Here is a 51,634-nt window from a genome sequence, read left to right as displayed (position 1 = left end):
CCGCCGACGCCCTCGCCGCCCTGCGCGTCGGGCTCGCCGATGCCACCCGGCTCGGTCGGGCGCGGATGCTGCCCGCCGCCGTCGACCTGGCCCTGGCGGAGGGCGAGCCGGACTACGCCCGCACGCTCGTGGCCGAGCTCGAGGAGACCGCGGCGTGGTTCGCGACGCCGGGGCTCCGGGCCCGGGCGGACCGGGCCCGGGCCGCGCTGCTGATGGCCCAGGGTCTCCCGTCGGACGCCATCCCCCTGCTCGAGCGGGCGGGCGGGGTCTACCGCGACCAGCGCCACCGCCACGCGAGCGCGGCGGTCCACGAGGCGATGGCGCACGCCCATCGGGCGTGCGGCGAGACCGCTCGCGCCGACGCAGCCACCGCCACCGCGCTGGCGATCTACCGCCGCCTGGGCGCCGAGCCCGACGTGGCGCGCCTGACCGCGGGCCGGGACCGTCCGTGCGGGCTGACCGAGCGGGAGGTCGAGGTCCTCACCGCCGTCGCGGGCGGCGCGACCAACCGCGAGGTGGCGGCGATGCTGGTCATCAGCGAGAAGACGGTCGGGCGGCACCTCGCCAACATCTTCACCAAGGTCGGCGTCCGCACCCGCACGGCCGCTGCGGCCTGGGCACGCGAGCACGACCTGGCCTGAGTCGTACGCACCACGTGCCCTCGCGCGGATGGGGCGTCTGCCCGACGCGGAGGACCCCGCCGGGCTCCTAGCGTCCGAGGACCAGCACATCGACCCCAGCCCGACCTCAGGAGGACGCCATGACCACGCTCGAGTCCACACCCGCCGAGACCACCGGAGGCGTCGACCCGGAGGAGGTGGCCGGCCGGGTCGTCGGGATCCTCAACGACGGCGCGATCTGCCTGCTCACCAGCCTCGGCCACGAGCTCGGGATCTTCGAGACGCTGGCCACGATGCCGCCGGCGACGAGCACCCAGGTCGCGGACGCGGCCGGGCTGGACGAGAGGTACGTGCGCGAGTGGCTCGGCGGCATGGTCACCGCCGGCTTCGTCGAGTACGACCCCGGCGACCGCACGTACCACCTCTGCCCCGACCACGCGCCGTTCCTCACCGGCACCGGCCCGGACAACCTGGCCCGCACCATGCGGTTCGTCTCGCTCATGGGCCTGGTGCAACCGAAGGTCGCCGAGGCGTTCCGCCACGGCGGCGGGCTGTCGTACGACGACTACCCGGGCTTCCACCACCTCCAGGCCGCCGACAGCGCGGCCGTCAACGACGCCTCGCTGCTCGACACCATCATCCCGCTGGCAGGGGTGACCGAACGGCTCGAGCAGGGCATCGCGGTCGCCGACATCGGGTGCGGCGAGGGGCACGCGGTCAACCTGATGGCGCGAGCCTTCCCGCGCAGCACGTTCGTCGGCTACGACTTCAGCGACGAGGCGATCGCGACCGCCCGCGACGAGGCCGCCGCGTGGGGGCTCTCGAACGCCCGCTTCGAGCTGCTCGACGTCGCGCAGCTGGCCGAGGAGTCGGCGTACGACCTGGTCACGACGTTCGACGCGATCCACGACCAGGCCCACCCGGCGACCGTGCTCGCGAACATCCGGCGTGCCCTCCGGCCCGACGGGCGCTACCTGATGGTCGACATCAAGGCGTCGAGCAACCTCGAGGACAACCTGGACCTCCCCTGGGCCTCCTTCCTGTACGCCGCCTCGACGGTCCACTGCATGTCGGTCTCCCTCGGCCAGGGCGGCGACGGCCTCGGCACGGTCTGGGGCGTCCAGACCGCCGAGCGGATGGTGCGCGAGGCAGGCTTCTCCGACGTCGTCGTGCACGACCTCGAGACCGACCCCTTCAACGCCTACTTCGTGGCGCGCGCCTGACCGCGAGCGGGCGGCGGCGGGGAGACATGGGTCATATCCGCCAGCTCCTACGCGGCGGTAGTTTGCGCCCATGACACGCCCCGCCAAGGACTTCTTCGCCCCGCTCGCCGTCGGTGCGCCCGCGCCGCCGCGCGAGATCCCCGCCCGGCCGAGCCGCGCGATCCACTTCTTCGACCCGGGCAACGAGAAGATGGCCGCGAAGGTGCCCGACATGGTCGGCACGGTCGACGTGCTGCTCGGCAACCTCGAGGACGCCGTCAAGGCGGAGAACAAGGAGAAGTCCCGGCAGGGGCTGGTCGACATCGGGAAGGCCACCGCCAATCTCGGAGGCACAGTCGGGCCCACCCAGTTCTGGACCAGGATCAACTCCCTCGACAGCCCGTGGGTCCTCGACGACCTGACCACCCTGGTGCCCGAGATCGGCGACAAGCTCGACGTGATCATGGTGCCGAAGGTGCAGGGCGCGGAGGACATCCACTACGTCGACCGCCTGCTCGCACAGCTCGAGGCGAAGGCGGGGCTCGACCGGCCGATCCTGGTCCACGCCATCCTCGAGACCGCGCGGGGCGTGGCCAACATCGAGGAGATCTGCGGCGCGAGCCCCCGCATGCAGGGCCTCTCGCTCGGCCCGGCCGACCTGGCCGCGGACCGCCGCATGAAGACCACACGCGTCGGAGGCGGCCACCCCGGCTACGTCGTGCGCGAGGACCCCGGCAAGGACGACCTCGGCGTGCCGCAGTACGACGCCCAGCGGACGTCGTACCAGCAGGACCTGTGGCACTACACGATCGCCCGGATGGTCGACGCGTGCGCGATGCACGGCATCTACCCCTACTACGGGCCGTTCGGCGACATCAAGGACACCGTCGCGTGCGAGGACCAGTTCCGCAACGCGTTCCTCCTGGGCTGCGTCGGCGCGTGGAGCCTGCACCCGGTGCAGATCACGATCGCCAACAAGGTCTTCTCCCCCAGCGTCGAGGACGTCGCCCACGCCCGCCGCGTGATCGCAGCGATGGGCGACGGGACCGGCGCGGTGATGATCGACGGGAAGATGGAGGACGACGCCTCGGTGAAGCAGTGCCGGGTGATGGTCGCCCTCGCCGAGGAGCTCGCCGCGATCGACCCCGAGCTCAAGAAGCAGTACGACGCCATCGAGCTGGAGGCCTGAGGCATGAGCGACTTCACCCCCCTCCGCTCGGTGCTCTACATGCCGAGCTCCAACGAGCGCGCCCTGGAGAAGGCCAAGACCATCGCCTGCGACGCGCTGATCCTCGACCTCGAGGACGCCGTCGCACCCGACGCCAAGCCGGCCGCGCGCGAGTCGGCCGCCGCTGCGGCGGCCAGCGGCGACTACGGACGCCGTACGGTCACCATCCGCGTCAACGGGCTCGGCACCCAGTGGCACGACGACGACATCGTCGCCGCCAGCCAGGCCGGACCCGCCGCGATCGTGGTCCCCAAGGTCGACAGCGCCGACGATGTCGCGCGGCTCGTCGCAGCGATGGAGAAGGCCGGCGCGCCCGACCACACCCGGCTCTGGGCGATGGTCGAGACCCCGGTCGCCGTCCTCGACGCCCTCGCCATCGCGCGGAGCTCGGAGCGGATCGGTGCCTTCGTCCTCGGCACCAACGACCTCGTCAAGGAGCTGTACGCCGAGCACGTGCCCGGACGCGCGCCGATCCTGCCCAGCCTGCACACCGCGCTGCTCGCCGGGCGGGCCGCGGGCATCGCGGTCGTCGACGGCGTCTACAACGACGTCAAGGACACCGACGGTTTCCTCGCCGAGTGCGAGCAGGGACGCCAGATGGGCTTCGACGGCAAGACGCTGATCCACCCCGGCCAGGTCGAGGGCGCCAACCGGGCCTTCGCCCCGAGCGAGCGGGCGGTCGAGGACGCCCGCGGCCTGATCGCCGCCTGGGAGGACGCCCGCGCCGAGTCGGGAGGAGGTGCCGGGGTGGTGACCTACAACGGCCGGATGGTGGAGAACCTCCACGTCGAGTCAGCGCGTCGCATCCTCTCCATCGACGAGGCGATCCGCGCCCTCGGAACGGACTGACACCCCACCCGACGGGGTGGACAGAGGATGGACAACCCTTCACCCGTAGGGAGGGACCCGACTTTGCCAACCGCCTCGAGGGACGCCAGAGTGATCCGGCCCGCCCACCGTGGGCCGGCCGCAACACCCCGCATCACCTAGGAGGCACACCCATGATTGTCCTCGGACTGATCCTGCTCATCCTCGGACTCCTGCTCCCCCAGAGCATCCTGACCACCCTCGGCATCATCTTGATCGTCGTCGGCCTGGTGCTCAACTTCGTGCCGATCGGCGGCTCCGCCCGACGGGTCTGGTAGCGGTTCGCCCCCACGTGGCGAGACGGCCCCGGACACCACTGGTGTCCGGGGCCGCGCTGTGTCCGGGGTCGACCGGCCTCAGGCGCTCTCGGTGCCGCGGCGGAAGCGGTCGTTGATCCAGGTGCTGGCCGTGCCCATCCAGCCGGCGAGGTCGTGGACCAGCTTGCCCAGGGTGTCCTGGGTCCGCTCGAACGACGCGGTGTAGCTCGCCGCCGCCTCCTGCGCCGCGGCGCTCACCGAGGCGGTGTCGTCGTCGGCCCGGCGCGGGTAGTCGCCGCCGAGGATCGTCGTGTAGGCACCCGAGTCGATCCAGCGTCGCAGCTCGGTGGCCCGGACCACCGCGAACGGGTGGCTCTGCTGCTGCAGCAGCGACAGCTTGATGAGGGACTCGCGGACGTCGCCGCCCTCGTCGTACTGCGCTCCCTGCTGGAGGAACGACGTGACGTCGAGCTCCTCGAGCGTGCCGCCGCTGGCGAGCTTCATGTGGGTGCGGAGCGCCGCGGTCGGGTCCTGGGTGGCCAGCAGGCCGGCCCGGTCCGCGGACAGCTCGGCCTTGCGTGACCACTCCAGCAGACCGACGGTGACCATCCGGATGGCGATCGCGCCGCCCGGCACGGCGTAGAGCAGCCCGCCGAGGCCGAGGAGCCGCATGAGCAGCGTGCGGTAGACCGCGTGCCCGCTCACGGCGTGACCGAGCTCGTGGCCGATCACGAAGCGCAGCTCGTCGTCGTCGAGGTGGTGCACCAGGCCCGACGAGAGCACGATGATCGGCCGGTCCATGCCGACCGTGGCGGCGCTGAGCGCGGGGTCGGCCGCGACGTACATCTCGGGCAGGTCGCTGACGTCGAGGCTCCGCCCGACCTCGGCGAGCAGCCGGTGGAGCCGCGCGAACTGCCGCTCGTCGACCAGCACCGCGGACCCCAGCAGCGTGAGCCGCCAGGCCCGCTCCCGGAAGACCCCCGACATGGTCTTGAGCAGCACGTCGAAGCCCTTGAGCTTGCGCAGCGCGACGAGCGCGCCCTTGTCGGCGGGGTGCTCCCACGCCCGCGAGCTGATGTCCGTGAGCACGACGCGCGCACGCGCCGGCCTCTTCTCCCCCGATGCCATGGAGGGATCCTGACGCAGGCGACCACGTCGTGTCGCGGGTTCTCCCGGAACACGTCGAATTCGGGTGCCGACCGGGGACTCCCACAGTCATGATTCTCCGCATGCCCGGTTCGCAGCGCACGCACCACGTCGCCCTCGTCCGCGACGGCGCCGTCCTGGTCGCGGGCGACGGGTCGCTGCCGAGCTTCGAGGAGGACCTCGGTGACGACGACGCACCGGAGCCCACGTCGTACGCCTCAACGCTGGCGGGCCGCGGGGTGCACGTCGCCCCCGTCGTGACACTGCCGGAGGACGACCCTGACCGCCGGCCCGACCGGTTGCACGTCCTCGCACTGCGCGACGGCACGCCGCCGGGCGCAGGATGGCGACCGGTCGACGACCTCGCCGAGCCATTGCGGTCACCGGTCCTGACGGCTCTCCGGGAGTACGCCGCCGAGGCCCCGGCACGGCGGCCGGCCTGGTTCCGACCGGGCTGGCACGACCGGGTCGAGGCGTGGGTGGACGACGAGCTCGCCGCCACCGACCGCCGGCGCACCGGACCGCTCCGCACCCACCGCGTCTGGAGCATCTCCGCGGTGTTCGAGGTCCCGACCGACCGCGGCACGCTGTGGTTCAAGGCGTGCTGCGACCACTTCATCGCCGAGGCCGCCATCGTGCACCGCCTCGCGGGTCGGATCGGGCACCTGGTGCCCGTGCTCGTGGGGGCGCACGACGAGGCCGGCTGGTTGCTGATGGAGCCGCTGCACGGCGCCTCCGACCGCGACCGGGCCGCGGGGGCGGTCGACGCGGTCGCGCCGCTCTGGGGCCAGGCGCAGGTCGCGGCCCTCGACTGGCTCGACGAGCTGCGTGCCGCGGGCTGCCCCGAACGCGGCCTGGAGACCACGCTGGAGGCGTGGCACGTGGTCCTGGCAACGAGCCCCGAGATGGCCATGCTCACCGACGCCGAGCGGCAGGAGCTGCCGGCCGCCACCGCGCGCGCCGAGGGGCTGGTGCGGGAGTTCTGGGGGTGCGGGATCCCCGACACCCTCTCCCACGGCGACCTGCACCCCGGCAACGTCGCCTACGACGGGACCGAGGTGCGGATCTTCGACTGGACCGACGGCTGCGTGACCCATCCGTTCCTCGACGGCAGCCACCTGGCTCGCGTGCTCGACTGGTACGGAACGGCCGAAGGTGAGGCGGACCGGGTGATGCAGGCGCACGCGCGGCCATGGCGCGACGCCTGCCCGACGGCCGACGTCGACCGCGCGCTCGAGCTCGCCCCACTGGCCGACCTCGTCTTCCAGACGGTCACGTTCGCCGACATCGCGACCGCCGCCGAGGACGGCTCCGGCGACTTCACCGGAACCGTCGCCCGGATGACGAGCGCGCTGCTCGACCTCGTGCGCTGACGTCTCTAACCAGCCGCAGCCCGCGCGGCCGCCTCGATCCGAGCCCGGCGGTCCGCCCAGAACGCCGCGTCGTGGCCTTCTGCCGCCATCGCCTCGGCGTCGGTCCCGACCGCGCCGTCGAGCTCCTCGCGGAGGATGTCGGCATGGCCCGCGTGCCGGCTGGTCTCGGCGAGCACGTGCACCAGGATGTTGAAGAGGGGGACGTCGGCGTCGCCCCACCACTCCACTCGCCCGACCGTGTCAAGGCCGAGCGCCGCCACGGTCGCGTCGCCGTGCGACCACACCCGCCGGTAGCGGTCGACGACGTCGGTGCGTGACCAGCCCGAGGAGGTTGGTCCCCGTGACGGTCAGCGGGCGGCGTACGTCGTACTCCGACAGGCCCTCGAGCTTGGCGAGCACCGCCTGGCGCTCGTGCTTCAGGTAGTTGTGCAGGTTGGCCTTCGCGGCGTCGGCGTCCATGGAGGCACCCTGCCACCTGACGGGTGCGACGCCGGCCGGACTTGTCGACCGCGGTGGACGCTGGACGCACGCCATGGCGGGGGTCGAGCGGACGATGGTCCGCTCAACCCCCGGCGCGGTCACCCCCGCATGGGCACCCGGACCCCGCGCTCCTCGGCGACCTCGACGGCGCGGTCGTAGCCCGCGTCGACGTGCCGGATGACGCCCATGCCGGGGTCGTTGGTGAGCACCCGCTGGATCTTCTCTGCCGCGAGGTCGGTGCCGTCGGCGACCGTCACCTGGCCGGCGTGCAGCGACCGTCCGATACCGACTCCGCCGCCGTGGTGGAACGACACCCAGGTCGCGCCGGAGGCGGTGTTGACGAGCGCGTTGAGGATCGCCCAGTCGGCGATGGCGTCGGAGCCGTCGAGCATCGCCTCCGTCTCGCGGTAGGGCGAGGCGACGGAGCCGCAGTCGAGGTGGTCGCGGCCGATGACGACCGGCGCCGAGAGCTCGCCGCTGGCGACCATCTCGTTGAACCTCGCGCCGGCCTTGGCGCGGTCGCCGTACCCGAGCCAGCAGATGCGCGCCGGCAGGCCCTGGAACTGCACGCGCTCGGCGGCCATGTCGAGCCACGTGTGGAGGCGGGCGTACTCCGGCTTCTCGTCGGCCGGGAACAGCTCCTTGATCGCGCGGTCGGTCGCGGCGATGTCGGCAGGGTCGCCGGAGAGTGCGGCCCAGCGGAACGGACCCTTGCCTTCGCAGAAGAGCGGCCGGATGTACGCCGGGACGAACCCGGGGAACTCGAAGGCGCGGTCGTAGCCGCCCTTGCGGGCCTCGTCGCGGATGGAGTTGCCGTAGTCGAAGACCTCGGCACCCGCGTCCTGCAGCTCGACCATCGCCCGCACGTGGCGCGCCATCGACTCCTGGCTGCGCTTGGTGAACCCGCGCGGGTCCTCGGTGCGCTCGCGCTCCCAGTCGTCGTACGACGTCCCCGCCGGCAGGTAGAACAGCGGGTCGTGCGCCGAGGTCTGGTCGGTGACGATGTCGACGAGCGGACCGTCGCCCTGCTCCTGCCGCGCGAGGTGGCGCTCGAGGACCTCCGGCAGCACCTCGGCGGCGTTGCCGAGCAGCCCGATCGACAGGCCGCGCCGCTCCTCGCGCGCCGCCAGGGCGAGCTCCAGCGCGTGGTCGAGGTCGCGCGCCTGGACGTCGAGGTAGCGCGTCTCGAGGCGACGGTCGATGCGGTGCTGGTCGCACTCGACGCAGATCGCGACGCCGTCGTTCATCGTCACGGCGAGCGGCTGGGCGCCGCCCATCCCGCCGAGGCCGGCGGTGACCGTGATCGTGCCGGCGAGGGTGCCCCCGAACTTCTTCTCCGCGATCGCGGCGAACGTCTCGAACGTGCCCTGGAGGATCCCCTGGGTGCCGATGTAGATCCACGAGCCGGCCGTCATCTGGCCGTACATCGTCAGCCCGAGGTCCTCGAGCCGGCGGAACTCCTCCCAGTCGGCCCAGTCGCCGACCAGGTTGGAGTTGGCGATCAGCACGCGCGGCGCCCACGCGTGGGTGCGCATCACGCCGACCGGCTTGCCCGACTGCACGAGCAGCGTCTCGTCGTCCTCGAGGTCGCGCAGGGTGCGCACGAGGGCGTCGTACGCCTCCCAGCTGCGCGCCGCCTTGCCGGTGCCGCCGTAGACGACGAGGTCCTCGGGGCGCTCGGCGTTGTCGGGGTCGAGGTTGTTCATCAGCATCCGCAGCGGGGCCTCGGTCTGCCACGACTTCGCGGTCAGCTCGGTGCCGCGGGCGGCGTGGATGGGCAGGCGGGGGTTGTCGCTGGTCACTGGAGGTCTCCGATCACGGATGCGGCGGCGGCGAGCACCGCGCCGGACTGGACGAGGTCGACGGCGGCCTCGATCTCGGGCGAGAGGTGGCGGTCGGGGCCGGGGCCCGCGATGCTGTTGCTGCGCAGCAGGTCGACGACCGCAGCGGTCGCCGGTGAGGGGGTGAGCGGGGCGCGCAGGTCGAGGGCCCGGGCTGCGGTGAGCACCTCGACCGCGACCACCCGGGACAGCCCGTCGACCGACCGGCGCAGCTTGCGGGCGGCGTTCCAGCCCATCGACACGTGGTCCTCCTGCATCGCGCTGGAGGGGATGGAGTCCACCGACGCCGGGACCGCGAGCCGCTTGAGCTCGGAGACGATGGCGGCCTGGGTGTACTGCGCGATCATGTGGCCGCTGTCGACGCCCGGGTCGGAGGCCAGGAACGGCGGCAGGTCGTGGCTGCGCGCCCGGTCGAGGAACCGGTCGGTCCGGCGCTCGCTGATCGACGCGACGTCGGCGGCGACGATCGCGAGGAAGTCGAGCACGTAGGCGACCGGGGCGCCGTGGAAGTTGCCGTTGGACTCGACCCGGTCGCCGACGACGACGGGGTTGTCGATCGCGCTGGCCAGCTCGCGACCGGCGACGGTCGCGGCGTGCTCGACGGTGTCGCGCGCGGCACCGTGGACCTGCGGCGAGCAGCGCAGCGAGTAGGCGTCCTGGACGCGGTTGCAGTCGCCCGTGCGGTGCGAGGCGACGATCGCCGAGTCGGCCATCAGGGCCGTCAGGTTGGCCGCCGACAGCGCCTGGCCGGGGTGCGGGCGGATGTCCTGCAGCTCGGCGGCGAAGACCCGGTCGGTGCCGAGCTGGCCCTCGACGCTCATCGCCGCAGCGACGTCGGCGGTGCGCAGCAGCATCCGCAGGTCGGTGATCGCCATGACGAGCATGCCGAGCATGCCGTCGGTGCCGTTGATGAGGGCCAGCCCCTCCTTGGCGACCAGCTCCACGGGCTCGAGGCCGACGGCGGCCAGCGCCTCGGCCGCCGGCACCAACGTGCCGTCCGCGTCGCGCACCTCGCCCTCCCCCATCAGCGCGAGCGCACAGTGCGAGAGCGGCGCGAGGTCGCCGGAGCAGCCGAGCGATCCGTACTCCCGCACCACCGGAGTGATGCCGTGCGACAGCAGGTCGGCCATCAGCCGCGCGGTCTCACGTCGTACGCCGGTGCGACCCGTCGCGAGCGTCGAGAGCCGCAGCAGCATCAGCGCCCGCACCACCTCGCGCTCGACCTCGGGCCCGGACCCGGCAGCGTGCGAGCGCACGAGGGAGCGCTGCAGCTGGGCGCGCATCTCGGTGGGGATGTGCCGGGTGGCGAGGGCGCCGAAGCCGGTGCTGACGCCGTAGGTCGGAGTCTCGCCGGCGGCGAGCGCGTCGACCACGGCGCGGGCGCGGTCGATCGCCCCCAGCGCGTCGTCGGACAGGGTGACCGGTGCGCCGTCGCGCGCGACACGGACGACGTCCTCGAAGGAGACGGGGCCGACCCCGACGGTGATGCTCTGCATGGATCCATGGAACCCGCGGTCGGGGGTCGGCCACCAGAGCCGAGCGCCTGCCGGAGTCTCGCATCCGAGACAGGCCCACTCACCCGTACGGAGGACACCGAAACGCCAGCCGCGTGGCACCGTGGACGGCGTGCGGTCCGATCGGACCGCGCGTGGGGCAAGCCCGAGAACCCAAGGAGGTCCCCCGATGGACGCGACGACATGGATCATCGTCCTGGTCGTGGTGCTGGTCGTGGCGGCGCTCGTCGCCTGGCTGGTGGCACAGCAGCGCAAGAAGAAGCAGCACGAGCACGCCGAGCGGCTGCGGACCGAGGCGCACGAGCACGCGCAGGAGATCCCCGAGACCCAGGTGCGCGCCAAGGAGGCCGAGGCGGAGGCGGAGCGCGCCCGGCTCGAGGCCGAGCAGGCACAGGCTCGCGCCCGCGAGGCCCAGGTGGCGGCCACCCAGCAGCAGGCCGTCCACGAGGACCGGCTCCGGACCGCGGACGAGGTCGACCCGCGCGTGGACACCTCGTCCGACGACTACGCCCCCGGGGCGACGACCGACACCAGCCACACGACCACGCACGACCCCGACACCGTGCTGGACGCCGACGACACGCGACGCACGGACGGGACCAGCGGCACCCACCGCGCCTGACACGCGCGCCTCGCCGCGCAACGCGGGACAGGGACGGCCAGTGCTGGAAGACTGGCCGTCCCTGTCCCGTGAAAGAGGAAGCCCGTGACCACGCTCATCATCGTCCTCGTCGTCATCGTCGTCGTGATCGCTCTTGCGGCGTTCCTCGTCCGGAAGAAGAACCGCGAGGCCAACGCCGCGCGCGCCGACCAGCTCCGCGCCCAGGCCGCGACCCAGGCCCAGTCGACCATCGCCCCGGCCCAGGAGCGGGCGGCGGTCGCCGAGGCCGACGCCGAGCAGGCCCGTGCCGCGGCCGAGAAGGCCGAGGCGGAGGCCCAGGAGGCCAGGCTGGCGGCGCAGCAGGTCGAGGCCACCCACGAGGGACAGGTCCGCGCCGCCGACCGGATCGACCCGCGGGTCGACCACAAGGCCGACGACTACGCGCCGCAGGTCCCGGGCACCGCCGACCAGACCCCCACCCCGCCCTCGGAGGTCGGCGCCGAGACGACGACCGCCACCGAGCCGGCGACGACCGAGCCGACGACGACCGGGCCGGCGACGGCCGACCAGCCGGTCGCCGAGGAGACCACCCAGGAGGGCCAAGGCACCCAGGAGGGCCGGGCCCCGCTGCTCCCGCGCCGTACCCCCGGCGCCAACGAGATGCCCGGCAAGCCGATCGAGCAGACCGACGGCGGTGGTGGCTGGTTCACCAAGGGCTCGAGCTCGGACGCCGACACCGACAGGGCGTGACCCGGACGGGTCGTCTGGACCACTCTGACTGACCCCGCCTCCGCCTCTAGAGTCGGGGGCGGGACCAGTCATGCCACGCCTCGACCTCACCGAACGCGAGCAGTGGGCCCTGCGGGACCTGCTGACCACCGAGCCCTGCCCGGGGTCCCCGCTCCCGACGCGGCACGCGCTGGAGCTGCTGTCGGTGCTGATCCCGGCCGACGAGGTGGGTGCGATCTACCAGGACGCCACCTGCACCGTGACCGACGGGATCTACCTGGTCGGGAGGCCCGGGATCGCCCGCCACCGGCTGCGCGCCACAGGTGGGCCGCATCGCCTCGGCATCACCCACTGGAGCGCCCATCCGCTCGCCACGCGGGCGCACCTGGGCGACCCCACGGAGCAGCAGGACGGTCTCTGCATCGGCTTCCGCAACGGCACCGACGACGTGGTGCAGATCGCCCTCGACCGGTGGAACGGCAGGTTCGACGACCGCGACGTCGCCATGCTCCAGATGCTGGCACCGCTGCTCGCCCGGCTCTCGCGGGAACGACTCACCCACCAGCTGCCCACGTCGCTCACGACGCAGGAGCGCCGCGTCCTGGGCCACGTGGCGGCTGGTCGGTCCAACGCCGAGATCGCCGAGGCGCTCTTCGTCGCGCCGTCGACCGTGCGCAAGCACCTCGAGAACGTCTACCGCAAGCTCGGCGTGACCAACCGGGTCGCTGCCGTGGCGCGCCTGCAGGACCGCGACGTCCCCGAGATCGACCTGCACGAGCGGCTGGCGCGGCTGGGCTGAGGACGGACATTCGCCTCGATGCGAATACCGGTGCCGACCGGGCTCGTCGACGCTGGACACACACGTCCAGACGAAAGGTCCGCCATGAAGAACCTCCGTTCACGCGCCCTGCTGGTCGCCGCAGCACTGCTCGCCACGTCGATGCTCACGACCTCGCCCGCCGTCTCCGACGGCTCCCCGGGCAAGCACCGGCATCCGCACCACGACCCCCCGGCGTCCCCGGACAGCGGGCAGGTCGTCCTCGACTGGGAGCGGACGGCCTTCGCAGCGATCTACCCCGCCACCCCGATCCCTGTCGGCGTCCCGCTCCTCGGCTACACCTCGATCGCGATGCACGACGCGGTACGGCACTCCGCGTCGAGGGCGGACAGCTCGGAGACCGCCGCAGTCGCGCAGGCCGCCCACGACGTGCTGGTGCACTACGTGCCGGCGGCTGCCGCAGCGCTGGACACGCAGCTCACCGCATCCCTGGCGACCGTCCCCGACGGGTCCGCACAGGACCGCGGCACGCACATCGGGGCGAAGGTGGCCGCATGGCTCATCGCGGACCGGGCCGACGACGGCTACGGGGACACCACCATCCACTACACGCTCCCACCGGGCATCGGTGTCTGGCAGCCCACGCCGCCGGCGACCGACATGCTGGCGGCGTGGATCGGCTCGATGGACCCCCTCGTCGCACGTCGCCTCGCGCGGGTCGACGGGCCGGACAAGCTGACGAGCGACGACTACACGGTCGACTACAACGAGGTCCGGCTCCTCGGCTCTGCCACGTCGGTGGTGCGTAGCCAGGCTCAGACCGACACGGCGGTGTTCTTCAACAGCAACTCGGCCACGATGGTCGGCGACGCCCTGGTGCGCTACCTCGAGGCGCACCCGATGTCGCTCGAGGCGACCGCGTCGCTCTTCGCAGCCATGCACGGAGCGATGACGGATTCGCTGATCAAGTGCTGGCAGCTCAAGCGCGACGTCGGCTTCTGGCGACCCTTCCAGGCCGTCGCGGGCGCGGCGGACGACGACAACCCCGACACCCAGCCGGAGACGGGCGGGACGTCGCTGCTCGCCACGCCGCCCTACGCCGACTACGTCACCGAACACGGGTGCCTCACCGGCCCGGCCGTCGAGGTGGTCCGCGCCCGGATCGGCGAGACGACGCCCCTGGAGCTGCGGTCGAGCAACTTCCCCACCGCGCCGCGGACCTACGCGACGCTGACGCAGCTCGAGTACGACGCCCTCAACTCACGCATCTGGGGCGGGCTGCACTTCCGCGACGCCATGGCGGACGGGTACGCCATCGGCCACCGCACGGCACGAAAGGTGATGCAGGAGCTGCACTGAACGCCGGCGACCGGCCGCGACGTGCCACGATCGGCCCCGTGAGCCAGGTCCCCGCAGCGACGCGCACCCTGCGCGTGCTGCGGTTCCTGGCCACGCAGGCCGACCCGGTCCCGCTCGACCGGATCGTGCGGGCGTGCGACCTGCCGCGCAGCACGGCGTACCACCTGCTCAACACGATGATCGACGAGGGCTTCGTCGTGCACCTGCCCGACGAGCACCGCTACGGGCTCGGGGTGGCGGCCTTCGAGGTCGGCAGCGGCTTCACGCGCCAGGAGCCGCTGGCCCGCCTCGCCCGCCGGCCGCTCGCCGAGCTCGTCGACCGGACCGGTCACGGCGCGCACCTCGCGGTGCTCCACGGGCGCGACGTGCTCTACGTCATCGAGGAGCGCGCGCCCGGGCGACCGCCGCTGGTCACCGACGTCGGCGTACGCCTGCCCGCCCACCTCACCGCATCCGGCCGGGCCGTCCTCGCCGCGTTGCCCGCCAGCCAGGTGCGGGCGCTCTACCCGGACCGCGACGCGTTCGTCGACCGCCACGGCAACGGACCGTCGTCGTTGAGCGCGCTGCGCACGGTGCTGTCCGCGACGCGGCAGCGTGGCCACGCGACCGAGGACGGCGAGGTGACGCCCGGGCTGCAGAGCGTCGCCGCGGCCGTGCTCGACCACAACGCCCACCCGGTGGCGGGGGTGGCGGTGACCTTCCCCAGCGACTCCGGCGACGACGTCGACGCCATCGCGGAGGCCGTGCGGCAGACGGCCGCCCGGCTGACCCGGCGGGTCAGCGGGAGGGCACCAGCCGCGCGTTGACGATGATCCGGGTGCGGTAGACGCCGGTCAGGTCGTTGCGGTCGCCGCAGGTGATGAGCACCAGGCGCGGGACACCCCGGTCGCTGAACAGCCGGGCCACCGCCGAGCGCGACATCCCGGTCACCCGGCGCACGCGGGTGACCTCGAAGCGGTTGCGTCCCACCACGACCGCGTTCCCGGGGCGCAGCCGGCCGAGGTCGTCGAACACGCCCGGACCCTTCGACCAGGTGTGCCCGGCGAGGACGGCGCTCCCCTTCTGGCCGGGCAGCACGCCCGAGCGCCAGCGGTAGACGTCGCGGACGCTGCGTCCGATGGCGAGGTGGCCGGACCGCGTCACGCCCACCGGGATGATCCCGGCGTCGACCCCGATCGCCGGGATCGAGAGGCGACCGAGCGCCGCAGGACGGTCCGTCCCACCGGCCGGCACCGGGCCGGCACCGGCGGGCGCGCCCGCGAGCACGGCCGCCGCGACCAGCACGACCACCAGCAACCTGCGCACGCCCCACATCGCTCGCACCCCTCCGTCGGCCCCGTCCGGTCGAGCCCCTCGTCCGGCGCTCGGAGGCTACGCCTACGCCGGCGTCCGTGAGGCGGTCTTCGACCAACGTGCGGTGAGCCTTCGACGAGCAAACCGGCCTCGGCCGACGGGTGCGGCGCGTGACCCACCCTGCACCGCACTCGTTGAGCGGGCACGACGACAAGGAGCACTCGTGGAGCCGACACCCCGTCACGTGCAGCGCATCGCCCTCTCCCTCCTGACCGCAGGAGGGCTCGTGGTGGGCGGGTTCGTCGCCGCCGCGCCGACGGGATCCGGACCGGCCGACCTCCCCTCGACGTACGACGCGCAGGCGCGCGAGCGGGCCGAGGTGCGCGCCGAGCGGCGCCCGCACACGCACCCCCGCACCACGTCGTCCCGCGGCACGACCGCCACCGCAGTCGACGACGGGCACGGCCACGTCCACGACGACCCGACGACCAAGAACGCCGTGAGCCGCAGCGGCGAGGCGGCCGCCGCGCCGGACCGCACCACCCCGGAGCAGCGCGCGGCCAGCCTCGCCCGGGTCGCCGCCCAGCGCACGCAGCGCGAGCCACGCCTGGTCGGCGTACCCCTGCGGAGCCCGCGCCGCGCGGTCCCCGAGAGCGTGTACGCCATGGCCGGCGGCTGCTACCGACTGGCCGGTCGGCCCCTCACCTTCCAGGCCACGGGGCTGGGCACCTACCTCCTCTACACCTCCGACCGCGCTTCGTCGCCGCGTCCGGGACCGACGGCGCCACCGACGCGGCCCAGCCCTCGCCGCTCGCCGACTGGACCGCCCGGAAGGTCGGCCGCGGCCGGTTCACGTTCACCCTGGGCGACGGACGAGGGTTGCGGCGGGCGGGCGGCGGCCTCGGCACCGGCACGGCAGGGGCCTTCGCGCTGCGTCGCACCACCGGGTGTGCGGCCTTCCCCGAGGTCGAGACCAACGTGGGTGGCCGCCCGTTCGGCGGCGTCTCGCCCTTCCAGGAGGTCCGCGGCTGGGTCGACCCGCACGTCCACGGCCAGACCCACGAGTTCCTCGGCGGCCGCGTCATCTGCAGTCCGCCGTTCCATCGCTACGGCGCACCGGCAGCGCTGGTCGACTGCCCCGACCACCAGGTCGCCGACGGCCGGGGTGCGGCTCTGGAGGACGTGCTCGCCGACAGGACCCCGGGCAGCGGCCACGACCCGGTCGGCTGGCCGACGTTCTCCTACTGGCCCAACCCGCACTCGCTCACGCACCAGCAGGTCTACTACCGCTGGCTCGAGCGCAGCTGGCGCGCCGGCCTCCGCATCCACACCAGCCTGCTGACCGAGAACCACGTCCTCTGCTCGATCTACCCGCTCAAGAAGAACTCCTGCGACGACCGCGACTCCGTTCGCCTCCAGGCGAAGGACATGCGGGCGATGCAGGACTACATCGACGCGCAGTACGGCGGCCCCGGCCGCGGCTGGTACCGCATCGTCACGAACCCCTTCCAGGCGCGTCGGGTCATCAACCAGGGCAAGCTCGCCGTGGTGATGGGCATGGAGACGTCCGTGCCGCTGGGGTGCAACGTCCAGCTCGGCCGGCCCACCTGCACCGAGGAGCAGATGCTCGCCGAGCTCGCCGAGATGAAGCGGCTCGGCGTCAGCCAGATGGAGCTCACCAACAAGTTCGACAACGCCTTCACCGGGGTCGCCGGCGATGCCGGGACCACCGGCACCCTGACCAACAGCGCCAACTTCCTCAGCACCGGGTCGTTCCTGCGGATGCAGCGGTGCCCGGCCACCTACCCCGCCGGCACCGAGGACCGCCTCCAGTCGCCCAACCTCGGCGACCTCGAGGGACCGGGCGGCGGGCAGCCCACCCCCGACCAGGACGCGATCTTCGGTGCGATCTGGACGCTCTTCGGCGATCTCGGCGTGCAGCCGGCGCCGGTCTACCCGTCCGGACCTCACTGCAACCAGCTCGGGCTCAGCCCGATGGGCGAGCGGCTGCTCTCGGCGATGATCGACCAGCGGATCCTCTTCGACCCCGACCACATGAGCGTCGCCGGCCGCAACGCCGCACTGGACTACCTCGAGCAGCAGCAGGCCGCCGGACGACCCGTCGGCGTCGTGTCCTCCCACTCGTGGTCCACGCCCGACGCCTACCCGCGGATCTACCGCCTGGGCGGCTTCGTCGCGCCCTACGCCGGCGACTCGACCGGGTTCGTCGACAAGTGGCGCCAGCACCTCGGCTGGACCGACCGCCGCTACTACTTCGGCTTCGGCTTCGGCTCCGACATGAACGGCTTCGGGGCTCAGGGCGACCCCCGCGGAGCCGACGCGGCCGACCCGGTGACGTACCCCTTCACCGGGCTGGGTGGTGTCCGGATCGACCGGCAACGCAGCGGCGAGCGGGTCTACGACGTCAACACCGACGGCGTCGCGCACTACGGCCTGTACGCCGACTGGGTGGAGGACGCCGAGCACGTGGCGGGAGCCGACGGGGCAGCGCTCGGCGCCGACCTCGCCCGGGGCGCGGAGGCCTACCTCCAGACCTGGGAACGCGCCTGGGGCCTGGCACCCGACTCGTGCCGCAACGCCGGCCTGCGGCGGTCAGTGCGGGCGTTCACCCGGGCGGCCGACGCCGGGATCGGGGTCCGTGCACTGATGCGCCGCGTCGGCCAGCCGTGGCAGCGGCTGGGCCGGGAGCTGACCTACTGCGCGAAGGAGCCCGGCAAGCAGCGGGTGCTGATGACCGTCGAGCTCTCGCGCGGCGGCAAGGTCGTCGGGTCTCACCGGGACTGAGAGCCGACGACGTCAGTGGCTCGGCCGGCCGAGCTCGTTGGTGACGCCCTGCACGTCGACGAGCTCGTCGGTCGGTGCGACGGCCTCGTGGACGCCGGGCTCCACGAGGCGCGCCCCGACGGACGCCGCGCGCTCCTCGTCGTCGGAGAGGAGCAGCAGCCGGCTCGTGGTGCCGTCCGACTCGAGGACGCGGACGGGGACGTCGCGCCAGGTCCCCGTCAGCACGACCTCGAAGATCTCGCACTCCTCCAGCGGCAGCGCGGCGGTCCACACCCCGGGCCGCACCTGCTCCCAGCCCTCGGGGCCGGCATCGCCCATGGCGCTCACCAGGACACCGTCGCCCACCACGTCGGCGACCAGCTCGGCGCCGCGCCAGCGGGCGCGGGGCCCGACCAGCGGCGTCCACGGTCGCCAGCCCTGGGCGCCCCGCCAGCCGCGTGCGGCGCCCTGGTAGGCGGAGAGGCACTTCTGCTCCCCGTCGGAGCGGATCCGCCAGTACTCGGCGCCGTAGGAGTAGCGCGTCCGACCGAGCTCCCACACCGGGACCACGGCGTCGGCGCGCAGGAAGCCGGTGGGGTACGTCGGCCACGACCGCGGCTCGGCGGACGGACGCTCCAGCCGCGCGAGCGGCGGCACCTCGAAGCGCACCACGTCGACGTACTCCTGGCCGCTGCCGTCGAAGCCGTAGGCGGCGAGCAGCCGCTCGGGCGTGTCGAGCGGGGCCGCATCGGCCGCGCTCACCACGATCCCGCCGACGTGGTCGTAACCGTCCTCGACGATGGCCTTGCCCATGTCGGCGGTGAGCAGCTTCTGCAGCACGAGCCGGTCGGGGTCCTTGCCGCTGGTCATGACACCTTCTCCTCCGACACCTCGACGTCGCTGAGCTCGGCGACGGGCGCCCTGCCGAGCCACCCCTGGTGCTGGTCACCCGGGATGCCGAGCGCGGCTGCGCGGCGCGGGTCGGTCGTGGTCACGCCGACCGTGCCGTCGCGCTCGGTCCCGACGACCGCGACGCGCTCACCCTTCCACGCGGCGCTGACCCCCACACGCCACCAGATCACGTGCTCGGTGGGCAGCTTCACCCAGTCGCCGCGGCTGTTGGAGCCGAACTCCAGGGCGTCGGGGAAGTCGCTCTCGGGGGCGCCCCCGTGCGCCAGAGCGCGCCAGCCGTCCCCGTGGAACAGCAGCTCGTAGCGCCGGCCGCGGTACTCGCCCTCGGCGTGGCTCACCTGCACGTCGTCGCTCCTCCGTCGTCCCACACCGCTAGTTGCCCTGCGGGATCCACTCGCCGTCGCGCAGCACGGCAGTCAGGCGCTGGTTCCCGTCGGGGAGAACCTCCCACATCTCGGCACCGTCCCTCATCGGGACCCCGGCGTTGCCGGCGGCATCGGGATAGGACTGGTACTCCGGGATGATGTCGTCGCCGGACTTGGTGAAGCCGTTGCCGGTGAAGGGGTCCTTCCACCCGTCGTAGCTGCCGTGCGTCGACTGGCCCATCTCGGAGCGGAGCGGGGACTCGAAGCGCGGGTCGTCCGTGCTGAAGCGGATCAGGTGCGTGCTGTCGTCGTCGGGGCGGAACGTCGTGCCCTCGTAGTCGAGCCGCAGGCCGTCGTGGATCTGCTCGGGCGTCGTCAGGTGGCTGGTGTCGTCGGCGCGCGTCACCGACCCGCGGACCTCGTTGACGTTGAAGTCGGGGTCGCGACCCATCACGTAGCGGTCGGCGGTCTCCGGCGAGATGACCTTCTGCATCACCGTGCTGGCGTCGGGCCTGGCGATGTCGCCCTCGAGCGCGCGCATCGTCCGCCACTCGTCGGGGGTCAGCTGGGAGACCGGCTTGTTGATGAGGTCGATCGCCTGGTCGCGGGAGAGGCCGTGGCTGGAGAGCAGGTCGTCGGTGACCTGGCTGCGGCCGAGCTGCTCGGGTGAGAACGTCGACCTGTGCGGGACGTCGTCCATCATGGAGTAGATCCGCGAGCCGTCGCCCAGGTCGTCGAGGTGGCGCAGGTCGCTCAGGTCGCCCAGGTCGTCGAGGTGGCGGAGCTTGCTCATGTCGCCGAGGGCGTCGATCGCGTCGAGGCCGCCCTTGACGCCGCGGGTGGCCAGCGCGCCGGTGCCGGCGGTGGCCACGGCGGCGACGGCGTCGGGGACGAGGTGGCCGATGGCGCGGGCCGGGTCGTCGGCCCACGTGTCCCAGTCGAGCAGCGACTTGCCGAGCTCCTTGCCGAAGCCGACCGGGTCTGTGGTCAGGCCGGTGTAGATGCCCTGTGCCATCGACCAGGCGTTCTCGGCCGAGAGCTCGTACTTCTTCATCAGCTCCTCGGGCGTGAGGTCACCCGTCGCGAGCTTGTAGGAGTCGATGACCATGTTGACGGGGCTGAACGGCACCATCGTCAGCAGGTCCCACACCGCCTCGCCGGCGCCCTCGAAGATGCCTCCGACGAACTTGAGGCCCGACTCGAGCCAGTTGGGCTCCTCCGGCGCGTCGGCGCAGCCGGCGCGCACCTCACCCGCGCACACCGCCGCGGCGTTGTCGAGGTCGGCCTTCGCCGCGTCGAACGCGCCGAGTGCCTCCTGCTGGATCGGGTCGCCCCAGTCGACGAACGGCTCGGCCTGGTCGGTGCCGCCGCTGCTCCAGTAGGCGCGCATCCGGCCCAGGTAGGAGTCGTACTGCGTGCGTGCGCTCTCGGACTCGCGCTGTCCGCGCTCGTACTCCGCCTTCGCCTCGGCGGCGCGCCGCTGTGCGTCCTCGAGGGCGCCGGCGTAGGTCGTCAGGCCGGCGGCGGCCTTCCTGAACCCGTTGCCTGCCTTGACCCACCGGTCCGGCTCGAGGTCGTGGGCCTCCCGGAACTCGTCGGCGGCGCGACCAGTCCAGCCCGAGACGTCGATCTTCGCCAGCGCGTCACCGGTGTCGTAGAAGAGCTGGCCCTTCTGCTCCATCGTGAGGGCCTTGGCCCGGACGTTGCCCGGGTTGCCCTCGATCACGAAGTCCGGCACGTCACATGACCTTGATGCCGGCGATGGTGCCCTTGAGCGCGGACAGGGCGTCGTAGCCGGCCTTGTCGGTCTCGAAGTAGTTCATCGCGATCTTGCCCAGCCGACCGGACATCTCCTCGACGTCCTGGCAGAGGTTGTTGACGCCCTCCTCCCAGCGGTTCTTGAACTCGTCGAGGGCGTCCCACACGACGTCGCTCCCGACGTCGCCCTTGCCGGGGACGAGGTCCTCGACGTCCTTGTCCTTGAAGAGCTGGACGGTCTCACCGAGACCTTGGGCGGCCTGGCCCATGCTCTCGAGGTCGACCTCGTAGTCGTACGACGGCATGGGGTCCCGATTCCCATCGCAGCGGCCGCTCAAACCGGGCAGTCCGATCACTCGTCGGGGGTGTGAGGGCGGGCCGCACGGGGTAGGAAGGGATGATCGACCCGAGCGAGAGGGGGCGGCCGTGGCCGTCGGACTTGTCTACTCCGAGATGCAGGCAGCGGCGCAGGCCGTGGCCGACGCGGTGGAGCCGCTGCAGACGACCCTGCAGGAGCTCGGCGCCACCATCGAGACCGAGGCCGGCAAGGGCTTCAAGGGTCAGGCCGCGGCCGGGTTCGGAGAGGCGGTCAACGAGTGGTTCGACGTCGCGATCACGCTCGGCCCGATCCTCGACGGCTACGCCCAGAGCCTGATGTACGTCGCCCAGGAGCACGCCACCAACGACGTGGCGCAGGCCGAGCGGGCCGGCACCCTCGCCGACCGCCTGGGCGGTGGTCCCCGATGAGCGACCGCGGGCTCGTCGTCCACCAGGGGTCCCTGCACACGCTGGAGACCGCGCTGGGCGACGCCACCACTCAGATCACCACGCAGATCAGCGAGCTCCTCGAGCGGGTCGAGTCGCTGACGCCCGGCTGGGACGAGTCGAGCGAGTCGCACCTGGCCCAGCTGGAGTACCAGCAGAAGCTCCGCGACGGCGTCCAGCGGCTCACCGACGCGCTCGACCAGATCAGGACGAAGGTCGCGACCTATCGCGAGGACGCCCGTGAGATCGAGGTCGAGAACGTCGCGATCGTGAACTGAGCGGCCGCCCCAACCGCTTCAAGTTACCTGCGGGTAGGATCTTTCTCACTCCGCAGGCTCCTGCCGCCAGCACGAGCGGCGGCCCTAGGCTGCGGATCTGTACGCCCCTACCGAGGAGCAGCCCTACATGCAGATCTTCGCGATCGTCCTGTCGTTCGCACTGACCGTCGCCGCGGTGGCCATGCTGGTCCCGGCCGTACGGCGCATGCTGGGCGTCATCCGCAGCGGCCAGCCCGCGCCGGGCCGCAGCGACAACCCGGTCGGTCGCACGGCCACGATGCTCAAGGAGACGTTCCTCCACACCCGGATGCTCCAGTGGCACTGGGTCGGCATCATGCACTGGTTCGTCTACGCGGCGTTCCTGTTCCTCAGCACCGCGGTGCTCGCGGCGTACTTCCAGCTCTTCCAGCCCGACTTCGCCTGGCCGGTCATCGGCCACTGGTACCCCTACGAGTGGTTCAGCGAGCTGATCGGCCTGCTCAGCACGGTCGGCATCGTCTACCTGATCGTCTACCGGCAGAAGCACCACCCGCGCTCCGAGGGCCGGCGCAGCCGGTTCTTCGGCTCGACCTTCTGGCAGGCCTACTTCGTCGAGGCGCTGGCCCTCCTCGAGGGGTCGGCGATCCTCTTCGTCCGAGCTGCCGAGTGGAAGCTCGACGAGGAGGTCGGGCGCTCCCACTACCCGATCGCGTCCTGGATCGGTGACGCGATCTACCCGGTCGACGAGTCGTCGCTGCACAACCTCATCTACTTCATCGCGGCCTTCAAGATCGCGCTGGCGATGATCTGGCTGATGGTGATCGCCCGCAACATCACCATGGGCATCGCGTGGCACCGCTTCACCGCCTGGTTCAACATCTACTTCAAGCGCGAGCCCGACGGCGCCACGGCCCTCGGTGCCATGAAGCCGCTCACCTCCGACGGCAAGGCGATCACGCTCGACGACATCGACGAGCTCGACGAGGACTCGGTGCTCGGCGCGGGGAAGGTCGAGGACTTCTCCTGGAAGGGCATCCTCGACTTCACCACCTGCACCGAGTGCGGCCGCTGCCAGTCGCAGTGCCCGGCGTGGAACACCGAGAAGCCGCTCTCCCCCAAGCTCCTCATCACCAGCCTGCGCGACCACGCGTACGCCAAGCACGACGCCGACGCCGAGGTCCGTGAGGCTCACGCCGGGCGCGAGCTGGTCGGCGTCGGCTCCAAGGGCGAGAGCGCCGGTGCTGGCACCGACGTCCTCGACTACTTCTACAACCCCGCGGACGGCGACTTCGTCATCGACGAGGACGTGCTGTGGAGCTGCACCTCGTGCGGCGCCTGCGTCCAGCAGTGCCCGGTCGACATCGAGCACGTCGACCACATCATGGACATGCGGCGCTACCAGCTGCTCGTCGAGTCCAACTTCCCGGCCGAGCTCAACCAGCTGTTCAAGGGCCTGGAGAACAAGGGCAACCCGTGGAACATGTCCGCCAGCGCGCGGATGGACTGGGCCAAGGGCCTCGACTTCGACGTCCCCGTGGTCGGCGAGGACCTGGAGTCCCTCGAGTCGGTCGACTGGCTGTTCTGGGTCGGCTGCGCCGGGGCGTACGAGGACCGTGCCAAGAAGACGACGCGCGCGGTCGCCGAGCTGCTCGACATGGCCGGGATCTCCTTCGGCGTGCTCGGCAACGGCGAGACCTGCACGGGCGACCCGGCCCGTCGTGCCGGCAACGAGTTCGTCTTCCAGGGCCTCGCGCAGCAGAACGTCGAGACCTTCAAGGAGTACAAGGTCAAGAAGGTCGTCTCGACCTGCGCCCACTGCTTCAACACCCTCAAGAACGAGTACAAGGACTTCGGCATCGAGCTCGAGGTCGTGCACCACACCCAGCTGCTCAACCGCCTCGTGCGCGAGGGCAGGCTGACCCCGGTCAAGGACGGCGCCGGCGCCGCGAAGCGCTCGATCACCTACCACGACCCGTGCTACCTCGGCCGCCACAACCAGGTGTACTCGCCGCCGCGTGAGCTGCTCCAGGTGCTGCCCGGCGCGGAGTACGTCGAGATGGAGCGCAACTCCGAGCGCTCCTTCTGCTGCGGCGCCGGCGGCGCGCGCATGTGGATGGAGGAGAACCTCGGCGAGCGGATCAACATGAACCGCACCCGGGAGGCCGTCGGCACTGGGGCCGACCAGATCGCCGTCGGCTGCCCGTTCTGCCGCGTGATGCTCGCCGACGGGCTGACCGCGACGCAGGCGGCCGGCGAGGCCCGCGAGGAGGTCGAGGTCCTCGACGTCGCGCAGATGCTGCTCGCGTCGGTCAAGGGCGAGCAGGCGACCAAGGCCGCGCCCGGCTCGACGCCCGCCGCCGCTCCTGCCGCTGCACCTGCCGCCGGTGCCGCCGCCACCGACGTGGCGACCAAGGACGAGCCCGAGACCGGTGACGTCACCGTCACCGACGAGACCGTCACCGAGACCGCCGATGTCGGTCCCGCCGCCAAGGCGTCCGGGGGCTCGTCGCTCTTCGACACCCCGGCTCCCGAGGCTCCGGCGCCTGCTGCCGAGCAGTCGTCCGGTTCGTTGTTCGACACCCCCGCACCCGCGTCGGCGCCTGCGGCCGAGGAGAAGGCGCCCGACAAGCCGGCGGAGGCGTTCTCCGGAGGGTCCCTCTTCGACACCCCTGCCCCCGAGCCGGCCACGGAGCCGGCCTCGCAGCCGGCCTCGGAGCCGGCGGCGTCGGAGGACGCGGCGCCCGCCGAGTCCCCTGCCGCGGAGAAGCCGGCCGCCGAGCCGTCCACGGACCTCGGCAGCGGTGGGTCGCTCTTCGACCTCGGGACCCCCGAGCCGGAGCCCGCGCCCGCGGCCCCCGAGCCGGCGGCCGTCGAGGACGAGCCCGCGGCCGTCGAGGAGGAGCCCGCCCCGGCGCCGACCGCCGACCTCGGCAGCGGCGGATCGCTCTTCGACATCGCCGCCCCGGAGCCGACGACCACCAAGCCCGCCGCAGCCGAGCCGGTAGCCGCCGAGCCGGCCGAGCCGGAGCCCGAGGCCACCGTGGACGTTGAGTCTCCCAGCGACTCAACGCCCAGCACCCCGGCTGCACCCGCCCCGCAGGTGGACCTCGGCAGCGGGTCGCTCTTCGACCTCCCGGCACCCGAGCCGGCCGCCGCGGAGCCCGCCGTGGGCAGTGAGTCTCCCAGCGACTCAACGTCCAGCGAGCCCGTCGAGGAGCCTGCCGAGGAGCCCGCCGAGGCAGTTGCCGAGCCGGCCTCCGAGCCGGAGTCCGCTGCGACGACGAGCCAGCCGGCAGCTGCCGAGTCGGCCCCTGCCAGCGGTACGACGTCCACACCCGCGACGGACGTCGACCTCACGAGCATGGGGTCGCTGTTCGACCTCGAGGCGCCCGCGGAGCAGCCGGCCACCCAGCCGGCACCCGGGACGGCCCCGGCCGAGCCCGAGCCCGCAGTGGCCGCTGAGTCTCCCAGCGACTCAACGCCCAGCGAGCCCACCGAGGCGGCCTCCGAAACGGTGGCCGAGCCTGCGCCCGAGCCGGAGACCGAGCCGGAGACCGAGCCGGAGACCGAGACGGCGTCCGCGCCCCCGAGCGGGGCGGACCTGAGCCAGGCGGCCCTGTTCCGGGACCCCGAGGAGACCCAGCCGGAGCCCGACGCAGGTGCGGACCCGCAGACCGTCGACGCCGACGACGAGCCCGCCGAGGAGACCGCGGACGCGAGCGACGTACCCGCCACGGCGGAGGCCGCGCCCACCTCCACGGCCGACGGCCCGGCCCACGAGCCGCGCAAGGACGTCGACATCAGCGGGTCGGGGTCGCTCTTCGACCTCTGACCCCGTCCCCACCCGCTGCGTCACGCGAACCCGCACCCCAGGTGCGGGTTCGTGTGACGTCCGGGGCGGGATGACACCGGATGACATCACCCGAGCGCCAGACTGACATCATGAAGGCGTTGACATGACATCAATGTGATGTCAGAGTGGTGCACATGGACATCACCCCCTACGTCGACAGCCTCCGTCGCGACCTCGTCGCGGCGTCCGAGGCGGGCAGCGACGAGCTGAAGCAGGCCGCCGAGCGCCTGGCCTACGCCCTCGACCCGAGCGCGCGTCTCGCGCTGATGGAGGCCATCTCCCACGCCGCCGCGGAGATCACCGCCGAGCTGCCCGACGGCAGCGTCGACGTCCGGCTGGTCGGTCGCGAGCTGGACTTCGTGGTCGAGGTCGCACCGCCCGCTGCGATGCCCGAGCCGCCCCCGCCGCCCGCACCCCCGGCGCCCCCCGAGGACGAGAGCGGCGACCTCGCCCGCATCACGCTCCGGATCCCGGAGGCGGTCAAGGCGCGGGCCGAGGAGAAGGCGGCCGCGGCCGGGCAGAGCCTCAACACGTGGATGGTCAACGTGGTGCGCAACGCCACCAACGACCACTCCATCAACGTCGACATCGACCTCAGCAGCGTCCCCTTCGTCGGCTACGACCCGTTCGCGGGCAACCGCAAGCAGGGGCAGGGCAAGCGCCGGATGACCGGCTGGCAGTGACCGCCACGACCTGACACCCGGGGCTCGAGCCCCACCACCCATCGCTCCACGGACCGGCGCCGCCGGCCCGGTGGACGAGCACACCCTCAGGAGACCCGATGAGCAACCAGCTGGACCTCACCTTCGACACCCCGGAGCCGATCGGCCTCTACGTCGAGAACGGTCGCGGGACCGTCGACGTGACCGCCACCGACACCGCCGAGACCACCGTCCGCATCACCGGCGACCGCGCCGAGGAGTTCGACGTGCGCGACCTCGGCGACCGCATCGCCATCATCGCCCCCTCGCGCAGCGGCGGGTTCCTCGGCAAGGACCCCCGCGCCGAGATCGTCGTGGAGGTCCCCGTCGACAGCGGCCTGCAGGCCAAGGTGGGCAGCAGCGACGTGACGACCCACGGCCGGTTCGGCGACGTCCGCGTCGACAGCGGCTCCGGCGACGTCGCGCTCGACGTCATCGAGGGCGAGACACTGGTCCAGTCCGGCTCGGGCGACCTGGTCGCCGAGCACCTCCAGGGCGACGCGCGCATCAAGTCCGGCTCGGGCGACGTCGTCGTACGCCGTGCCGAGTCCGCCCTCGTCGTGACGACGGGCAGCGGCGACGTCCGCGTCGAGTCGGCCCGCGACGAGCTCGCGATCAAGACCGGGTCGGGCGACGCCCACGTCCTGTCGATGGGCGGCGAGGCGGTGTTCACCACCGGCTCGGGCGACCTGGTCGTCGCCGAGGTCGCGTCGGGCCGGGTGACGGCCAAGACCGCGAGCGGCGACGTCCGCATCGGCGTCGTGTCCGGTACGCCGGTGTGGACCGACGTCCGCACCGCGAGCGGCCGACTGACCTCGATGCTGCCGAGCACGGGCGAGCCCGCCCCCGACCAGCCCTACCTCGAGGTGCGCGCCACCACGGCGTCCGGCGACGTCACGCTCCACGAGAGCTGACGCGTCCTTCCACCGCGAACCCACGAACCCACGAACCGAAAGGAGCACGGCCATGCACGACTCACTCACCGAGATCGAGCTCATCGCACGCCACCGCATCGCCGAGCGCGTGCGCTACTCCCCCCGCGCGCCCCGCACCGAGCGCCGCTGACCCCCGCGCCGCGCCGCCCGCCGCCGCCCTGTCAGGACTTCATCGCGACGCCGCGACGCCAGTAGCCCATGAAGGCGACCTGGCTGCGGTCGAAACCGAGCTCCTTGACCAGGTGGCGGCGCAGGCCCGTGACGACCTTGGACTCTCCGGCGATCCACGCGTAGGTGCCACCCACGCCCGCCACGTCTCCCGGGACCTCCTCGCCGGACGAGGAGTAGAACGGCGTCTCCCAGAGGTCGGGGTCGACCTCGTCGGGGGCCACGTCGACGTGGGCGCCGGGGATGCCGAGGTGGGCCACCACCGCGTCGTGCAGTCCGGCGCCGAGCTCGTCACCCTCCCGGGCCAGCCACACGACCTCGACGCCCGCCGGACGGCGTACGTCCTGCACGTCGGCGCCGACGGGAACCTCGAGGAAGGCCCTGCCGGTTGCGTCGTCGGGAAGCTGCTCCAGCACGGTGCAGACCGCGGGCACGGCCGTCTCGTCGCCCACGAGGAGCAGCTCGGCGCCCGGCCCCGGCGTGAACTCGATGCCGCCGTAGGGGTAGCCCCGGCGCGGGGCGAGGAGCGCGATGCGGTCGCCGACGCGGGCGCGGGACGCCCACAGCGAGCCGGGCCCCACGAGGTCGCCCTCGAGGTGCAGCACCATGTCGACGACGAAGGTGGTCTCTGCGCCCGAGCCGCGGACGTCGCGGATCGTGTAGGTGCGCATGTGGCCACGCTCGGCCGCGGGGCGCTCCAGCCAGGTGGAGAACCAGGTGTCGTCGGCGCCCTCGGTCGAGGTGATGCCGCCGGTCTCGGGGTCGGGGAGGATCAGCTTGATGCGCTGGTCCCAGCGCGGCCCGTCGACGCCGAACTCGGCGAGGTCCGGGCTGCCGAGCTCGACGCGGACGAAGGTCGGCGACAGCCGCTCGACGGCGACCACCTCGACCTCGGTGAAGATCATGGGCAGGGCGGCCTGGTTCGAGGAGGCGGTCACGGTCATCGGGTCTCCTGGCTGGGGTGGCTGGCAGGGGTGGACGCGTCGGGACGTCGCGGCTGGTGCCGGCCGACGGGCACGACGAGGGGGGTGTGCGAGACCGGGTCGTCGATCACCCGGTTGTCGAGGCCGAACACGGTGCGGACGACGTCCTCGGTGACGACCTCGCGGGGACTGCCCTCGGCGACGATCCGTCCGGTGTGCAGCGCGACGAGGTGGTCGGCGTAGCGGGCGGACAGGTTGAGGTCGTGGAGCACCATGACGATCGTGGTGCCGCGGCGCGCGTTGAGCTCGGCGAGGAGGTCGAGCATCTCGACCTGGTGGGCGACGTCGAGGTAGGTCGTGGGCTCGTCGAGCAGCAGCAGGTCGGTGCCCTGCGCGAGCGCCATCGCGATCCACACCCGCTGGCGCTGGCCGCCGGAGAGCTCGTCGACCACGCGGTCCGCCAGGCCGAGGGTGTCGGTGAGGACGAGTGCCTCGGCGACCGCCTCGTCGTCGGCGCTGGTCCAGCGCCCGAAGGGGCCGTGGTGCGGGTGACGGCCGCGACCCACGAGGTCGGCGACGGTCACGCCCTCGGGCGCGACGGGGTTCTGCGGGAGCAGCCCCAGCGTGCGCGCGACCTGCTTGGTCGGCAGCCGGTGGATCGCCTCGCCGTCGAGCAGCACGGATCCCGAGCGGGGCCGGAGCAGGCGGGCCAGGCCGCGGAGCAGCGTCGACTTGCCGCACGCGTTGGCGCCCACGATGACGGTGATGCGGCCGTGCGGGACCTGCAGGTCGAGGTCGCGCACGACGGCGGTGTCGGTGTAGCCGAGCGTGAGGTCGCTGGCCTCGAGCCGGGCGTGCGGGGTGACGGTGGTGTTGGCGGTGGCGGTCGTTCCGGGGTCCCCGCGGCGTTGTTCGGCGGAGCGAAGCGGGGGAGAAGAACGTCGTGGGGCGGTTCTCATGCCGCCCTCCTTCCACGGTGTCCGGTGAGGGGGCCGCGGGCGAGCAGCCAGAGCAGGAACGGGGCACCGAAGGCGCCGGTGACGACGCCCACGGGCAGGTTGAGGTCGGCGAACGCGTAGGCGCCGGCATAGTCGCCCACCAGCACGATCACGGCGCCGACGAGGCCGGCCGCGGGGAGCGTCGTCCGACCGCGGTTGAGGGCCCGGGCGATGGGTCCGGCCAGGAAGGCGACGAAGGCCACGGGGCCGGCCGCCGCGACGGCGACGGCGACGAGCAGCACACCGAGGAGCATCAGCAGGTCGGTGCGGCCGCGGCCGACGCCGAGGCCGGCGGCGGTGTCGTCACCGAGCTCGGTCGCGCGCAGCGAGCGGGCGGCCCACGCGGTGGCGGGCAGTAGGACGGCCAGGGCGATCGCCAGCAGCCCGATCGCCTGCCACGCGACCCCGTTGACGCTGCCGGTAAGCCAGCGCAGCACCAGCTGGACGTCGTACTCGTCGACGCGGGTGAAGACGTACTGGATGACCGACTGCATGGCGGCGGCGAGGCCGATGCCGGCCAGGACGAGCCGGAAGCCGCCGTGGTCGCCGGCGACGGCGCGCACGGCGATCGCGACGAGGAGCGCACCGAGCACGGCCGCGGCGGAGACCGGCCAGCCGGTCCAGCCGGCGAGGGCGATCACCGAGACGGCCGCGGCGCTGGCTCCGAGGCTGATGCCGATGATGTCGGGGCTCGCGAGCGGGTTGCGCAGGGTGGTCTGGAAGATGGCGCCGCCGACACCGAAGGCCACGCCGACCAGCACGGCGAGCACGGCGCGCGGGAGCTTGGACTCCATCACGATGTAGGTCGCGCCGGGGATCTGCTCGCCGCCGAGGATGCGCACGAAGTCAGGAACCGTGACGGTGAAGTCGCCCAGCAGCACCCGGGCGGCGAAGGCGCCGACCGCCGCCACGACGAGGCCCGCGAGCAGGCGACGGTGGTGGCGCACCGGCGCGCGGCGCGCACGTCGTACGACCTCGAGCGCGTCCGGGGTGGGCGGCTCGGCGGTCACGGGGCGGTCGAGGGTCACGGTCACAACGCCCTCCCGGTGCGACGGATCAGGGCGATGAAGACGGGGACGCCGACGACGGCGGCCATGATGCCGACCTGCACCTCCGACGGCGGCAGCACGATGCGCCCGACCGTGTCGGCGACGACGACGAGGACCGCCCCGCCGAGCATCGAGAACGGGAGCAGGCGGCGGTGGTCGGGGCCGACGAGGGCGCGTACGACGTGGGGCACGACGAGGCCGACGAAGGCGATCGGGCCGGCGAGCGCGGTCGCCGTGCCGGCCAGCAGGACGATCGCGAGGGCGATCACGAGCCGGTCGCGCGTCGTGTGGCGGCCGAGGCCCCGGGCCAGGTCGTCACCGAGCGCGAGGGTGTTGAGCAGGCGCGCACCGGCCAGCGCGAGCAGCACCCCGAGGAGCAGGAACGGGAGGCCGGTCAGCAGCACGTCGGTGCCCCGCCCGGCGACGGTCCCGACCTGCCAGAAGCGGAAGCTCTCCATGGTCTTGCGGTCGGCGAGGAGGAGCCCGGTGGTCCAGCTGGCCAGGCCGGCGCTCAGGGCGGCGCCGGTGATGGCGAGCTTCAGCGGGGTCGCGCCGTCGCGACCAAGGGACGCGATCCCGTGGACGACGACCGCGGCGAGGGCCGCTCCGACGAAGGCCAGCGGGAGGAACTGTCCCATCTCCGCGGCGCCGAAGGCGGTCATCCCGATGACCATCGCGAAGGTCGCCCCGGCGTTGACGCCGAGGATCCCGGGATCGGCCAGCGGGTTGCGGGTGAGCCCCTGCATGAGCGCACCCGCGAGCCCCAGGGCGGCGCCGACGGCGAGGCCGAGGACGGTGCGGTCGAGGCGCGCCTCGACCACGGCGTGCAGGGGGTGGCCGGCGTCCCAGACGGACGCGAGCGGCACCGCTCGCGCCCCCACCAGCAGCGACAGCACGCCGGCACCGGCCAGCGCCACGACCGAGATCGCGACGCTGACCGGCAGGGCGGGACGACGCCGTTGGCCTCCCCCCGGAGCCCTGGCGACGTCGTCCCGCGTCGGGACGAGGGCTGTCATCAGCCCTGGATGGCCTCGACCACGTGAGGCAGGAAGTCGCTCACGATGACCGGGATGGAGAGAGGTGTCGGGTTGGTGGACGCCATGGCGTTCTGCTTGTCGGACTCGGCGTACCAGTGGCCCTCGGCGATCGCAGGGATCTCGCCGAGCAGCTTGTCGTTCTCGATCGTCTCGACGACGTCGGGCGAGTCGACCCAGGTGAGGAACACGTCGGAGTCGAGGTCGGCCGACTTCTCAGCCGACACCGTGCCGTAGAACTCGCCCGGCTTGATCGCGTCGGCGACGGCCGGGGCGTCGACCATGCCGAAGTCGCGCAGGATCGAGACCCGCGGGTCCTCGGGGGCATACATGCCGACGGTCGAGAGGTCGGTGGCGGCGAGGTAGCCGTAGATCAGCTCGGCACCCTGGAGCTCGGGGTTGGCCTCGGCGGCCTCGTCGATCGTGGCCTGGGTGTCGGCCGCGACCTCCTCGGCGAGCGCCGTACGACCGAGCGCCTCACCGATCATCTCGAGCGAGGTCTGCCACGGGGTGGTCCACGGCGCCTCGGGGTAGGCGACGACCGGCGCGATCTTGGAGAGCTTGGCGTACTCCGCCTCGGTGATGCCGGAGTTGGTGGCCAGGATCAGGTCGGGCGCGAGCTCGGCGACCTCGTCGATCGGCGCGCCGTCGGCGTCGTCGTAGCGCACGGGCGCCTCGGCGCCGGCCTCCTCGACGGCGGCGTCGAACCAGTCGGTCGAGCCGCCCTCGTTGCCGCCCCACGTGATCTTGGTGGCGCCGACGGGGACGACACCCAGCGCGAGGGCGTGGTCGTGGTCGGTCCAGCCGAGGGTGGCGACCCGGGTCGGCTCGGACTCGATGGTGGTCTCGCCGAGCGCGTGCTCGATGGTGACCGGGAAGGCGTCGGGGTCGACGGACGTGGTGGACGTCGGCTCCGCCGCGGCCTCCGAGCTGCCGCTGGTGGACCCGGTGCTGCAGCCGGTGAGGGCAGCGACCAGGACGGTGACCGCGGCAAGGGGCGCGGCGAGGCTTCGCTTCATCAGGACTCCGTGTGCTCGGTAAGGCAATGCTAACTTAGGAAAGCCTAACCACACAGCGCCTCAATAAGGCAACGCGGGTGTGCCGTAATCCGGGATGTGGACCACGGGGAGCGGGACGACCGCCTCAGATGGGCGTGCGGTGGAACCCCTGGAACGACCGGCTCGGGGTGGGGCCGCGCTGGCCCTGGTAGCGCGAGCCGTACTTCTCGGAGCCGTAGGGGTGCTCGCTCGGCGAGGAGAGCCGGAAGAAGCAGAACTGCCCGATCTTCATCCCGGGGTAGAGCTTGATCGGCAGCGTCGCGACGTTGGCGAGCTCGAGCGTGACGTGGCCGGAGAATCCGGGGTCGACGAAGCCCGCGGTCGCGTGGGTGAGCAGCCCGAGCCGGCCCAGGGACGACTTCCCCTCCACCCGTGCGGCCACGTCGTCGGGCAGCGAGACGACCTCGTACGTCGACCCGAGCACGAACTCGCCCGGGTGCAGGATGAACGGCTCGTCCCCCTCGGGCTCGACCTCACGGGTCAGCTCGGACTGGTCGGCCGCCGGGTCGATGTGGGGGTAGCGGTGGTTCTCGAAGACCCGGAAGTAGCGGTCGAGCCGGACGTCGATGCTCGAGGGCTGCATCATCTGCGGGTCCCAGGGGTCGAGGGCGATCCGACCGGCGTCGATCTCGGCGGCGATGTCGCGATCAGAGAGCAGCACGTCGCCAACCTAGCGTCCGCGGCCGCTGGTCGAGGAGGGACGGAGTCCCGTCACGAGACCACTTGTCACAATGGAGGAGTGACCTTCCACCGCTACGTCGCCCTCGGCGACTCCTTCACCGAGGGCGTCGGCGACCCCGACCCCGCACGCCCCAACGGCCTGCGCGGCTGGGCCGACCGCGTCGCCGAGGTGCTCGCACAGCAGACCGACGACTTCGGCTACGCCAACCTCGCCATCCGCGGTCGCAAGCTCGGCCCCATCGTCACCGAGCAGGTCGACGCCGCGATCGCGCTCGAGCCCGACCTGGTCACCATCCACGGTGGCGGCAACGACGTGCTCCGCCCGCGCGTCGACATCGACGCCCTCGCCACGACGTACGACGACGCGATCGCGCGGCTCAGCGCGACCGGCGCGCGCGTCGTCATGTTCACCATCTTCGACCCGGGTGCCGGTGGCATCTACGGCCCGATGCGCGGCCGGATGGCGATCTTCAACGAGTGGGTCCGCGAGATCGCCGACCGCCACGGCGCGACCGTCGTCGACATGTGGCGGATGCGCGACATCGAGATCGCCGGCGTGATGGACACCGACCGGATGCACCTCAACAGCTCCGGCCACACGCACATGGCCCACGCCGTCCTCGAGGCCATCGGCGTCGAGCACGGCCTCGAGCCCGTCACCGTCGGGCCGCTCCCCGTGCTCGGGCGCCGCGAGACCTGGGCCGCCAACGCCCAGTGGACCCGCGAGTTCCTGGTGCCCTGGGTGCACCGTCGGCTCACCGGCCGCTCGTCCGGGGACACCGTCTCGCCGAAGCATCCCGCCCTCTCCAGCGTGCGGCCGCCCGTCAGGTAGCATTCCCCCGCCGTCCCCGGACGGCATGCGGATGTAGCTCAGTTGGTAGAGCGCGACCTTCCCAAGGTCGATGTCGCGAGTTCGAGTCTCGTCATCCGCTCCACGTTCCCCGAATGGTTTGTTGCTTCGAGCGCGGCGCGGCGTCGTCGTACCAGCGGTGCGTGAGACACCTTTTCGGCCGCCAGAACGTGTCTCACTCACCGCTCCGCGACCACCCGCGTGACGGATGGGGAACTTGCGACATCTGGGACTGAAGAGGACAGTGAGGCGTCCGTCGTTCTCGGATCGAAGGTCCTTCCCCATGCCTGCACTGCCCCGCTTCCTCACCCGCCGGCTCGCCCATCGCATCGCCGACGAGGACCCTTCGCGCCCGCTGTGGCGCCACCCCGCGACCATCGCCGCCGCGGCCCTCGCCCTCACCCTCGGCGCCGTCCCGCTCCTCCCGGATGGCGGCGACGACGAGCAGGGGGCGATCGCCCCGACGGCGGAGTCGACCAGCGCGCCAGGTGCGGTCGGCCGCGGCGCGGTGACACCCGCGATGCGGGCCGAGATCGACCGCGTGCTGGCCGAGGGTGCTGCGCTCGACCGCGCCGAGGGGCGTACGGCGCTCGCGCAGGCGTCGGTGCGGTGCGCCACCTTCGAGGGCCAGCGCTACTGCCTCGGCTTCGGCTGGACCAACCAGTCGGAAGAGGCGCTCGCCGCCCGGCTCGAGACCCGTCCAGCGGCTCGCTCCGTGGAGCGCACCGGCGACCTGGACGCCGACGGGCTGCTCGCCCGGGCCCGGTCGCGGACGTCGGCCGCTCGCACCGAGGCCGAGCGCACCGAGCTGACGATGGCTGCCCGGTCGGTCGGCAAGGTCTGGATGCTGCGACACGAGATCCAGGGCGTGCCGCTGCCCGACGGCTTCGCCGAGCGCCACCCCGAGGTGACCGCCGGCATCGACGCCCGCGGCGGCTTCGGTGAGTCGTACCCCAAGCGGTCGAAGATCCTCACCAGCAAGGTCGCGCAGGCCCAGAACTCCACCTACTGGTGCGGTCCGGCCACGATGCAGGCGATCGGCTGGGGCGCGCAGGGGAAGCGGAAGAACCAGTCCTACTGGGCCCGCCGTCTCGGCACGACCACTGCCGGCACCGCGATCAGCGACATGGTGCGCGTCGTGAACAACAAGACCGACTACGACGAGGACTCGCACGCCGGGCCCTACGTCGTGCTCGACATCAGCGACTTCAGCTTCAAGCAGTGGTACCGGCTGATGATGCGCCACGTCCACGACTACCAGGCGCCCGTCGTGCTCCACCCCTCGCTGCTCAAGCAGTACTACCCCTACCTCGACGACGACGCGAGCGGTCACTTCCAGGTCGGTCGCGGCTTCGACCAGAACCCGGGCGGCAACCCGCAGCTCGGCTGGTTCGAGCCGTGGGACCAGTCGAAGTTCGACCCCAGCGAGCCGGCGATCGGCCGCGTGCAGTGGCGCAACGCCTACCGCTCCTACCGCGCCAACCTCGCCCACTTCCAGCACAACATCGGGGTCTGACGTGCTCAGGCGTACGACGGCCACGCTGGCGCTGCTGCTCGCGCTCACCGCCTGCGCCGGGACCGACGAGACCGCCCCGGGCGACGGTCCGAGCAGCGCGGAGACGACTTCGGAGGCGTCGACCGACGAGCCCGCAGCCGACGTCCCGAGCGGTGGGCCTGTCGACGACCCGGTCGTGGTCGAGCCCGCGACCGCGGAGCTGGACTGGCAGGACACCGGCGTGGAGGCCGACAGCCGGTACGTCCGAGGACCGGAGTGGGAGGCCCTCGGCGACGCGGCCGACACGACGGTCGAGCTCGCGCGCGACGGGAAGGCCGTCACGGTCGCGGCGGGACGCGGCCGGACGATCTCGGAGGTCCTGATGAGCGAGTCGTGGGCCGTCGTCGTCAAGCAGGACAAGACCGAGACCGAGCCGAGCGAGGTGGCGGTCGTCGACCTCGCGAGCGGCGAGACCGGCGAGGTCGCCACACCACCGGCGGCGAGTGGCGGCTCGTGGGCCCTCACCAGCGGCGACCTCTACTTCCCGACGTACGGCGACGGCGGCGACTACTGCCTGGCCACCGCCGCCCTGGCGGACAGCAACGGCGAGGACGGCTGGTGCGCCCCCGGGCGCAGCGGCTTCTCCGGCCTCACGGCCAGCGAGCACGGCGTCGGGATGATGACCTTCGACGACGCCCGTCCGGTGGCCTGCCGCACCGCCAACCTCCTCGACGACAGCGGTGTGCCCCAGCCGATCGAGGGCCCGGCGGACTGCGCGGCGTGGGACGTCGCGGCGACCGCCGACGGGGCACTGTGGTCCGAGGTGCCCAAGCCTCGGAAGCAGGAGCAGGCGAGATTCCACGCCTCCGCCGACGGCACCTACTTCGACCTCGGGCCGGGCACCACCGGCACCGCCGTCCCCTGCGGCGACTCCGTCTTCTTCGTCCGCGACCCGCAGGGCCCCGACGAGCCCGCACGGCTCATGCGCTGGACGCCCGAGCGCACGCTCGAGGTCGCCTACGAGTCCGCGTCCACCGGCAACGCCTTCCTCGGCGAGCCGGCCTGCGGCGGAGGCACCCTCACCCTGGCGTCGTACGGGGAGAAGGGCGACGAGCACGTCTGGGCTAGCGTCTCCTGACGTGAGCTTCACCGGATTCCCCGTCGCCGCGCTCGACTTCTACGACGACCTCGAGATGGACAACACCAAGTCCTTCTGGGAGGCCCACAAGCACGTCTGGAAGGAGTCGGTCGAGGCGCCGATGAAGGCGTTGATGGCCGAGCTCGAGCCGGAGTTCGGCCCGGCCAAGGTGTTCCGCCCCTACCGCGACGTCCGCTTCGCCAAGGACAAGACGCCCTACAAGACGCACCAGGGCGCATTCGTCGCCGCCGGTCCGCGGACCGGCTGGTACTTCGAGATCTCGCCGCGCGGCACCCGCGTCGGCGCCGGCTTCTACGACGCCGACGGCCCCACCCTCGCCGCGATCCGCGACGCGATGGCCGACGACAAGACCGGCGCCGCCCTCGACCGGCTCCTCGGGCGCCTCGAGAAGGACGGCTTCGAGGTCGGCGGTGAGCAGCTGAAGACGTCGCCCCGCGGCTACGACACCGACCACCCGCGCATCCACCTGCTGCGCCGCAAGCAGCTCTTCGTCGGCCGGTCCTACGGCTTCGAGGCCGACGCGATCGACGCCGGCCTCGCCGACCGGGTGCGGGCCGACTGGAAGTCACTCCGGCCGCTCGTCAGCTGGCTGCGCGCCGTCCCGGCCGACTGAGCCGCTGCCGCGGCACCGGCTGCGGGCGCGCGGAGTTCGACCGCCCGTGACGCGGTGTTCACGCCGGCGTCAGGTGTCCCGACCACGCTGGCGCCATGGCCAAGAGACTGTTCCTGCTCCACGTCGGGCCCGACGCGGTGGACGTGTCGGCGATGTCCGACGCCTTGGCGGTCGGTGGCGTCCGGGTGCCCGACGCCGACGCCGACGTGGTCGCCCGCGCCGGGGTCGAGATCCTCCGCTCGCACCGCGCCGCCGGGCTCCGCCGCAAGGACGTCGAGGGCTCGTGGGCCCGGGTGTGCCGTCGCGCCAGGAAGTCCGGCGCGGACTGCTTCCTCAGCATGCCGGGGTGGTTCGACGCGACGTCGGAGCAGGCGGCACTGGCGATCGACGGGCTCAGCGACTTCCGTGTCGTGGTCGTGGCGACCAGCGGGTTCGCTGCGCCGCCCCGCACCTGGCTGTCCCAGGTGAAGGAGGCGCGCTCGCACGTGCTGCCCGCCCACCTCGGCGACGAGGAGCTCGCCGCGCAGGTCGCGCGCATCGCCCTGATGGAGGAGGAGGCCCGCCTCGACAGGCGCCTCGCCAAGGTGTCCCGGCGACGCCGGATGCTCGACCGGAGGTCGGCCGCCTGACGCCTGACGCCTGACGCCTGGCGTCAGTGCGGCTGCCAGGCGTCGTCGTCCTCGGTGAGGGCCGCGACGGCCTGCGGCAGCGTGCCGTCGGCCAGCTGCTGGATGGTCACCTGCTCGAAGACCATCCGGAGCGAGTGGCGGGCCGCGATCCAGACGTGCTGCAGGACCTGGGCGCTGTCGTCGTACTCCACCGCCTCGGGACGCAGGCCGTAGACCGACACGAGCGGCCCGTCGACCGCGCGGATCACGTCGGCCACCGTCACCGACTCCGGCTTGCGCGCGAAGCGCCAGCCGCCCGACTGACCGCGCTGCGACACGACGATGTCGGCGCGGCGGAGGTCGGCGAGGATCGCCTGGAGGAACCCGTGCGGGATCCCCTGCGCCTTGCCGAGCTGCTCGGCGCTGACCGCGGTCCCGTCGGTGCGCACTGCGATCTCGATGAGGGCCCGCAGGGCGTAGTCGGCTTTGGCGGAGACGCGCATATGGCCAGTTTGTCAGATATGTCGGCAGAGTCAGTGCCCTTGGTCGACACGAGCCCGCGCGACCGTACGCCGGCGCCCGCAGGTGCGGTGCGCCGGCGTACGCCGACAGGGATGCGGGTGGGTCAGGCGGTGACCGGCTCCAGCTCCGGCTCGTCGGTGCGCGAGGCCTTCGACAGTCGCTCCTGCTTGACGGCCCAGACGATGCCGGAGACCCAGAGCACGAAGATCACCGCGGCGGCGACGGCGACGCCGACACCCGGGGCGCCGACGGCCTCGAGCAGCGTCTTGGAGTTGGTCAGGATGATCAGGCCGCCTGCGGCCACACCGAGGACGCGGGCAGCGAGGTGCTTGACGAGCCAGGCAGCGATCGGAGCGGCGATGACGCCACCGGCCAGCAGGGCGCCGGCGTAGCCCCAGTTGATGCCTGCGGAGCCGAGTCCGAAGAGGAAGCCGAGCGAGGCGCCGACGGCCACGACGAACTCGGAGGTGTCGATCGAGCCGACGACCTTGCGCGGCTCGAGCCGACCGCTGGAGAGCAGCGACGTGGTGCCGACGGGACCCCAGCCGCCGCCACCGACGGCGTCGAGCGTGCCCGCGACGAGGCCCATCGGGGCGAGGAACATCGCGGAGGGGTGGCCCTTGAAGGTCGGGCGCTGGCCACCGAGGCGGAGGAAGCGGTAGACGACGTAGAAGCCGAGGCTGAGCAGGATCACGGCGACGACCGGCTTGGCGACCGCGGCGTCCATGTTGGACAGCAGGGTCGCGCCGACGAAGGCGCCGACGAACCCCGGCACCGCGAGGATCGAGACGGTGCGCCAGTCGACGTTGCCGAACTTGTGGTGCGAGGCGCCGGAGACCAGCGAGGTGCCGAGCTCGGAGAAGTGGACGGCTGCCGAGGCGGCGGCGGGAGCGACCCCGGCTGCCAGCAGCAGCGTCGAGGAGGTCACGCCATAGGCCATGCCCAGGGAGCCGTCGATGAGCTGGGCGATGAGTCCCACCACACCGAGAACGATGAGCTTGCGCATGTTGCGGGGTCCTTCCGGGACTGAGCTGCGAGCGAGTAGTCATGCGACTGACGTATGTCAGGTGAAAGAGTAGACATACATTGAGTGATAGACAAAACCGATCTAGCCCACGGCGTGTCCTTTCGCGCGATCACCCGGCGCCGACGTACGCGAATCCCCCGGCAGGCACGTCTTTCCGGCGTTCGTGTTGCGCGGAGCGGAGTTGCGAGGCATCCTTTAGTTACCGGCGAGTAGAACTACTCAGTAGTGCTCGCCCCGAGACCGCAGACCGCAGACCGCACACGGAACAGGTGGAAGCTGTGAGCCACTACAAGACCAACCTCCGCGACATCGAGTTCAACCTCTTCGAGGTGCTCGGCCGCGACGCCGTGCTCGGCACCGGGCCCTTCGGCGAGGTCGACGGCGAGAGCGCGCGCGAGATCCTCCGCGAGGTCGAGCGCCTCTCCCGCGAGGACCTGGCCGCCTCCTACGAGGACAGCGACCGCAACCCGCCCGTCTTCGACCCGGCCACGCACACCGCTCCGGTTCCGGAGTCGTTCAAGCAGAGCTACCAGGCCTGGATGGACTCCGAGTTCTGGCGCCTCCAGGTCTTCGAGGAGATGGGCGGCACCCCCGCCCCGTCGTCGCTCATCTGGGCGCTCGGCGAGATGGTCCTCGGCGCCAACGCCCCGGTGTGGATGTACGCCGCCGGCCCGGCGTTCGCCAACGTCGTCCACCGCAACGGCAACGAGCGCGACAAGGCGGTCGCGCAGCACATGGTCGACCGCCAGTGGGGCTGCACCATGGTCCTCACCGAGCCCGACGCCGGCTCCGACGTCGGCGCGGGCCGCGCGAAGGCCGTTCCCAACGAGGACGGTTCGTGGAACATCACCGGCGTCAAGCGCTTCATCACCAGCGCCACCCACGACATGAGCGAGAACATCATGCACCTCGTCCTCGCGCGCCCCGAGGGCGTCGAGGGCGCCGGTGGCCCCGGCACCAAGGGGCTCTCGCTGTTCTGGATGCCGGAGCACCACTTCGACCTCGAGACCGGCGAGCTGACCGGCGAGCGCAACGGCGTCTACGTCACCAACGTCGAGCACAAGATGGGCATCAAGGTCTCCAACACCTGCGAGGTCACCTTCGGCGACCCGCAGGTCGGCGGCGGCGAGCCGGCCAAGGGCTGGCTGCTCGGCGAGGTGCACAACGGCATCGCCCAGATGTTCCAGGTCATCGAGAACGCCCGGATGATGGTCGGCACCAAGGCGATCGCCACCCTCTCGACCGGCTACCTCAACGCCCTCGACTACGCCAAGGAGCGGGTCCAGGGCGCCGACCTCACCCAGGCGGCCGACAAGACGGCGCCGCGTGTGACGATCACCCACCACCCCGACGTCCGTCGCTCGCTGATGACCCAGAAGTCGTTCGCCGAGGCGATGCGCGCGCTGGTGCTCTACACCGCGACGTGGCAGGACCAGGTGATGATCGCCGAGCACGAGGGCACCGCCGACTCCGACGAGGCCCGCCTCGCCGCCGCGGTCAACGACCTTCTGCTCCCGATCGTGAAGGGCTACGGCTCGGAGCGCTCGTGGGTCCTGCTCGGCACCGAGTCGCTGCAGACCTTCGGCGGCTCCGGCTTCCTGCAGGAGTACCCGATCGAGCAGTACGTCCGCGACGCCAAGATCGACACCCTCTACGAGGGCACGACCGCGATCCAGGGCCAGGACTTCTTCTTCCGCAAGATCGTCAAGGACCAGGGCCGCGCGCTCGGTCACCTCGCCAAGGAGATCGAGGGCTTCATCGCCTCCGAGGCCGGGAACGGTCGGCTGAAGAACGAGCGGGCGCTGCTCGCGACCGCCCTCGAGGACGCCAACGCCGTCGTCGGCCACATGATCAACGACCTCATGTCGTCGGCAGACGAGCTGCGCAACATCTACAAGGTGGGCCTCAACACCTCCCGCCTGCTGATGGTGCTCGGCGACGTCGTCTGCGCCTGGCTGCTCCTGCGCCAGGCCGAGGTGGCGCTGCAGAAGCTGGCCGGCGAGGTGTCGGACAAGGACAAGGCGTTCTACGAGGGCAAGGTCCTCGCCGCCCAGTTCTTCGCCCAGACCAACCTGCCGAAGATCGGCGCCGAGCGCGCCATCGCCGAGGCCACCACCCTCGACCTGATGGACCTCGACGAGTCGTCCTTCTAGTCGAGTCGGCGCGTCTGCACGCGCCATCAGCGCCGAGTCGGCGCGTCTGCACGTTCTTCGCGTGCAGATGCGCCGACTCGACCTGTTTCTGGCGGGCAGATGCGCCGACTCGATGACAGGTGTCACGGGGAGGTCGTGACACTTCGGCGAGGGACCTGGGTCGGTACGACGACACGCTGGTCGCATGACGATTCCCGCCATCCACGCGACCGGGCTGCGCAAGGCCTTCCGCTCGACCGACGGCACCCCCGTGGTCGCGGTCGACGACGTCGACCTGACAGTCCAGCCGGGTGAGATCGTGGCGTTCCTGGGGCCGAACGGAGCCGGCAAGACCACGACGGTCGACATGCTGCTCGGCCTCACGACGCCCGATGCAGGGACCATCGAGGTCTACGGCACCTCACCCGCCGACGCCGTACGGCAGGGGCGGGTGTCCGCGGTCATGCAGACGGGTGGCCTGCTCAACGACTTCACCGTCGGTGAGACCGTGCGCGCGATCGCTGCGCTGCACGGCCGGTCCGACCGGGTCGAGGTGGTGCTCGACCGGGCGCACCTCACCGACCTCGCCGGACGCCGCGTCGAGGCCTGCTCGGGCGGCGAGCAGCAGCGGCTGAAGTTCGCGCTCGCCCTGCTGTCCGACCCCGACCTGGTCGTCCTCGACGAGCCGACCACCGGCATGGACGTCGGCGCCCGGCAGGAGTTCTGGCGCGCGATGCGCGAGGACGCCGCCCTCGGCCGCACGATCGTCTTCGCCACCCACTACCTCGCCGAGGCCGACGAGTTCGCCGAGCGCACCGTCCTGATGAACCACGGCCGCATCGTCCACGACGCCGCGACCACCGACGTGCGGGCGGCGTACGGCGGTCGGACCCTCACCTTCCGGCCGCCTGCCGCCGTCGTCGGCACGGACGGCATCGACGCCGACTGGCTCGCCCGGGTGCGTGGCGCCCTCGAGCCCCTGGGCGTCACCGACGTCGAGGTCTCCGCCGCGAGCCTCGAGGCCGCCTTCCTCGCCCTCACCGCAGACACCGAACCGATCGGAGCCGCACGATGACCGCCCTGACCGCCCGGACGACCGCCGGCACGACGCGCACCGCGGACGGCGTGCGCACCACTCCCCGGCCGGACGTGCTCACCTACGCGCGCCTCGACCTGCGGCGCCAGCTGCGCGACCGCATCGGCATGTTCTTCGTCGTCGGCCTGCCGACCTTCATGTACCTCGTCTTCGGGATCGGGTCCGACGACCCCGTCGGCAGCGGCAACGTCGGGATGTACGTGATGATCTCGATGGCCGCCTACGGCGCCGTCACCGCGACGACCAGCGTCGCCGGCAGCGCCGCGACCGAGCAGGTGATGGGCTGGGGTCGCCAGCTCGGGCTCACCCCCATGCGGCCGATCGCCTTCGTGGCCGCCAAGGCGGCCGTCGCGATGGCGGTGGCGGCGGTGCCGGTGGTGGCGATCTTCGCGATCGGCGCGGCCACCGGCGCGCGGGGCGACTGGTCGGACTGGGTGCTGTCCGGCGCCCTGGTCTGGCTGTGCTCGGCCTCCTTCGCGGTCTACGGCCTGGCGGTCTGCCTGGTCTTCCGCGGCAGCAACGCGGCCGGCATCGCGTCGGGGATGATCGTGGTGCTCGCCTTCCTCGGCAACGTCTTCACGCCGATGAGCGGCTTCATGCTCGACCTGGGCCGCTTCACGCCGCTCTACGGCTACGTCGCGCTGGCCCGCTTCCCGCTCACCGACGGGTGGCTGCCGGTGGGTGGTCGCGACCCGTTGTGGCTGCCGGTCGCTAACGTGCTCGCGTGGACGGTGATCTTCGGCCTGGTGGCGCTGTGGGGCGTACGCCGGAGCCGGGCGCGCACGTGACCGCCGTCGGCGGCAGGCAGCCGCTGCCCGACAACCCCTGGGAGAAGTGGGGGTGGGCCTTCGCCGCCATCTGGCTGGTCTTCCTCGCCTTCCCGGTCATCGCGGTCGTCGACTCGGACGCCGGGACGCCGGCGAAGGTGGTCGCCCTGCTCTGCATCGCCGGGTTCGCGGTGGCCAACGTGCTGGGCTACTCCTCCCGGCTCAGCCCGTGGTGGGCCCTGGGCCTGATGGTCGTGCTGGCGCTCGCAACGGCTCCGGTGATCGGGATCGGGATCATCTCCTTCACGCCCTACCTCGCGATCCTCTCGGCGCTCGAGCTGCCGGCGCCGTGGTGGAAGTGGGCCGTCGGGCTCTGGGCGGCCTTTCCCCTGCTGTCGCTGCTGGACATCGACGGCTTCCCGACCTTCTTCTTCCTCATGCTGTGGCCGGTGATGATCGGTGGCGTCATGCTGCGGCTCTTCGGGGAGCGCGAGCACGTCGCCAACACCGCGCTCCGCGAGCACGCCGTCGTCATCGAGCGCGAGCGCGTGGCGCGCGACGTGCACGACGTGCTCGGGCACTCGCTCACCGCCCTGTCGGTCAAGGCCGAGCTGGCCGCGCGGCTCATCGACATCGACCCCGAGCGTGCCAAGCAGGAGCTCGAGTCGATCCAGGCGACCGCCCGCCAGGCGCTCGCCGAGGTGCGGGCGACGGTCGGCGGGCTCCGCGCCGGCAACCTGGAGGCCGAGCTGGCCGCCGCGCCGCGGGTGCTGGCGGACGCCGGCATCACCACGACCGTCGAGGGGTCCGTCGCCGACACCGACCCACGCCACCGGGCGCTGCTGGCCTGGGTGCTGCGCGAGTCGGTCACCAACGTCGTACGCCACGCGCAGGCGCGGTCGGTGCTCATCGAGCTCGGCCCCGGCGGCATCGTCGTGACCGACGACGGCGGGGGCTGCGACGGGGTGGAGGGCAACGGCCTGCGCGGGATGCGCGAGCGGGTCACCGGCGCCGGAGGCACCCTCAGCGTCGGTCCGGCGACACCCGGCACCCGGGTGGAGGTGGCACTGCCGTGATCAGGCTGCTGCTCGCCGACGACCAGGCCCTCGTGCGCGGTGCCCTCGCCGCCCTGCTCGACCTCGAGTCCGACCTCGAGGTCGTGGCGCAGGTCGGCCGTGGCGACGAGGTGGTCGACGCCGCCCGCGCCTCGGGGGCCGAGGTCTGCCTGCTCGACATCGAGATGCCCGGGATGAACGGCATCGACGCCGCCGCGGCCGTGCGCCGTGAGCTGCCGGGGGTGCGGTCGCTGGTCGTCACGACCTTCGGCCGGCCCGGCTACGTCCGCCGCGCGATCGAGGCGGGCGCCTCGGGCTTCGTCGTCAAGGACACCCCGGCACGCCAGCTCGCCGACGCCGTACGACGCGTCCATGCCGGCCTGCGCGTCATCGACCCAGACCTCGCCGCGGAGTCGCTGGTCGACGGGCCGAGCCCGCTCACCGGCCGCGAGCGCGAGCTGCTGACCCACGCGCTCGACGGCTCACCGGTGTCCGCCATCGCCGCGCGCGTGCACCTCTCGGAGGGAACGGTGCGCAACCACCTCTCGGCCGCGATCGGCAAGACCGGCGCCACCACGCGCAGCGAGGCGGCCCGCATCGCTCAGGAGCGCGGCTGGCTATAGGTCGCGGCGCTCCTCCACGTGGGTGGTCCTCGACCGCTGGTTGTTCATCACGAGGCCGAGCACGAGCGCGAGGACGCCGGCGATCACCAGGATCCAGCCCACCGTGGTCGGGTCGACGACCTCCTGCAGCGAGTCGGGGAACTCCTTGACCGCGAAGAGCAGGATCAGGCCGAGGACGAGCAGGAGGATGCCGAGTCCGATTCCCATGACGACTCCTTCGTGTGGGGGATGCGGCCGCCGAGGTCGACGGGTGTCCCCGCAGCGTAGGGCGGCACGGCGTCGCAGGCGGGGACCCTGCCCCGCAGGGGTGAGTCAGACCGGTCCCCTACCCTTCCCTCCATGACCGATCCCGCGGCCACCGACCAGGACAGGCTCACCGCCCTCGTCGCGCTCTGGTGGGGCGCCGTCGACTCCTTCACCCGGGTGCTGGAGCACGTTGCCGACGACCAGTGGTCGACCCCGACCGACCTGCCCGGCTGGGACGTCCGGGCGGTGGCGGCCCACACCGCCCACCTCGAGGCGCTGCTGGCCGGGCGCCCGCACGAGGAGGTCGAGATCGGCGACGCGCCGCACGCGCGCGGCATGATGGGCCTCTTCACCGAGCAGGGCGTGCAGGCCCGCCGGGACGAGACCCCGGACGACCTCATCACCGAGATCCGCGAGTCGACGACCGCGCGCCACACCCAGCTGCTGGTCGATCCGCCCACCGACGCCTCGGCGCCCGCGCCCGGGGTCTTCGGCGCGATCGGCTGGACGACCGGGCTGCTGCTGCGCAACCGGCCGCTCGACGTCTGGATGCACGAGCAGGACGTGCGCCGCGCGCTCGCGATGCCGGGCAACCTCGACTGTGCGGCGGCCATCCACACCGCCGACTACCTGATGGAGAGCCTGCCCTACGTCGTCGGCAAACGGGCCCAGGCGCCCGTCGGATCCGTCGTACGGCTCGAGGTGGCCGGGCACGCGCCCGTGACCGTCGCCGTCGGTGAGGACGGGCGCGGCCGCAGCGCCACGCCCGACGACGGCGGGCCGACCGTCACGCTGGCCATGGACCGGGAGACCTTCGTGGTGCTGGCCGGTGGTCGCCGTGCGGCCGCTGCCGACGGCGTGCGCCTCACCGGCGACACGGCGCTCGGCGAGCGCGTGGTCGCCTCTCTCGGCGTCACCCCGTGACCGCCACCTGGACGACCGCCGACATCGGCGACCTGACCGGGCGCACCGCGGTCGTCACCGGGCCGACCCTCGGCGGGCTCGGCTTCCACACCGCGCTCGACCTCGCCCGCCACGGTGCCCGGGTGGTGCTCGCCGGGCGCACTCCCGACAAGCTCGGCGCCGCGGCCGAGGCGATCACGGCCGAGGTGCCCGCCGCCTCGACCGAGGTCCTGGTCGTCGACCTGTCCGACCTGGGGTCGGTTCGAGCGGCCGGTGAGGCGGCCACGGGGTTCGGACCGATCCACCTGCTCGTCAACAACGCCGGCGTCATGGCACCGCCCCTCCGCCGCACGGCTGACGGGCTGGAGTCGCAGATGGCGACCAATCACTTCGGCCCGTTCCTGCTCACCGGGCTGCTGCTCGACCAGCTCGCCGCGTCCGGCGACGGTCGCGTCGTGACGCTGTCGTCGCAGATGCACCGCGTCGCCCGGTCGGCCCCGCTCGGCGACCCACGGGTCCACCGTCGCCACAGCAGGTGGCACGTCTACGGCCAGACCAAGCTCGCCAACCTGCTGTTCACCTTCGAGCTCGACCGCAGGCTGCGACGGGCCGGCACGCCGGTGCGCGCGCTCGCCGCGCACCCGGGGCTCGCGGGCACCCACCTCGCCGTCAACGGCCAGCTCGGCACGACGCGGGGCCGACGGGCGGCGATCCTCGACGGGGCGGTCAAGCTGGTCTCGCAGTCCGCCGAGGCCGGTGCCCGGCCGACGCTGATGGCGGCGACCGCCGACCTGCCCGGGTCGACCTACGTCGGGCCGAGCGGTCCCGGCGAGGCGTCCGGTGCGCCGCAGGTCGTCGGCACCTCGCGGCTGGCGCGCGACGAGGTGGCGCAGCGACGGCTCTGGGAGACCAGCGAGGCGACGGTCGGGCTCGCCTGGCCGTCGGCGCCGGCCACGGGCGGCTAGCGGCGGTCGCGCACCCGGACCAGCCCGGACCTCGTCCCGAGGTAGGCCGCGCCGTCGCGGCCGAGCACGACGCTCGACCCGCCGCTCGCGGCGAGCAGCCCGGTGCCGGTGCGCACCTCCCAGCGTCGGCGACCGGAGTCGGCGTCGATCGCGGTGAGGTACCAGGCGCTGACCCCGGCCAGCGAAGGACGCTTCGCCCACGTGTAGAGAAGTCCGTTCGGGCGGCTCACGACGACACCCGAGGACGGCGAGACCGCCTCGTTGGTCCAGGTCACCGCGCACCCGTCGTCGGTCAGGTCCACGCGCGCCACCCCCGCGCCGGCCGTGAAGCCCAGCAGCGCGTGGCGCGACGACGCGTAGCCGGCGTCGTTCGCCACCACCACCCCGGCGCCGAGGTCGGCGAGGGTGCTGCGGGTCGCCCCCTCCCCCTTCTCGAAGACGGACTGCCGGCAGACCGTGCGGCCGTCGTCCCGCGCGAGGAACCGCACCCCCAGCCGGTCGTCGACCTCGTCCGTGACGGCGAGCGTCCCCCGGTCGAGGAGCACCGGCGCGGAACCGCTGACGCCGTCGTACTCGCTGCGCCACGTCGACTGCGGGGTGCCGTCGGGGCCCACGACGAGGCGGTGCACGGCGTCGTCGGTGACGACGTACGCGGCTCCTGCGTCGACGGCCACGTCCTGCCGGACCTCCTCGCCCAGGTCGACCACACCCACGTGGCCGCTCGCGGGGTCCACCGTTCCGACGAGACCGCCTGCCGAGACCCACCAGATGCGGCCCGACCAGTCGGGCGCGACGGAGACGAGGCAGTCGCGGTAGGGGACGTAGGGCTTGAGGTCCCAGCTGTCGTCGGTCTCGAGGTCGGGCTCGCCCTCCAGGGACGTCCGTACGGCCAGCACCCGGCGATCACCCGTGCCGACCACGGCCCGTTCGGCGTCGTCGAGGTAGAAGGACTCGCCGTCGCACGGTGAGTCCTCCGCCAGGTCGGGGAGGTCCTGCGACGCCCCCGGGCGCAGGGTCTGGGGTTCGATGACCCGCAGGACGCGGCTGTCGCCGGCGGCGCAGAGCGCGACGAGGAGACCGATCGCCGTCTGGTCGATCCGACCGCACCGCTGGAGGCCGAACCACGCCGTGTCGACCTCCGGCTGGTGCCCGAGCGGTCCCGGGCGGTCGGCCGCGTCGCCGGTGGAGCGGTGGGGGTTGGGCGGGACCTCCTCGGCCGGCACCTGGTGCGGCGAGGCCGGCCGACCGACGTACGACGGACCGGCCCAGGCTCCCGGCGCGGGCGGGATCGGCAGCCAGCCGTCCGGGACGACCACCACCAGGAGCCCGGCGACCGCGGCCGTCGCGGCCGCCCAGGTCACCACGCGACGGCTGACGTGGGCACGGTCCCGGACCCACCACCGGACCCGCGGCACGGCGAGCAGCGCGGCAGCGAGGACCAGGACCACAGGTCCCTGGGCGATCCACAGCAGCAGGAGCGCGCCGACCAGCCAGACCACCGGGCGACTCTAGGTGAGTCCCACCCGTGACACCGGGAGGCGCATCGAGGTGACCCCGATGCGTCGGTCACATCGTCAGTCGACGGACGGGCGCGGCAGCGGCGCGGTCACGGTGATCTCGGCGAACGACCCGTGCCCGCCCCCGCTGCGCAGGAAGACGCGCGAGCGCCGCGGCGCCGGCACGCGGGAGCGCGGGGCCTCGTGGATCGGGATGACGTCGGCGTCGGGGCCGTCGCCCATCCCGGCGTCGGGCCTGGCGACCAGCGAGCCGGTGAACTGCTCGAGCGACTTGATGCGGCCGGTGAGATCGATCCCCTGGGCGTCTCGGTGCTTCATCGGCGGACTCCTTCTGTCTCCACCTGACGGCCCCCCACGGACCGCCTGTCGAGGACACTAGGAGCGGCGTGACCGGACTTCCTTTACTCATGGAAGTCTGGGAGAAGCCTTCGGTAGACGGTCCAGACCAGAGGTCCCGAGACCCTCGGAACCTTGACCGGCGCTCCGGGAGCGGATGCGTCCGAGGCACTGTGCAGGCAGTTCGCGCATCCGCCCGCGACCGCCACGCCCAGCCGCACGCCGCGGGCCGCGAACTGCCTGCATGGTGTTCGGGCCGGTGGGTCCGGGACGCACGAGGGCCGGAGGGCCCGACTCTCGTCGGACGACCTCCGGCCCTGACCGGCAATCCCCTGTGCTGTCGGTCTCGCGTTGTTCAGGCGACCGGCGTGCGCACCGTGGACCCCCCGTCCACGGCGGCTCGCGGCCTCGGCACCGACGGCCGCGCCTCAGCGCTGACGTCGGACCCCGGCTCCCCCACGGAGCCGATGCGGATCATCGGGCCACGCCCGACGTGCTGGTCACCCTGGTGGTGCTCGTGGTCATCTCGTTCTCCCCATGTCGAGTGCTCACGACAAGAAGGATGCTCCTGCGGCCGTCCTGATACATCAGTGTTTCTACCGAGGTCCAGACCAGTGGGGATCGTGGGGTCAGCGCACCTTCCCGAGCTTGAAGGTCACCACCTTGGTGGCGCCGCCGGCGGCGAGCTTGACCTTGACCTTGAGCGCCTTGCCCTTCAGCTTGCGGGTGACCTTCAGGTTGGACTTGGTGGCCTTCTTGATCTTCTTCGAGCCGGCGTACCACTGGAACGAGTAGCGCACGCGGGTCCGCAGCTCGGTCACGGTGTTGGTCACCTTGACCGTCTTGCCCACGACCGGCTTGCCCTTGACCTTGAGCCCCTTCGCGAGGGCGGCGAGCTGCTCGGGAAGGGCGGGCGTCGCCGGGACGGTCGGCGCCGGGACCGGCGCGGTCGGCGCCGGGACAGGCGCGGCGGGCGGCGGAGGCGTCTGGGACTGCGGGAGGGCGAGCGCGGCGTTGTGGCCCGTCGACGTGGCGCCGGCGGCGACGGTGATGTCGTCGGCCAGGGCGAGGGTGGGCTTGTCGTTCCAGAACTCGGTCACCAGGCGGCCGTAGTCGTCCTCGAACGCGAGGCGGTAGGTGCCGCCGGCGAGGCCGCGGATGGAGTAGGTGCCGTCCGTCTCGACGTAGGAACCGCCGGCGTACTCCCACTGGCCGTCGACCTTCTCGAGGGCCGAGACCCACACCCAGTCGACCGCGGTGGGCCCGGAGACGGTGCCGGTGATCTCGGCGGCAAGGGCGAGCTCGGCGTCGCGCCCGGTGACGACCTGCCCGGCCGTCACGGTGACCGGCGTGGCGTCCTGGAACCTCACGGCGTCGTCCCAGAACTCGGGGACGTGCTCGCCGGAGAAGTCGTAGAACCCGATGACGTACTGGCCGGCGGGAAGTCCCACGAGCTCGTAAGAACCGTTGGCGTCGGTGTCGGCCTCGGCGTAGGCGTCCTCGTCCGTCGTGCTCTGGGCGAACACCCAGACGTCCTGCAACGGGCCGGTCGATCCGGTCACGACGCCGCTCACGCGGCCACCCGGGGCCAGCTCGGCGTCCTTGCCGGACACGGTCGTCCCGGCCTGCACCGGGATCTGTGTGGCGGCCGACAGCGTCGCGACGTCGTCGTAGAACTCGGTGAGGTGGCCCGACTCGAGATCGCGGAAGCGCAGCCGGAAGCTGCCGGTGGGCAGCCCGCCGACGGAGTAGTTGCCGTGCTCGTCCGTGGTCGCGGAGGCGAACCAGTCCCAGCTGTCCTCTGCGTCAGCGGCGTAGGCCGCCACACGGACACCGGCGAGCGCGCCGTCCGCGCCCGTCACCGTGCCGGTGATCTCGCCGCCGCGCTCGAGCTGGGCGTCCTTGCCGGCGGTGACCTGGTCCTCCCGGACGACGACGTCCTGGGCGGTCGCGACGGTCGCGGCGCCGTCCCAGAACTCGGGGAGGTAGGTGCTGCCATTGTCGGCGAAGCCGATGCGGTAGGTGCCGGCGGACAGGCCGCCGAGGTCGTAGGTCCCGTCGGCAGCGGTCCAGGTCTCAGCCAGGACGTCGTAGCTGGTGGTGGTCCACGGGTAGGCATGGCGGTACGCCGTGACTGCGGCGTCGGCGAGCGGCTGACCGCCGTCGCCGGTCACGGTGCCAGTGACGTGGC

General features: G+C 72.4%; 50 protein-coding genes, 1 tRNA gene and 1 pseudogene (1 of these 52 cut by a window edge). 30 read left to right on the top strand and 22 right to left on the bottom strand.

All coding sequences use genetic code 11. The features are described 5' to 3' along the window. From AC3A3L_RS09815 to AC3A3L_RS09795, 5 genes are all read left to right on the top strand, one after another. The coding region (locus tag AC3A3L_RS09815) for a helix-turn-helix transcriptional regulator (protein WP_487639812.1) at positions 1-641 on the top strand (641 nt) is incomplete at its 5' end. A 119-nt stretch (positions 642-760) separates the two neighbouring features. Beyond that, positions 761-1,843, top strand: a complete 1,083-nt coding sequence (locus AC3A3L_RS09810; RefSeq protein WP_487639811.1) for a class I SAM-dependent methyltransferase — start codon at positions 761-763, stop codon at positions 1,841-1,843. Between the two features lie 70 nt (positions 1,844-1,913). After that, the gene (locus AC3A3L_RS09805; RefSeq protein ID WP_487639810.1) at positions 1,914-3,011 is read left to right on the top strand and encodes an HpcH/HpaI aldolase/citrate lyase family protein; all 1,098 of its coding nucleotides are present in this window, start codon (positions 1,914-1,916) and stop codon (positions 3,009-3,011) included. 3 nt (positions 3,012-3,014) lie between these two features. Further along, on the top strand, positions 3,015-3,899 hold the full coding sequence (locus tag AC3A3L_RS09800; protein WP_487639809.1) for an HpcH/HpaI aldolase/citrate lyase family protein: 885 nt from the start codon (positions 3,015-3,017) through the stop codon (positions 3,897-3,899). A gap of 152 nt (positions 3,900-4,051) precedes the next feature. Beyond that, positions 4,052-4,195: a hypothetical protein gene (locus tag AC3A3L_RS09795; protein ID WP_268113472.1), complete on the top strand. Its 144-nt coding sequence runs from the start codon at positions 4,052-4,054 to the stop codon at positions 4,193-4,195. A gap of 78 nt (positions 4,196-4,273) precedes the next feature. On the opposite strand, the gene AC3A3L_RS09790 is transcribed toward AC3A3L_RS09795, so the two are convergent. Further along, the gene (locus AC3A3L_RS09790; protein ID WP_487639808.1) at positions 4,274-5,302 is read right to left on the bottom strand and encodes a M48 family metallopeptidase; all 1,029 of its coding nucleotides are present in this window, start codon (positions 5,300-5,302) and stop codon (positions 4,274-4,276) included. 101 nt (positions 5,303-5,403) lie between these two features. Here AC3A3L_RS09790 and AC3A3L_RS09785 point away from each other — a divergent pair, with 101 nt between their 5' ends. Beyond that, on the top strand, positions 5,404-6,693 hold the full coding sequence (locus AC3A3L_RS09785; RefSeq protein ID WP_487639807.1) for an aminoglycoside phosphotransferase family protein: 1,290 nt from the start codon (positions 5,404-5,406) through the stop codon (positions 6,691-6,693). Between the two features lie 5 nt (positions 6,694-6,698). On the opposite strand, the pseudogene AC3A3L_RS09780 reads toward AC3A3L_RS09785, so the two are convergent. The 3 genes and pseudogenes from AC3A3L_RS09780 to hutH all read right to left on the bottom strand — a co-directional run bounded on the left by AC3A3L_RS09780 (position 6,699) and on the right by hutH (position 10,510). Beyond that, positions 6,699-7,152 (bottom strand): annotated as a pseudogene (locus tag AC3A3L_RS09780) (mycothiol transferase). Between the two features lie 119 nt (positions 7,153-7,271). Beyond that, positions 7,272-8,975, bottom strand: coding sequence for a urocanate hydratase (hutU, locus tag AC3A3L_RS09775; RefSeq protein WP_487639806.1), 1,704 nt, complete (start codon positions 8,973-8,975; stop codon positions 7,272-7,274). Continuing rightward, the gene (gene hutH, locus AC3A3L_RS09770; RefSeq protein WP_487639805.1) at positions 8,972-10,510 is read right to left on the bottom strand and encodes a histidine ammonia-lyase; all 1,539 of its coding nucleotides are present in this window, start codon (positions 10,508-10,510) and stop codon (positions 8,972-8,974) included. The genes hutU and hutH overlap by 4 nt, the downstream gene beginning before the upstream one ends. Before the next feature lie 187 nt (positions 10,511-10,697). Between hutH and AC3A3L_RS09765 the strand changes: the two genes are divergently transcribed. From AC3A3L_RS09765 to AC3A3L_RS09745, 5 genes are all read left to right on the top strand, one after another. After that, positions 10,698-11,150, top strand: a complete 453-nt coding sequence (locus tag AC3A3L_RS09765; protein ID WP_487639804.1) for a hypothetical protein — start codon at positions 10,698-10,700, stop codon at positions 11,148-11,150. An 84-nt stretch (positions 11,151-11,234) separates the two neighbouring features. After that, entirely contained in the window at positions 11,235-11,879 is a 645-nt protein-coding gene (locus AC3A3L_RS09760; protein ID WP_487639803.1) for a hypothetical protein, read from the top strand. A gap of 70 nt (positions 11,880-11,949) precedes the next feature. Continuing rightward, positions 11,950-12,657: a helix-turn-helix transcriptional regulator gene (locus tag AC3A3L_RS09755; protein ID WP_487639802.1), complete on the top strand. Its 708-nt coding sequence runs from the start codon at positions 11,950-11,952 to the stop codon at positions 12,655-12,657. A gap of 84 nt (positions 12,658-12,741) precedes the next feature. Further along, positions 12,742-13,995 carry a vanadium-dependent haloperoxidase gene (locus AC3A3L_RS09750; RefSeq protein ID WP_487639801.1) on the top strand — a complete coding sequence of 418 codons (1,254 nt, stop codon included), beginning with the start codon at positions 12,742-12,744 and terminating at the stop codon, positions 13,993-13,995. 38 nt (positions 13,996-14,033) lie between these two features. Then, positions 14,034-14,801 (top strand): IclR family transcriptional regulator, encoded by a 768-nt coding sequence (locus AC3A3L_RS09745; RefSeq protein WP_487639800.1) that lies wholly within the window; start codon positions 14,034-14,036, stop codon positions 14,799-14,801. Here AC3A3L_RS09745 and AC3A3L_RS09740 read toward each other — a convergent pair. Together AC3A3L_RS09740 and AC3A3L_RS09735 are read right to left on the bottom strand one after the other, a co-directional pair. Further along, positions 14,773-15,300, bottom strand: a complete 528-nt coding sequence (locus AC3A3L_RS09740; RefSeq protein WP_487639799.1) for a class F sortase — start codon at positions 15,298-15,300, stop codon at positions 14,773-14,775. The genes AC3A3L_RS09745 and AC3A3L_RS09740 overlap by 29 nt on opposite strands. 228 nt (positions 15,301-15,528) lie before the next feature. Then, entirely contained in the window at positions 15,529-15,954 is a 426-nt protein-coding gene (locus AC3A3L_RS09735) for a hypothetical protein (protein ID WP_487639798.1), read from the bottom strand. A 213-nt stretch (positions 15,955-16,167) separates the two neighbouring features. Between AC3A3L_RS09735 and AC3A3L_RS09730 the strand changes: the two genes are divergently transcribed. Then, complete coding sequence (locus AC3A3L_RS09730; protein ID WP_487639797.1) at positions 16,168-18,093, top strand: Coagulation factor 5/8 type domain-containing protein; 1,926 nt, start codon at positions 16,168-16,170, stop codon at positions 18,091-18,093. A gap of 12 nt (positions 18,094-18,105) precedes the next feature. On the opposite strand, the gene AC3A3L_RS09725 is transcribed toward AC3A3L_RS09730, so the two are convergent. Genes AC3A3L_RS09725 through AC3A3L_RS09710 form a run of 4 tightly spaced genes read right to left on the bottom strand, consistent with a single transcriptional unit; the run spans position 18,106 to position 21,412 of the window. After that, entirely contained in the window at positions 18,106-18,942 is an 837-nt protein-coding gene (locus AC3A3L_RS09725; RefSeq protein WP_487639796.1) for a hypothetical protein, read from the bottom strand. Further along, complete coding sequence (locus tag AC3A3L_RS09720; RefSeq protein WP_487639795.1) at positions 18,939-19,328, bottom strand: hypothetical protein; 390 nt, start codon at positions 19,326-19,328, stop codon at positions 18,939-18,941. Before AC3A3L_RS09720 ends, AC3A3L_RS09725 begins: the two co-directional genes overlap by 4 nt. A 28-nt stretch (positions 19,329-19,356) precedes the next feature. Next, positions 19,357-21,087: a putative T7SS-secreted protein gene (locus tag AC3A3L_RS09715; protein ID WP_487639794.1), complete on the bottom strand. Its 1,731-nt coding sequence runs from the start codon at positions 21,085-21,087 to the stop codon at positions 19,357-19,359. Position 21,088: 1 nt separating this feature from the next. Further along, entirely contained in the window at positions 21,089-21,412 is a 324-nt protein-coding gene (locus AC3A3L_RS09710; protein WP_487639793.1) for a hypothetical protein, read from the bottom strand. A gap of 121 nt (positions 21,413-21,533) precedes the next feature. Here AC3A3L_RS09710 and AC3A3L_RS09705 point away from each other — a divergent pair, with 121 nt between their 5' ends. The 5 genes from AC3A3L_RS09705 to AC3A3L_RS09685 all read left to right on the top strand — a co-directional run bounded on the left by AC3A3L_RS09705 (position 21,534) and on the right by AC3A3L_RS09685 (position 27,597). Beyond that, positions 21,534-21,854, top strand: coding sequence for a WXG100 family type VII secretion target (locus AC3A3L_RS09705; protein WP_487639792.1), 321 nt, complete (start codon positions 21,534-21,536; stop codon positions 21,852-21,854). After that, on the top strand, positions 21,851-22,150 hold the full coding sequence (locus AC3A3L_RS09700) for a WXG100 family type VII secretion target (RefSeq protein WP_487639791.1): 300 nt from the start codon (positions 21,851-21,853) through the stop codon (positions 22,148-22,150). Before AC3A3L_RS09705 ends, AC3A3L_RS09700 begins: the two co-directional genes overlap by 4 nt. 127 nt (positions 22,151-22,277) lie before the next feature. Then, positions 22,278-25,961, top strand: a complete 3,684-nt coding sequence (locus AC3A3L_RS09695) for a (Fe-S)-binding protein (protein ID WP_487639790.1) — start codon at positions 22,278-22,280, stop codon at positions 25,959-25,961. Positions 25,962-26,116: 155 nt separating this feature from the next. Beyond that, positions 26,117-26,665, top strand: coding sequence for a toxin-antitoxin system HicB family antitoxin (locus tag AC3A3L_RS09690; protein WP_487639789.1), 549 nt, complete (start codon positions 26,117-26,119; stop codon positions 26,663-26,665). A 98-nt stretch (positions 26,666-26,763) separates the two neighbouring features. Next, positions 26,764-27,597: a DUF4097 family beta strand repeat-containing protein gene (locus tag AC3A3L_RS09685; RefSeq protein ID WP_487639788.1), complete on the top strand. Its 834-nt coding sequence runs from the start codon at positions 26,764-26,766 to the stop codon at positions 27,595-27,597. Between the two features lie 182 nt (positions 27,598-27,779). On the opposite strand, the gene AC3A3L_RS09680 is transcribed toward AC3A3L_RS09685, so the two are convergent. The 6 genes from AC3A3L_RS09680 to dcd all read right to left on the bottom strand — a co-directional run bounded on the left by AC3A3L_RS09680 (position 27,780) and on the right by dcd (position 33,509). Further along, a complete protein-coding gene (locus AC3A3L_RS09680) occupies positions 27,780-28,730 on the bottom strand; it encodes a siderophore-interacting protein (protein WP_487639787.1) in 951 nt (316 codons plus the stop codon). Next, positions 28,727-29,668 (bottom strand): ABC transporter ATP-binding protein, encoded by a 942-nt coding sequence (locus AC3A3L_RS09675; protein ID WP_487639786.1) that lies wholly within the window; start codon positions 29,666-29,668, stop codon positions 28,727-28,729. The genes AC3A3L_RS09680 and AC3A3L_RS09675 overlap by 4 nt, the downstream gene beginning before the upstream one ends. Beyond that, entirely contained in the window at positions 29,665-30,741 is a 1,077-nt protein-coding gene (locus AC3A3L_RS09670) for a FecCD family ABC transporter permease (protein ID WP_487639785.1), read from the bottom strand. Before AC3A3L_RS09670 ends, AC3A3L_RS09675 begins: the two co-directional genes overlap by 4 nt. Next, positions 30,738-31,772, bottom strand: coding sequence for a FecCD family ABC transporter permease (locus AC3A3L_RS09665; protein ID WP_487639784.1), 1,035 nt, complete (start codon positions 31,770-31,772; stop codon positions 30,738-30,740). Before AC3A3L_RS09665 ends, AC3A3L_RS09670 begins: the two co-directional genes overlap by 4 nt. Beyond that, positions 31,772-32,809 carry an iron-siderophore ABC transporter substrate-binding protein gene (locus tag AC3A3L_RS09660; protein ID WP_487639783.1) on the bottom strand — a complete coding sequence of 346 codons (1,038 nt, stop codon included), beginning with the start codon at positions 32,807-32,809 and terminating at the stop codon, positions 31,772-31,774. The genes AC3A3L_RS09665 and AC3A3L_RS09660 overlap by 1 nt, the downstream gene beginning before the upstream one ends. Positions 32,810-32,933: 124 nt before the next feature. After that, the gene (gene dcd, locus AC3A3L_RS09655; protein ID WP_487639782.1) at positions 32,934-33,509 is read right to left on the bottom strand and encodes a dCTP deaminase; all 576 of its coding nucleotides are present in this window, start codon (positions 33,507-33,509) and stop codon (positions 32,934-32,936) included. Between the two features lie 78 nt (positions 33,510-33,587). Here dcd and AC3A3L_RS09650 point away from each other — a divergent pair, with 78 nt between their 5' ends. The 6 genes from AC3A3L_RS09650 to AC3A3L_RS09625 all read left to right on the top strand — a co-directional run bounded on the left by AC3A3L_RS09650 (position 33,588) and on the right by AC3A3L_RS09625 (position 38,275). After that, on the top strand, positions 33,588-34,361 hold the full coding sequence (locus AC3A3L_RS09650; protein WP_487639781.1) for an SGNH/GDSL hydrolase family protein: 774 nt from the start codon (positions 33,588-33,590) through the stop codon (positions 34,359-34,361). 27 nt (positions 34,362-34,388) lie between these two features. After that, a tRNA-Gly gene (locus AC3A3L_RS09645) sits at positions 34,389-34,464 on the top strand. Between the two features lie 198 nt (positions 34,465-34,662). After that, positions 34,663-35,895 (top strand): C39 family peptidase, encoded by a 1,233-nt coding sequence (locus AC3A3L_RS09640; RefSeq protein WP_487639780.1) that lies wholly within the window; start codon positions 34,663-34,665, stop codon positions 35,893-35,895. A 1-nt stretch (position 35,896) separates the two neighbouring features. Next, a complete protein-coding gene (locus AC3A3L_RS09635; protein ID WP_487639779.1) occupies positions 35,897-37,012 on the top strand; it encodes a hypothetical protein in 1,116 nt (371 codons plus the stop codon). 1 nt (position 37,013) lies between these two features. Beyond that, the gene (locus tag AC3A3L_RS09630) at positions 37,014-37,646 is read left to right on the top strand and encodes a DUF2461 domain-containing protein (RefSeq protein WP_487639778.1); all 633 of its coding nucleotides are present in this window, start codon (positions 37,014-37,016) and stop codon (positions 37,644-37,646) included. Positions 37,647-37,741: 95 nt separating this feature from the next. After that, entirely contained in the window at positions 37,742-38,275 is a 534-nt protein-coding gene (locus AC3A3L_RS09625; protein ID WP_487639777.1) for a hypothetical protein, read from the top strand. 23 nt (positions 38,276-38,298) lie between these two features. On the opposite strand, the gene AC3A3L_RS09620 is transcribed toward AC3A3L_RS09625, so the two are convergent. Both AC3A3L_RS09620 and AC3A3L_RS09615 read right to left on the bottom strand, forming a co-directional pair. After that, complete coding sequence (locus AC3A3L_RS09620; protein WP_268113433.1) at positions 38,299-38,757, bottom strand: RrF2 family transcriptional regulator; 459 nt, start codon at positions 38,755-38,757, stop codon at positions 38,299-38,301. A gap of 122 nt (positions 38,758-38,879) precedes the next feature. Next, positions 38,880-39,782 (bottom strand): sulfite exporter TauE/SafE family protein, encoded by a 903-nt coding sequence (locus AC3A3L_RS09615; RefSeq protein WP_487639776.1) that lies wholly within the window; start codon positions 39,780-39,782, stop codon positions 38,880-38,882. 299 nt (positions 39,783-40,081) lie between these two features. Between AC3A3L_RS09615 and AC3A3L_RS09610 the strand changes: the two genes are divergently transcribed. From AC3A3L_RS09610 to AC3A3L_RS09590, 5 genes are all read left to right on the top strand, one after another. Beyond that, the gene (locus tag AC3A3L_RS09610; protein ID WP_487639775.1) at positions 40,082-41,956 is read left to right on the top strand and encodes an acyl-CoA dehydrogenase; all 1,875 of its coding nucleotides are present in this window, start codon (positions 40,082-40,084) and stop codon (positions 41,954-41,956) included. Between the two features lie 184 nt (positions 41,957-42,140). Then, a complete protein-coding gene (locus AC3A3L_RS09605; protein WP_487639774.1) occupies positions 42,141-43,010 on the top strand; it encodes an ABC transporter ATP-binding protein in 870 nt (289 codons plus the stop codon). After that, on the top strand, positions 43,007-43,819 hold the full coding sequence (locus tag AC3A3L_RS09600; RefSeq protein ID WP_487639773.1) for an ABC transporter permease: 813 nt from the start codon (positions 43,007-43,009) through the stop codon (positions 43,817-43,819). Before AC3A3L_RS09605 ends, AC3A3L_RS09600 begins: the two co-directional genes overlap by 4 nt. After that, positions 43,816-44,874 (top strand): sensor histidine kinase, encoded by a 1,059-nt coding sequence (locus tag AC3A3L_RS09595; protein ID WP_487639772.1) that lies wholly within the window; start codon positions 43,816-43,818, stop codon positions 44,872-44,874. Before AC3A3L_RS09600 ends, AC3A3L_RS09595 begins: the two co-directional genes overlap by 4 nt. Beyond that, on the top strand, positions 44,871-45,476 hold the full coding sequence (locus AC3A3L_RS09590) for a response regulator (protein WP_487639771.1): 606 nt from the start codon (positions 44,871-44,873) through the stop codon (positions 45,474-45,476). The genes AC3A3L_RS09595 and AC3A3L_RS09590 overlap by 4 nt, the downstream gene beginning before the upstream one ends. Here the strand turns inward: AC3A3L_RS09590 and AC3A3L_RS09585 are convergent. Then, positions 45,471-45,683 (bottom strand): DUF6458 family protein, encoded by a 213-nt coding sequence (locus tag AC3A3L_RS09585; RefSeq protein ID WP_487639770.1) that lies wholly within the window; start codon positions 45,681-45,683, stop codon positions 45,471-45,473. The two genes, AC3A3L_RS09590 and AC3A3L_RS09585, sit on opposite strands and share 6 nt — an antisense overlap. Positions 45,684-45,815: 132 nt before the next feature. On the opposite strand from AC3A3L_RS09585, the gene AC3A3L_RS09580 reads away from it, so the two are divergent. Beyond that, on the top strand, positions 45,816-46,646 hold the full coding sequence (locus AC3A3L_RS09580) for a maleylpyruvate isomerase family mycothiol-dependent enzyme (RefSeq protein ID WP_487639769.1): 831 nt from the start codon (positions 45,816-45,818) through the stop codon (positions 46,644-46,646). Then, positions 46,643-47,590, top strand: coding sequence for an oxidoreductase (locus AC3A3L_RS09575; protein WP_487639768.1), 948 nt, complete (start codon positions 46,643-46,645; stop codon positions 47,588-47,590). Before AC3A3L_RS09580 ends, AC3A3L_RS09575 begins: the two co-directional genes overlap by 4 nt. On the opposite strand, the gene AC3A3L_RS09570 is transcribed toward AC3A3L_RS09575, so the two are convergent. From AC3A3L_RS09570 to AC3A3L_RS09560, 3 genes are all read right to left on the bottom strand, one after another. Then, the gene (locus tag AC3A3L_RS09570) at positions 47,587-49,089 is read right to left on the bottom strand and encodes a hypothetical protein (RefSeq protein ID WP_487639767.1); all 1,503 of its coding nucleotides are present in this window, start codon (positions 49,087-49,089) and stop codon (positions 47,587-47,589) included. The genes AC3A3L_RS09575 and AC3A3L_RS09570 overlap by 4 nt on opposite strands. Positions 49,090-49,164: 75 nt before the next feature. Continuing rightward, complete coding sequence (locus AC3A3L_RS09565; RefSeq protein ID WP_487639766.1) at positions 49,165-49,425, bottom strand: hypothetical protein; 261 nt, start codon at positions 49,423-49,425, stop codon at positions 49,165-49,167. 647 nt (positions 49,426-50,072) lie between these two features. Continuing rightward, positions 50,073-51,634 carry the 3' portion of an MSCRAMM family protein gene (locus tag AC3A3L_RS09560; protein ID WP_487639765.1) on the bottom strand. It continues 403 nt past the right edge of the window, so the window shows 1,562 of its 1,965 coding nt (coding positions 404-1,965); its start codon lies beyond the right edge, outside the window; it ends in the stop codon at positions 50,073-50,075.

Source organism: Nocardioides sp. Soil_C_8, assembly GCF_057656315.1.
Note: the sequence above shows the minus strand (reverse complement) of the source record. Positions and strands in the feature narration are given on the sequence as shown.

Coding starts and splice junctions, on each gene's coding strand:
- AC3A3L_RS09810 (WP_487639811.1), top strand. CDS start 761: ATGACCACGCTCGAGTCCACACCCGCCGAGACCACCGGAGGCGTCGAC.
- AC3A3L_RS09805 (WP_487639810.1), top strand. CDS start 1,914: ATGACACGCCCCGCCAAGGACTTCTTCGCCCCGCTCGCCGTCGGTGCG.
- AC3A3L_RS09800 (WP_487639809.1), top strand. CDS start 3,015: ATGAGCGACTTCACCCCCCTCCGCTCGGTGCTCTACATGCCGAGCTCC.
- AC3A3L_RS09795 (WP_268113472.1), top strand. CDS start 4,052: ATGATTGTCCTCGGACTGATCCTGCTCATCCTCGGACTCCTGCTCCCC.
- AC3A3L_RS09790 (WP_487639808.1), bottom strand. CDS start 5,302: ATGGCATCGGGGGAGAAGAGGCCGGCGCGTGCGCGCGTCGTGCTCACG.
- AC3A3L_RS09785 (WP_487639807.1), top strand. CDS start 5,404: ATGCCCGGTTCGCAGCGCACGCACCACGTCGCCCTCGTCCGCGACGGC.
- hutH (WP_487639805.1), bottom strand. CDS start 10,510: ATGCAGAGCATCACCGTCGGGGTCGGCCCCGTCTCCTTCGAGGACGTC.
- AC3A3L_RS09765 (WP_487639804.1), top strand. CDS start 10,698: ATGGACGCGACGACATGGATCATCGTCCTGGTCGTGGTGCTGGTCGTG.
- AC3A3L_RS09755 (WP_487639802.1), top strand. CDS start 11,950: ATGCCACGCCTCGACCTCACCGAACGCGAGCAGTGGGCCCTGCGGGAC.
- AC3A3L_RS09750 (WP_487639801.1), top strand. CDS start 12,742: ATGAAGAACCTCCGTTCACGCGCCCTGCTGGTCGCCGCAGCACTGCTC.
- AC3A3L_RS09735 (WP_487639798.1), bottom strand. CDS start 15,954: ATGGCGTACACGCTCTCGGGGACCGCGCGGCGCGGGCTCCGCAGGGGT.
- AC3A3L_RS09725 (WP_487639796.1), bottom strand. CDS start 18,942: ATGACCAGCGGCAAGGACCCCGACCGGCTCGTGCTGCAGAAGCTGCTC.
- AC3A3L_RS09710 (WP_487639793.1), bottom strand. CDS start 21,412: ATGCCGTCGTACGACTACGAGGTCGACCTCGAGAGCATGGGCCAGGCC.
- AC3A3L_RS09700 (WP_487639791.1), top strand. CDS start 21,851: ATGAGCGACCGCGGGCTCGTCGTCCACCAGGGGTCCCTGCACACGCTG.
- AC3A3L_RS09695 (WP_487639790.1), top strand. CDS start 22,278: ATGCAGATCTTCGCGATCGTCCTGTCGTTCGCACTGACCGTCGCCGCG.
- AC3A3L_RS09690 (WP_487639789.1), top strand. CDS start 26,117: ATGGACATCACCCCCTACGTCGACAGCCTCCGTCGCGACCTCGTCGCG.
- AC3A3L_RS09685 (WP_487639788.1), top strand. CDS start 26,764: ATGAGCAACCAGCTGGACCTCACCTTCGACACCCCGGAGCCGATCGGC.
- AC3A3L_RS09680 (WP_487639787.1), bottom strand. CDS start 28,730: ATGACCGTGACCGCCTCCTCGAACCAGGCCGCCCTGCCCATGATCTTC.
- AC3A3L_RS09675 (WP_487639786.1), bottom strand. CDS start 29,668: ATGAGAACCGCCCCACGACGTTCTTCTCCCCCGCTTCGCTCCGCCGAA.
- AC3A3L_RS09665 (WP_487639784.1), bottom strand. CDS start 31,772: ATGACAGCCCTCGTCCCGACGCGGGACGACGTCGCCAGGGCTCCGGGG.
- AC3A3L_RS09660 (WP_487639783.1), bottom strand. CDS start 32,809: ATGAAGCGAAGCCTCGCCGCGCCCCTTGCCGCGGTCACCGTCCTGGTC.
- AC3A3L_RS09640 (WP_487639780.1), top strand. CDS start 34,663: ATGCCTGCACTGCCCCGCTTCCTCACCCGCCGGCTCGCCCATCGCATC.
- AC3A3L_RS09625 (WP_487639777.1), top strand. CDS start 37,742: ATGGCCAAGAGACTGTTCCTGCTCCACGTCGGGCCCGACGCGGTGGAC.
- AC3A3L_RS09620 (WP_268113433.1), bottom strand. CDS start 38,757: ATGCGCGTCTCCGCCAAAGCCGACTACGCCCTGCGGGCCCTCATCGAG.
- AC3A3L_RS09615 (WP_487639776.1), bottom strand. CDS start 39,782: ATGCGCAAGCTCATCGTTCTCGGTGTGGTGGGACTCATCGCCCAGCTC.
- AC3A3L_RS09605 (WP_487639774.1), top strand. CDS start 42,141: ATGACGATTCCCGCCATCCACGCGACCGGGCTGCGCAAGGCCTTCCGC.
- AC3A3L_RS09600 (WP_487639773.1), top strand. CDS start 43,007: ATGACCGCCCTGACCGCCCGGACGACCGCCGGCACGACGCGCACCGCG.
- AC3A3L_RS09585 (WP_487639770.1), bottom strand. CDS start 45,683: ATGGGAATCGGACTCGGCATCCTCCTGCTCGTCCTCGGCCTGATCCTG.
- AC3A3L_RS09580 (WP_487639769.1), top strand. CDS start 45,816: ATGACCGATCCCGCGGCCACCGACCAGGACAGGCTCACCGCCCTCGTC.
- AC3A3L_RS09565 (WP_487639766.1), bottom strand. CDS start 49,425: ATGAAGCACCGAGACGCCCAGGGGATCGATCTCACCGGCCGCATCAAG.